General features: G+C 34.4%; 54 protein-coding genes (1 of these 54 cut by a window edge). 1 reads left to right on the top strand and 53 read right to left on the bottom strand.

What is annotated here, in order from left to right; genetic code table 11:
• Positions 1-128: 128 nt before the first annotated feature.
• From MHH96_RS00775 to hpf, 17 genes are all read right to left on the bottom strand, one after another.
• On the bottom strand, positions 129-1,022 hold the full coding sequence (locus tag MHH96_RS00775; protein WP_144546089.1) for an ABC transporter permease: 894 nt from the start codon (positions 1,020-1,022) through the stop codon (positions 129-131).
• Between the two features lie 17 nt (positions 1,023-1,039).
• Positions 1,040-1,903, bottom strand: a complete 864-nt coding sequence (locus tag MHH96_RS00780; RefSeq protein WP_047943900.1) for an ABC transporter permease — start codon at positions 1,901-1,903, stop codon at positions 1,040-1,042.
• Between the two features lie 4 nt (positions 1,904-1,907).
• Positions 1,908-3,038: an ABC transporter ATP-binding protein gene (locus tag MHH96_RS00785; protein ID WP_061800929.1), complete on the bottom strand. Its 1,131-nt coding sequence runs from the start codon at positions 3,036-3,038 to the stop codon at positions 1,908-1,910.
• A gap of 58 nt (positions 3,039-3,096) precedes the next feature.
• Positions 3,097-4,266 (bottom strand): extracellular solute-binding protein, encoded by a 1,170-nt coding sequence (locus tag MHH96_RS00790; RefSeq protein ID WP_061800930.1) that lies wholly within the window; start codon positions 4,264-4,266, stop codon positions 3,097-3,099.
• Positions 4,267-4,829: 563 nt separating this feature from the next.
• Positions 4,830-6,908 carry an alpha-glucuronidase family glycosyl hydrolase gene (locus tag MHH96_RS00795; RefSeq protein WP_144546087.1) on the bottom strand — a complete coding sequence of 693 codons (2,079 nt, stop codon included), beginning with the start codon at positions 6,906-6,908 and terminating at the stop codon, positions 4,830-4,832.
• Positions 6,909-6,985: 77 nt separating this feature from the next.
• Positions 6,986-7,672 (bottom strand): GntR family transcriptional regulator, encoded by a 687-nt coding sequence (locus MHH96_RS00800; protein ID WP_235844546.1) that lies wholly within the window; start codon positions 7,670-7,672, stop codon positions 6,986-6,988.
• 260 nt (positions 7,673-7,932) lie between these two features.
• A complete protein-coding gene (locus MHH96_RS00805; RefSeq protein ID WP_095330294.1) occupies positions 7,933-8,463 on the bottom strand; it encodes a chromate transporter in 531 nt (176 codons plus the stop codon).
• On the bottom strand, positions 8,460-9,023 hold the full coding sequence (locus MHH96_RS00810) for a chromate transporter (RefSeq protein ID WP_341116358.1): 564 nt from the start codon (positions 9,021-9,023) through the stop codon (positions 8,460-8,462). Before MHH96_RS00810 ends, MHH96_RS00805 begins: the two co-directional genes overlap by 4 nt.
• Positions 9,024-9,047: 24 nt before the next feature.
• Positions 9,048-10,658, bottom strand: coding sequence for a gamma-glutamyltransferase family protein (locus MHH96_RS00815; RefSeq protein ID WP_144546084.1), 1,611 nt, complete (start codon positions 10,656-10,658; stop codon positions 9,048-9,050).
• A gap of 1 nt (position 10,659) precedes the next feature.
• Positions 10,660-11,652: an ABC transporter ATP-binding protein gene (locus MHH96_RS00820; RefSeq protein WP_144546082.1), complete on the bottom strand. Its 993-nt coding sequence runs from the start codon at positions 11,650-11,652 to the stop codon at positions 10,660-10,662.
• Positions 11,621-12,631 (bottom strand): ABC transporter ATP-binding protein, encoded by a 1,011-nt coding sequence (locus MHH96_RS00825; protein ID WP_095322059.1) that lies wholly within the window; start codon positions 12,629-12,631, stop codon positions 11,621-11,623. Before MHH96_RS00825 ends, MHH96_RS00820 begins: the two co-directional genes overlap by 32 nt.
• A gap of 9 nt (positions 12,632-12,640) precedes the next feature.
• Positions 12,641-14,167 (bottom strand): glutathione ABC transporter substrate-binding protein, encoded by a 1,527-nt coding sequence (locus tag MHH96_RS00830; RefSeq protein WP_123260579.1) that lies wholly within the window; start codon positions 14,165-14,167, stop codon positions 12,641-12,643.
• 26 nt (positions 14,168-14,193) lie between these two features.
• Complete coding sequence (locus MHH96_RS00835; RefSeq protein ID WP_123260578.1) at positions 14,194-15,093, bottom strand: ABC transporter permease; 900 nt, start codon at positions 15,091-15,093, stop codon at positions 14,194-14,196.
• Positions 15,094-15,108: 15 nt separating this feature from the next.
• Positions 15,109-16,053 (bottom strand): nickel ABC transporter permease, encoded by a 945-nt coding sequence (gene nikB, locus MHH96_RS00840; protein WP_123260577.1) that lies wholly within the window; start codon positions 16,051-16,053, stop codon positions 15,109-15,111.
• A gap of 674 nt (positions 16,054-16,727) precedes the next feature.
• The gene (locus MHH96_RS00845) at positions 16,728-17,039 is read right to left on the bottom strand and encodes a hypothetical protein (RefSeq protein ID WP_144546080.1); all 312 of its coding nucleotides are present in this window, start codon (positions 17,037-17,039) and stop codon (positions 16,728-16,730) included.
• 158 nt (positions 17,040-17,197) lie between these two features.
• Positions 17,198-17,647, bottom strand: a complete 450-nt coding sequence (locus tag MHH96_RS00850; RefSeq protein WP_061800934.1) for an Lrp/AsnC family transcriptional regulator — start codon at positions 17,645-17,647, stop codon at positions 17,198-17,200.
• Between the two features lie 227 nt (positions 17,648-17,874).
• Positions 17,875-18,423 carry a ribosome hibernation-promoting factor, HPF/YfiA family gene (gene hpf / locus MHH96_RS00855; RefSeq protein WP_047943892.1) on the bottom strand — a complete coding sequence of 183 codons (549 nt, stop codon included), beginning with the start codon at positions 18,421-18,423 and terminating at the stop codon, positions 17,875-17,877.
• 864 nt (positions 18,424-19,287) lie between these two features.
• Between hpf and MHH96_RS00860 the strand changes: the two genes are divergently transcribed.
• A complete protein-coding gene (locus MHH96_RS00860) occupies positions 19,288-20,457 on the top strand; it encodes a glucose-1-phosphate adenylyltransferase (RefSeq protein WP_341118086.1) in 1,170 nt (389 codons plus the stop codon).
• 48 nt (positions 20,458-20,505) lie between these two features.
• On the opposite strand, the gene MHH96_RS00865 is transcribed toward MHH96_RS00860, so the two are convergent.
• The 36 genes from MHH96_RS00865 to MHH96_RS01040 all read right to left on the bottom strand — a co-directional run.
• The gene (locus MHH96_RS00865) at positions 20,506-20,859 is read right to left on the bottom strand and encodes a flagellar protein FliT (RefSeq protein WP_341116360.1); all 354 of its coding nucleotides are present in this window, start codon (positions 20,857-20,859) and stop codon (positions 20,506-20,508) included.
• Complete coding sequence (gene fliS / locus MHH96_RS00870; RefSeq protein ID WP_047943890.1) at positions 20,859-21,260, bottom strand: flagellar export chaperone FliS; 402 nt, start codon at positions 21,258-21,260, stop codon at positions 20,859-20,861. Before fliS ends, MHH96_RS00865 begins: the two co-directional genes overlap by 1 nt.
• Before the next feature lie 22 nt (positions 21,261-21,282).
• Positions 21,283-23,109 carry a flagellar filament capping protein FliD gene (fliD, locus tag MHH96_RS00875; RefSeq protein WP_341116362.1) on the bottom strand — a complete coding sequence of 609 codons (1,827 nt, stop codon included), beginning with the start codon at positions 23,107-23,109 and terminating at the stop codon, positions 21,283-21,285.
• A gap of 18 nt (positions 23,110-23,127) precedes the next feature.
• Positions 23,128-23,493 (bottom strand): flagellar protein FlaG, encoded by a 366-nt coding sequence (locus tag MHH96_RS00880; RefSeq protein ID WP_341116363.1) that lies wholly within the window; start codon positions 23,491-23,493, stop codon positions 23,128-23,130.
• A gap of 110 nt (positions 23,494-23,603) precedes the next feature.
• Positions 23,604-24,791, bottom strand: coding sequence for a UDP-4-amino-4,6-dideoxy-N-acetyl-beta-L-altrosamine transaminase (gene pseC, locus MHH96_RS00885; RefSeq protein ID WP_341116365.1), 1,188 nt, complete (start codon positions 24,789-24,791; stop codon positions 23,604-23,606).
• Positions 24,792-24,821: 30 nt separating this feature from the next.
• Entirely contained in the window at positions 24,822-25,763 is a 942-nt protein-coding gene (locus MHH96_RS00890) for an SDR family NAD(P)-dependent oxidoreductase (RefSeq protein WP_341116367.1), read from the bottom strand.
• An 11-nt stretch (positions 25,764-25,774) separates the two neighbouring features.
• A complete protein-coding gene (locus tag MHH96_RS00895; protein ID WP_336044394.1) occupies positions 25,775-26,962 on the bottom strand; it encodes a glycosyltransferase in 1,188 nt (395 codons plus the stop codon).
• A gap of 20 nt (positions 26,963-26,982) precedes the next feature.
• The gene (gene pseI / locus MHH96_RS00900; protein ID WP_336044393.1) at positions 26,983-28,035 is read right to left on the bottom strand and encodes a pseudaminic acid synthase; all 1,053 of its coding nucleotides are present in this window, start codon (positions 28,033-28,035) and stop codon (positions 26,983-26,985) included.
• 201 nt (positions 28,036-28,236) lie between these two features.
• Positions 28,237-30,144, bottom strand: coding sequence for an NAD-dependent epimerase/dehydratase family protein (locus MHH96_RS00905; protein ID WP_341116371.1), 1,908 nt, complete (start codon positions 30,142-30,144; stop codon positions 28,237-28,239).
• Positions 30,137-30,724 carry a GNAT family N-acetyltransferase gene (locus MHH96_RS00910; RefSeq protein WP_047943884.1) on the bottom strand — a complete coding sequence of 196 codons (588 nt, stop codon included), beginning with the start codon at positions 30,722-30,724 and terminating at the stop codon, positions 30,137-30,139. Before MHH96_RS00910 ends, MHH96_RS00905 begins: the two co-directional genes overlap by 8 nt.
• Complete coding sequence (locus tag MHH96_RS00915; RefSeq protein WP_236691814.1) at positions 30,718-31,512, bottom strand: SDR family NAD(P)-dependent oxidoreductase; 795 nt, start codon at positions 31,510-31,512, stop codon at positions 30,718-30,720. The genes MHH96_RS00910 and MHH96_RS00915 overlap by 7 nt, the downstream gene beginning before the upstream one ends.
• Before the next feature lie 2 nt (positions 31,513-31,514).
• On the bottom strand, positions 31,515-32,411 hold the full coding sequence (locus MHH96_RS00920; RefSeq protein ID WP_047943882.1) for an aldo/keto reductase: 897 nt from the start codon (positions 32,409-32,411) through the stop codon (positions 31,515-31,517).
• A 1-nt stretch (position 32,412) separates the two neighbouring features.
• Complete coding sequence (locus MHH96_RS00925) at positions 32,413-33,138, bottom strand: cytidylyltransferase domain-containing protein (RefSeq protein ID WP_047943881.1); 726 nt, start codon at positions 33,136-33,138, stop codon at positions 32,413-32,415.
• 15 nt (positions 33,139-33,153) lie between these two features.
• Positions 33,154-33,822 carry an HAD family hydrolase gene (locus tag MHH96_RS00930; RefSeq protein ID WP_047943880.1) on the bottom strand — a complete coding sequence of 223 codons (669 nt, stop codon included), beginning with the start codon at positions 33,820-33,822 and terminating at the stop codon, positions 33,154-33,156.
• Positions 33,823-33,969: 147 nt separating this feature from the next.
• Positions 33,970-35,528, bottom strand: a protein-coding gene (locus MHH96_RS00935; protein ID WP_152680057.1) for an IS3 family transposase whose coding sequence is annotated in 2 segments (ribosomal slippage) — positions 33,970-34,889 and positions 34,889-35,528 — 1,560 coding nt in all. Because the reading frame shifts where the segments join, the coding sequence is not laid out codon by codon here.
• 65 nt (positions 35,529-35,593) lie between these two features.
• Positions 35,594-36,766 (bottom strand): UDP-galactopyranose mutase, encoded by a 1,173-nt coding sequence (glf, locus tag MHH96_RS00940; protein ID WP_330218699.1) that lies wholly within the window; start codon positions 36,764-36,766, stop codon positions 35,594-35,596.
• A gap of 4 nt (positions 36,767-36,770) precedes the next feature.
• Positions 36,771-37,259, bottom strand: a complete 489-nt coding sequence (locus tag MHH96_RS00945; RefSeq protein ID WP_047944788.1) for a glycosyltransferase family 9 protein — start codon at positions 37,257-37,259, stop codon at positions 36,771-36,773.
• Positions 37,260-37,271: 12 nt separating this feature from the next.
• The gene (locus MHH96_RS00950) at positions 37,272-38,162 is read right to left on the bottom strand and encodes a glycosyltransferase family 2 protein (protein WP_047944787.1); all 891 of its coding nucleotides are present in this window, start codon (positions 38,160-38,162) and stop codon (positions 37,272-37,274) included.
• Positions 38,162-39,529 carry a glycosyltransferase family 2 protein gene (locus tag MHH96_RS00955; protein ID WP_053215817.1) on the bottom strand — a complete coding sequence of 456 codons (1,368 nt, stop codon included), beginning with the start codon at positions 39,527-39,529 and terminating at the stop codon, positions 38,162-38,164. The genes MHH96_RS00950 and MHH96_RS00955 overlap by 1 nt, the downstream gene beginning before the upstream one ends.
• A gap of 14 nt (positions 39,530-39,543) precedes the next feature.
• Positions 39,544-40,557, bottom strand: coding sequence for a glycosyltransferase (locus MHH96_RS00960; protein WP_053215816.1), 1,014 nt, complete (start codon positions 40,555-40,557; stop codon positions 39,544-39,546).
• Positions 40,558-40,593: 36 nt separating this feature from the next.
• On the bottom strand, positions 40,594-41,904 hold the full coding sequence (locus MHH96_RS00965) for a glycosyltransferase family 2 protein (protein ID WP_053215815.1): 1,311 nt from the start codon (positions 41,902-41,904) through the stop codon (positions 40,594-40,596).
• Between the two features lie 61 nt (positions 41,905-41,965).
• Positions 41,966-43,117, bottom strand: a complete 1,152-nt coding sequence (locus MHH96_RS00970) for a glycosyltransferase family 8 protein (protein ID WP_047944785.1) — start codon at positions 43,115-43,117, stop codon at positions 41,966-41,968.
• On the bottom strand, positions 43,114-44,136 hold the full coding sequence (locus MHH96_RS00975; protein WP_053215814.1) for a class I SAM-dependent methyltransferase: 1,023 nt from the start codon (positions 44,134-44,136) through the stop codon (positions 43,114-43,116). The genes MHH96_RS00970 and MHH96_RS00975 overlap by 4 nt, the downstream gene beginning before the upstream one ends.
• On the bottom strand, positions 44,136-45,077 hold the full coding sequence (locus MHH96_RS00980) for a class I SAM-dependent methyltransferase (protein ID WP_047944784.1): 942 nt from the start codon (positions 45,075-45,077) through the stop codon (positions 44,136-44,138). Before MHH96_RS00980 ends, MHH96_RS00975 begins: the two co-directional genes overlap by 1 nt.
• A 57-nt stretch (positions 45,078-45,134) precedes the next feature.
• On the bottom strand, positions 45,135-48,014 hold the full coding sequence (locus MHH96_RS00985) for a motility associated factor glycosyltransferase family protein (protein ID WP_047944783.1): 2,880 nt from the start codon (positions 48,012-48,014) through the stop codon (positions 45,135-45,137).
• Between the two features lie 27 nt (positions 48,015-48,041).
• Complete coding sequence (locus tag MHH96_RS00990; RefSeq protein ID WP_047944782.1) at positions 48,042-49,052, bottom strand: UDP-N-acetylglucosamine 4,6-dehydratase family protein; 1,011 nt, start codon at positions 49,050-49,052, stop codon at positions 48,042-48,044.
• Between the two features lie 15 nt (positions 49,053-49,067).
• Positions 49,068-49,658, bottom strand: coding sequence for a hypothetical protein (locus MHH96_RS00995; RefSeq protein ID WP_047944781.1), 591 nt, complete (start codon positions 49,656-49,658; stop codon positions 49,068-49,070).
• A gap of 155 nt (positions 49,659-49,813) precedes the next feature.
• Positions 49,814-50,932 carry a flagellin N-terminal helical domain-containing protein gene (locus tag MHH96_RS01000; protein ID WP_047944780.1) on the bottom strand — a complete coding sequence of 373 codons (1,119 nt, stop codon included), beginning with the start codon at positions 50,930-50,932 and terminating at the stop codon, positions 49,814-49,816.
• A 150-nt stretch (positions 50,933-51,082) separates the two neighbouring features.
• Positions 51,083-51,313: a carbon storage regulator CsrA gene (gene csrA, locus MHH96_RS01005; protein ID WP_047944779.1), complete on the bottom strand. Its 231-nt coding sequence runs from the start codon at positions 51,311-51,313 to the stop codon at positions 51,083-51,085.
• A complete protein-coding gene (gene fliW / locus MHH96_RS01010) occupies positions 51,313-51,762 on the bottom strand; it encodes a flagellar assembly protein FliW (RefSeq protein ID WP_047944777.1) in 450 nt (149 codons plus the stop codon). Before fliW ends, csrA begins: the two co-directional genes overlap by 1 nt.
• Positions 51,763-51,883: 121 nt before the next feature.
• Positions 51,884-53,029 carry a flagellar hook-associated protein FlgL gene (gene flgL, locus MHH96_RS01015; RefSeq protein ID WP_047944775.1) on the bottom strand — a complete coding sequence of 382 codons (1,146 nt, stop codon included), beginning with the start codon at positions 53,027-53,029 and terminating at the stop codon, positions 51,884-51,886.
• Positions 53,030-53,075: 46 nt separating this feature from the next.
• Entirely contained in the window at positions 53,076-54,725 is a 1,650-nt protein-coding gene (gene flgK, locus MHH96_RS01020; protein WP_047944773.1) for a flagellar hook-associated protein FlgK, read from the bottom strand.
• 11 nt (positions 54,726-54,736) lie between these two features.
• A complete protein-coding gene (locus tag MHH96_RS01025) occupies positions 54,737-55,222 on the bottom strand; it encodes a flagellar protein FlgN (protein ID WP_047944772.1) in 486 nt (161 codons plus the stop codon).
• Positions 55,223-55,244: 22 nt separating this feature from the next.
• On the bottom strand, positions 55,245-55,499 hold the full coding sequence (gene flgM, locus MHH96_RS01030) for a flagellar biosynthesis anti-sigma factor FlgM (protein WP_047944771.1): 255 nt from the start codon (positions 55,497-55,499) through the stop codon (positions 55,245-55,247).
• Between the two features lie 280 nt (positions 55,500-55,779).
• Positions 55,780-56,217 carry a YaaR family protein gene (locus MHH96_RS01035; RefSeq protein ID WP_047944770.1) on the bottom strand — a complete coding sequence of 146 codons (438 nt, stop codon included), beginning with the start codon at positions 56,215-56,217 and terminating at the stop codon, positions 55,780-55,782.
• 151 nt (positions 56,218-56,368) lie between these two features.
• Positions 56,369-57,671, bottom strand: the 3' portion of a protein-coding gene (locus MHH96_RS01040) for a flagellin N-terminal helical domain-containing protein (RefSeq protein ID WP_047944769.1). It continues 107 nt past the right edge of the window; 1,303 of the gene's 1,410 nt are visible here — the last part of the coding sequence; its start codon lies off the right edge, out of view — the gene reads right to left on this strand; its stop codon occupies positions 56,369-56,371.

A 57,671-nucleotide genomic window follows, 5' to 3' on the forward strand; every position in this document is an offset into this window, starting at 1 on the left:
AATCTCCTAGAAATACCTTCTTTACGTTTCATATAAGTCTAGCAGTCTTCTTTGTTTGAAATGCTTCTAAGTAATTCTATGCGACTATTTCACATAAATATTTTTTTCGACATCAGCGAATTATCATTTTATTTTTTACCAAGCCGTCTTTGGGTAAAGCTGGAAATCCATAAACTAATAAAAGCAAATAACAATAATGGAAACATTAATGTTAATGCTAGTGAATTAAGCATAGGCTGCGGCTGGGAACCTGCTCCTTGAAGGACACTGAATACCATAACACTTAGCGTCTGTGTCTTCGGTCCAGAGATTAATAGGATAATGGTAAATGTGCTAAACATACGAATGAAAATATTAATGGCAGAAGCCGTTAACCCAGGGACTAATTGCGGGATAACAATTCTACTAAATAATTTAAATTTAGTTGCACCTAAGGATTCAGCAGCCCATTCCAATCTTGGATCCAGCGATTCCATAAATGGCAGCAAAATGAAAACAGAAAACGGAATACCGACAATTAAGTTAACTAATATTAAGCCAGGAATTGTTTCCGCTAGACCTGTTGAATAAAAAATGGAAGCAACAGGTATGGCATAAACAAGTTCTGGTAAGGTAAAAGGCATCTGAAAGAAACTAATCAAGCCTTCTTTAAAAGGAAAGGACTTACGCCCCAATACATATGCAGTTGGAATACTTAGCAACAATGATATAATGGTCGCAGTTACAACAATTTGTAAAGTTATTTTATAAAAGTGACCTATTTCATAAACCTGCCAAGCCTGAACAAACCAGTCCACTGTGTACCCTGCTGGAAGGAAAGTACCATACCATTCTGTTCCGAAGGCAGTTAGTAATACAGCGATCGTCATACCAATAATGGAGGTGATACATACTATTATTAAAAGCCATGTTAGAAATTTATAGAGCATTTTTAGTAATCCTGCCACTTTACTATTCTTAGGTACACTTGCTTCCGTAGGATTGTTTATACCACCCTTAATGGTATTCTCCACAATTCTCACTACATTTCACCTCTTTGTTATTTAAATGTACTTGCTGAACCGACGAATCCTCTTTTACGTAAAGCAAACACAATTGCCAGAATTACTAATTGCGTAATTGCCATTACTACAGCAACTGTATTAGCCATACTGTAGTTAAAGTTTCGCATTGCTTCCTCGAAAGCAACTACAGCAAATGTCCTGGTTGCCGATGCAGGATTACCTACAATCACAGCAGAAGTATACACACCAATCTGCATAATAATATTTAAAGCAAATACTCTTAAAACCCCACCACGAATAAGTGGATAAAATACTCGTCTAAATGTAACCCATTCGCTGGCTCCAAGCGATCTGGAAGCTTTTTCTAAATTTGGATCAATGGAATCCATCATTCCAATGAAATTAGTAGCAAGGAATGCCACACCCAAAATAACACAAGCAATAAATGCACCAGTATAGTTATAGACAAGTCTGATTGGCTCATCAATCAGGCCAATTTGTAAAAGAATCGTGTTGAACCAGCCTGTTGGCTTGAAAAATGAAATAATCGCCATATCAATAATTAAGGAGCCTAATGTAAGGGGGAAAATAATTAATCCGGCTATTATTCCTTTGCCCCTCATCTTTCCTCTTATATAATAGGTAATCGCGAAGGCAATAAATAACTCCAGAAATGCTGCTGGAATAATTAAAGCAAGTGTTCGAAAAATGGTTTGATAATAATCTGGGTTTGTAAAAAACTCAATATAGTTACCCATCGTGAAATTAGAGGTTCCATTTTCTTGGAATGTCATCATAATCCCTCTTATTAATGGATAAACAAATATCAAAAGTACTGGGAGCAGACTCGGGAGAAGCATTAAATAATCACTTTTTTTCGGTTTTGCCTGTTGATTCATGTTTTCACCCCTCATCCAAAATAATAATCTTATCGGGATTCAAATAAAGCTTTACTTTTTGGTGTGCCGTATAAGGATCCAGCCCTAAAACACTAGTCTTCAAAACAGAACCATCTTTGATTTTAATTTCATAGCCAGTAGTGCTTCCAACATAATCCCCAACCAATATCTCCCCTTCTATTACATTGGCTCCAATTCGATCATTTGAGACAATTTCAATCATTTCTGGCTTAATTGTTAGAAGTACACTATCGCCTACCTGGTGGCGACCATTTCCTTTTATCTCTAAACGAAGCTTGGAATCTGACTCAAAAATAAGGTAATCATTATTTTTACTGACAATCATTCCTTTAATAAAGTTAGCGTAGCCTAAGAAATTGGCAACAAAGTGATTTTTAGGCTTTCCGAAAATTTCCTTAGGAGTGCCTAGCTGTTGAATTTCTCCTTTAGACATTACTGCTATTTTAGTGGAAAGCGACAATGCTTCTTCTTGATCATGTGTTACATAAATAGTGGTGATCGCTAGTTCATCATGAATTTTTTTTATTTGAATTCGCATATCTTTACGAAGCTTTGCATCCAAATTACTTAATGGTTCATCTAATAATAGAACCTTTGGACGAATAACTAGTGCTCTTGCAAGGGCAACACGCTGCTGCTGTCCTCCACTTAACTCTTTAATAAATCTATTTTCCAGCCCATTTAGCTGAACCATCTCCACCGCCTCTTGCACTCTGCGCCTTTTTTCTTTTTTTTCTACTTTGCGCATATCTAAACCAAATGCGATGTTTTGAGAAACGGTCATATGGGGAAATAATGCGTAGTTCTGAAAAACCATGCCAATATCTCGCCTATTCATAGCAATATGATTAATCGGAGAGCCATTAAATAGAATATCTCCTGAAGTCGGCTCAAGGGTTCCTAATACCATCGATAAAATAGTTGTTTTCCCACAGCCGCTTGGACCAAGGAATGTCATAAATTCGCCGCTCTCAATTGTCAAATTTGCATTATTCACAGCTGTTGATTCACCAAATTGTTTCGTTAAATTCTTGATTTCAACCTTTGTACTTGTCGTGTTCTTGACTGCTTTAGATACTGCCGACTCCGTATTTGCCAATACTGATTGTTCCATACTAATTCCTCCTTATCTCCCTAGTCTCTAGTAAACAAGAGACTAGGGAAAATACTTCCTATTTGAGTGCTTGAATTTTTTCTTCCCAAAGACCGTATAATTCATTGGTCTCTTCTAAGTCTGGGAATAGTATCCATTCTCCGTCTGGAACTTTCATTTTGTCGCCTTCTTTAAACTCAGGCATTACGGCTTCCACGAGAGTTTCATATGATTTTTGATATTTAGGTTCTAGCATATCAGGTGTTGCTAGACTATTTGCTGGAAGGAAGCCTCGAACATATCCTTGTGCCTGTATTTCCTTCGATGTAGCAAACTTTAGAAACTCGAGCGCAGCATTTTTGCGATCTTCTGGTAAATCTTTTACCATTACATAAAATTGAGAATCGATAACTTGTTTGGCATCCTCCAATTTCACAGCTTCAATATGCGGCGGGATAGTTTTAATTGCTTTATTATCCGCATACCAGAATGGGATGTGCGGTACAATATCTACTGCTCCCTCATAGAGAAGATCAAACGAGTCAGATGTTTTTGCTGGGTAGGATTCAATCGTTTCTCCAATTTCTTCTAAATAACTCCACGTTTTATCTAATGAGCTTGGGTTATTTAAATCTTCTCCCATTGCTTGAATAAGACCAAAGAAGAATCCTCGTGCTGGACCACTAGATGGAACTGCAGGGTATGTAAATTTTCCTGGATTTTCTTTAATCCACTCTCTTAATTCTTCATATGTTTTCGGTGGGTTTTTAACTGTTTTTGTGTTATACATCAAGATAGGACCACCAGAACCAGTTGTAACTGGTGCACCATAGCCTTCGAATTTATCAATATACTCCTGACCAATTTCATTCCATTCTGCAGAATGAGTCTCTTCTGAGTATTCGGGTAATATCTTTTCCCATAAGCCTTCTTTAATGCCAAGTGGAAGACCATCTAAACCAGTCACCACTAGATCAATGGTTCCATTTTTACCTTGCGTTTTTATTTTGTTGATTACTTCTTGGGGTGTACCTCGACCATATTCCACGTTGTATTTTCCATCTGTTGCTTCTTCAAACATCGGTATAACAATATCCTTATAGTATTCATCTCCACCAGCGGCCGAATAAATCGTAAGCGTTATTTTACCGTTTTTACCTCCAGAACTTTTTTCAGCTCCTCCGCATGCAGATAGTAATAAACTAATTGTCATGATTATTGTTAAAAAAAGCCATCTATGCTTTTTCAAAATAATCCCCCCAATTCTCCTGTATTATTAATACTCGCAAATAAAAATGCAGAATTGTTACTGGACTAAGATGTATTTTGTTTTGCTTCTAAAAACCACCTCCTTTAAGTAGCAACGGCACCGTATAGTGCTTAAATAATTGCAAGCGATTACAATTATACAAATTCAAGATATTCGTTCTATATCCTTCTTTCATTCAACAAGAATATACTAGTATGGTAGTTAGAAGTTTAATTGTTACTTATCGTACGATTTATGCTTAAAGTTTACTATTCTATTTTGAAAGATCGATGCACTGGTGTGAACAATGGGAGAAATGATTCGTTTTAAAACTACTGTTAAATGAATCTATTTTATTCAAAAGGAGTAGGTTCTTTGGATGATTTTGCTTTCACGATTTAACTTCTACTATTAATCATGATCAATCAGAGGGGTTGTTCCAACCCCCCACTTATTGAAGGGTGACCGAATTGGTCTTTTAAGCGCAGCTGTTCCTCCACCCTGGTTTTCTTTAAATGTAAAAAGTCGATTTTACTGTATAATGCGGGGAAGAGAGGTACTAATTAATAGATCGTTCTATTTTTTTCATCGACAATTCCTGATTTTCTATAAAAATACGTATTAATGCGGTCACGCCATTCTTTCGCATTTTCTAACTGCAGCTGTAAACGTTCTTGTACATTTTCAAAAACCCAATCTTCTACTTTTCCTTCTAATTCATTCCATTTCTTAATAAACATCTCCACTTCTTCTACCCCTTGAAAATGGGTGTTATAAATATGCTGAATGACTGTCTCTCCAGAATGAAGTTTATGTAAGTATGGGACATGGTGGAAAAATAGCAGAAGCTCATCTGGACAATCATCTAATGAGTTGTATCGTTGTGCATTTGGTCCAAAATATTGCCCAGTGTAGCCAGTTCCCGTTTCCATTGTACGATCTACCCCAATTCCATCACGATCTGCAAAGTGATAGGTACCCCATTTGGAATATTCGTATCCGTCAACATTTGGACCATAATGATGATCTGGATTAACCATCCAGCCAACACCAAGGGGTGCCGTATAATGCTCATATGTTTTCCAGGATGAAAGTAAAATATCTTTAACAACACTTGCAACTACTGGATTATTCCCAAATGTTAATTGAATCCATTCATTTGTGATTGTTTCTGTCGTTAAGTCAGGATTCCAGGTTAATCTGCCAAAGCCATAAAGATTGGCCTGTGCTAAAGTATTCCCAGTCCAATTTATATCATTACCAATATTGGAGACAGCAGCAATACCACTATGGCTATAGTTATAAAGTCTGCCAGCTACGATTGATTTTACGGTCGATCCTTCTCCATCCGAATAGGTATCGAACTCTAGCACCTCTTTCCATTGTGGTACTAAATAGCAAACATCCTTCTGTTGACCGGTATATTCCTGCGCAATTTGAAATTCTACTACTTGATTCGTTTCCTTCATGGCGCCTATTAATGGAGAGATTGGTTCCCGTACTTGAAAATCCATGGGTCCATTTTTAATTTGTAAAATGACATTATCAAGGAACTGCCCATCAAGCGGCTTAAAATGATCGTACGCAGCTCTGGCACGATCTGTTTTTCTGTCACGCCAATCCTGTACGCAATTATAGACAAAACAACGCCATACTACTTTTCCATTAAAAGGCTGTAATGCTCGTGCTAAAACATTTGCCCCCTCGACATGGCCTCTGCCATAACTGAATGGTCCCGGTCTGCCCTCTGAATCCGCCTTTACCACAAAACCGCCGAAATCAGGGATATAGCGATAAATTTCTTCTGCCTTTCTCGCCCACCACTTTTCTACCTCTTGATCAAGTGGATCAGCAGTCGTCAAGTTTCCTAACTCTATTGGACTAGCAAAGTTTATACTCAAATAGGTAGTGATTCCATAAGACCTTAAAATATTTGCTACTTCTTTTACTTTAGGTAAAAACTCTTTTGTAAGCAGTTTCGTTTCTACCTTCCACACATTGACATTATTAATGGAAATAGCATTGACACCTACAGATGACAAAAGGCGAGCATAATCCTTTACCCTTGTTAAGTCCTCATTGAAGTCATTATCATTAAAAAAGATCGATTTTCCAGAATAACCACGTTCAATGGATCCGTTCATGTTATCCCATTGATTCATCATCCTCAACTGATTTTTCGGTGCTTCCTTTATTTCTAAGCCAATTAGCGGTTCTTCTTGCTGTAAAATCCTTAAGAAATGAAAAGCTGCATATAATGCGCCTCTATCTGTTTTTCCGATTAGTAGCATCTGTTTATTATCATCAGTGGTTTTTAATACATAGCCTTCATCATTTAAGTCATCAAATAACGTGGATGAGATGCCATAATCATTTAAGTTAACGCTTTCATATGTACCTAAAATAATAGAGCTTTTCATTGAATTATATGGTTGAAGAGTTGGATTAACGTCTAGCATGGATTTAAATCCATTCTGGAGTTCCCTTGCAGCAGAATTAATCATGGCTGTATCTCCTGCTATTCCAATCGTAGAGGTGATATTACTGTATTGATGAGCGTTTTCTATTTTACGATACTGCAGCCAACAATGATAACTATTGGTTACGAATTGTTGATTTTCTTTATCCACCATTTTTTCCATTTACATAACCCTCCTATAATTAACCAATACAGCTTGATTAAAATTCTGTGAAAAGGCTAGATTAGATCTTGTTAATTTTAACGAAAATAATCAGGATATGTCTTCTTTAGTTCCTCTTTTTCAAAGTTAACTAAGTTTAAATGTATCCCTATTAGTTTTTCTGCTTCGTTTGTTTTCTTTTCCTTTATAAAATGAAAGATATCTTTATGCTGAGAAACAAGCATATCCCATTCCAGATTGGATTCCAATCGAAGAACACGCAAGCGGTCAAAGTGACTATTCATTTTTCTAATCATCTTCCAAGTTCTCAGCTTGTTGCATCCTTCAAATAATAAACGATGGAACTGATCATCCAATTCCAATAATTGATGGCAGGATTGATTTTTTAAGCATAATTCCTGCATGGCAATATTAGATTCCAATTTAAATAACTGCTCTTGTTTAAAAACCTGACAAGCTTCTTTCACAACTGCTTTCTCCATATTTTCCCGGACAAACCTTGCTTCTTCCACAAGCTCTAAATCAATCAAGGAAACAATCGTACCAATTTGCGGATATATCCCCAGCAAATCTTCTTGTGAGAGCTTTAAGAAAGCTTCTCTTACCGGAGTGCGACTTACATTTAACTCACTTGCGATTTCTTGTTCAGAAATCTTTAGCCCTGGTTTTAACTCTAATTCTGTAATTCTATTTTTTAATGATTCATACACAAAATCCCTCGTAGAGATATTTTCCTTTTTCCGAATCGTAACGATTATACTCACCTTTTCCTCGGTATCCTAATTATACTAGTATGGTAGTTCGTATTTTCATTATAAAAGGACTCCCTTGGAATTTCAATCCCTTTTATTAGACTAATTTTGCATTTCTGACTATTTAAATTTTTATGATATAGGGAAAATAGGCGGTTGCAGTTTGGAATGAAGGATTAAAATTTTTAAAATTATCTCAATTGCTTTAAACTATGGACGTTACCAATATTAAAAAACTCCCATATTAATAGGGAGTTTTCTGCCATTTTCATTTAAGCCAAGAATATTGCTCCATACACTAGAGAACCCGCTATCACATAAGCTGGATGAACCTTTACCTTTTCCAATAAAATCAGGCTGACAGCTCCAAGAAATACAGTTTGCAAGATTCCTATTCCATGATAAGAATTCTGGAAAAAACTAATCGTCATCATGGCGAGTAAGACAGCAATCACAGGTCTCACTAAGTTTGTCAGCAAACTTACTTTAGGTGAATCTTTAAAATTCATTAACAGCCGTAATAAGGCAATCATTAATAATAAGGACGGTGCAACCGTTGCAAAAACCCCAATACTCGCACCAATTATTCCACCTTCTTGATATCCAATATACCCTGCCATTTTAGTCGCGATCGGGCCTGGCAGTGCATTTCCCATTGCCAGTATTTCACTAAATTCATTTTCGGTTACCCAGCCATACCGATCGACCACTTCTTTTTCCACTAAAGGGATCGATGCTGGTCCCCCTCCATAGCCGAGAATACCTGGAAGAAAAAATGCCAAAAAAATATGCCAAAAAATCATGATGCCTTCACCTCTTTCACTTCCTCTTTTTGCTTCTTGCTAAGTAGAGAGACGACAATGACAACTCCAATGACAATCGCGGGATGGATTTGGAGAAGGACTAAAAGAATAAGACTTGCGGACATCAACCCAATCGTCAGCTTCAGACGAAAATGACTATTTACTTTCTTTAGAAAGTCTACTGTCAATACCCCTAGCATTACACCAACCACAGGAACAACAGCCTTTGTCATTCCTAATACCCAAGGCTTATCTTTAAAAGAATTTAAAAAAGTTAATAAAATAATCATTAATAATATCGTCGGAACAACAGATGCAATAATAGCGTTTATCATCCCGAATACGCCCTTTACTTGCCAGCCAATATAGCCAGCCATTTTGGTGGCAATTGGGCCTGGCAACGCATTTCCTAATGCTAAAACATCAGAAAACTCATCATCTGTCATCCATTTATATTTATCCACTACTTCGTTTTTTACAAGAGGAATTGAAGAAGGACCACCGCCATATCCTAAAATCCCTACCCGAAAAAAAGCAAGAAATAGGTGCCAATGTGTCATAAATCCAACAACCTTTCTGCAGTTTTACCAAGAGGCAATCGTTCCATCTGTTCTTGATTCTGTTCCTCCAATTAATACACCTGTTTCTTCGTCTCTCCAGATAATCTGTCCTCTGCCGAAATGTCCAAACTCTGTAGCTGTTTGAATCTCATGTCCCCGTCTTGCAAGAGCTTGAGCTAAATAGTTAGGAAAATGCGGCTCAACCAGTATTTTCTTCCCTTCTATCCACTGCCAGCGCGGTGCATCTAAAGCCGCCTGTGGATTCAAATGAAAGTCGATTGTATTGGTAATAATTTGAAAATGACCTTGTGGCTGCATATAACCGCCCATCACCCCAAAAGGTCCGATTGGCTTATTATCTTTCGTAAGGAATCCAGGGATAATTGTATGATAGGTTCTTTTCCCAGGTTTTAATGCATTGGGATGAGCTGGATCGAGGGAAAAATCATGCCCCCTGTTTTGCATGCTAATCCCTGTTCCGGGAATGACAATTCCTGAGCCGAAGCCCATGTAATTACTTTGAATATAGGAAATCATATTTCCCTCTTCATCTGCTGCGGCTAAGTAAACCGTTCCTCCCTTTGGAGGTGATAGCGGTTCAGGTGTAATGGCTTGGTCGCCAATTTTTTTTCTTCTTAAAGCAGCATATTCTTCGCTTAATAATTCCTTTACTGTATGAGGCATTTCCTTTTCATCGGTAATAAATGCTTTTCCATCCGTAAATGCAAGCTTCATTGCTTCTATATGTTTATGGTATGTATCAACAGAATCCTTCTCTGTTAACTTGAAGCCTTTAGCAATATTAAGTGCCATTAATGCGACCAATCCTTGCCCGTTCGGCGGGATTTCCCAAACATCATAACCTTTATAAGAAACAGAAATTGGCTCCACCCATTCAGGATAATAACGCTCTAAATCTTCTTTTTGAAGATAGCCATTATGCTCTTTCATAAACTGTGCTATTTTATCAGCTAATTCCCCACGATAAAAGCTCTCTGCATTTGTTTCTGCAATAGAGCGCAATGTAGAAGCATGACCTGGTGATGACCAAATCTCCCCAATTTGCGGTGCTTTTCTATTAGGAGTAAACGTATCAAACCAAGGCGTATATTCATCTCCTTGAAAACTTTCTTTAAAGCGATTATAGGCCAAATTCCAATACTTTCCGAGAGTTGGGCTAACTGGATAGCCTTCTTCAGCAAGACGAATAGCTGGTGCCAATGTTTCTTTCAAAGGTAATTTCCCAAACTTTTCTGAAAGTGACGCCCAGGCAGATGGAACACCTGGTACTGTTACTGGAATAACGCCATAAGTTGGTATCTTTTCTAGCCCTTTTGCTTTTAACGAATCAATGGAAATAGAGCTTGGTGCAGGTCCGCTCGCGTTTAATCCATGCAGCTTATCCTTGAACCATACAAGTGCAAAGGAATCTCCGCCGATTCCATTAGAAGTTGGTTCCACTACTGTTAATGCCGCGGCTGTTGCAATTGCTGCATCAATCGCATTTCCGCCCTTTTGTAAAATCTCTAAACCAGCTTGAGCAGCAAGAGGCTGCGACGTAGCAACCATTCCCCTTTTTGCAAAAACAGTATTTCGCTGAGAAGGATAAGGGTGATACAAGTAATCTAGTTTCATCTTAATTCAATTCCTTTCCGACATAATGACAGGCAACAAAGTGATTTACTTCTGCTTCTTGCCACTCTGGCTTTGCTTGTTTACATAGATCTGTTGCTATCGGACAGCGTGTATGGAATGGACAGCCAGAAGGAGGATTAGCCGGATTAGGAATTTCTCCTGTTAAGCGAATTCTTTGACCTTTTGCTCCCATTTTAGGACGTGGAATCGAGGATAACAATGCTTTAGTGTAAGGATGAAGTGGATTTTCGTATAATTTTTCCGAAGAAGCAAGCTCCACTGTATTTCCTAAATACATAACTAAAACCCGATCACAGAAATAGCGAACAACCCCTAAGTCATGTGAGATAAATAGATAGGTTAATTGATATTTTTCCTTAAGCCCCTTCATTAATTTTAATACTTGGGCCTGAACAGATACATCTAATGCTGATACCGCCTCATCACAAATAATAAGGGATGGATTAAGAGCTATTGCCCGGGCAATTCCGATTCGCTGACGCTGTCCGCCACTAAATTCATGGGGAAAGCGGTCATAATGCTCTTCCTTTAAGCCCACTTCTTGTAGCAGCTCTATTACTCTTTGTTTTCTTGCCTCTTTTGATAGATTCGTATGAATGACAAATACCTCTTCCAATGCATTCCCAATTTTTTGCCGAGGATTTAAGGAAGCATAAGGATCCTGAAAAATCATCTGCATATCTTTTTTAATTGCTTTCCGTTCTTTACTAGAAAGCTCCTTTGTATTTTGGCTTTGGAAATACACCTTTCCATCGGTTATGTCTTCTAAACCGAGAATCGTTCTGCCAAGTGTGGATTTTCCACACCCGGATTCGCCAACAACGCCAACACTTTCTCCTTCGATAACTTCCAAACTAACATTTTCAACAGCTTTGACATGTCCTTGAACACGCTGCAATAAGCCGCCTTTAATAGGAAAATACTTTTTAACCCCTTCTAATTTAAGAAGGGATGGTTTCTCGATCGTCTGCATGTATTTCCACCTCCTCCTGTAACCAGCATTTTACGCGATGAGCGGAATGGAGCTCATATTCACCAGGTGATGCTTCTTTACATCGGTCTGTCGCAAATGGACAGCGTGGATGAAAACGACATCCACTAATTTCCTCATTTAGATTAGGGAGTGACCCAGGAATTGCTTCCAGTTCAAAAGATGGATCATCAATATCTGGTACAGAGTTCAGAAGACCTCTTGTATATGGATGCTGCGGATTCGTAAAAATACTCTCCACATCGCCTTCCTCCACCTTTTCGCCAGCATACATCACCATTACTCGGTCCGCTATTTCTGCGACTACACCCATATCATGAGTAACCATAATCACACCCATGCCTAGCTGTTTCTTTAAATCATCCATTAAATCTAATATTTGTGCTTGAATCGTTACATCTAATGCCGTTGTTGGTTCATCTGCAATCAATAACTGAGGACGACAAGATAATGCAATCGCAATCATGACCCGTTGTCTCATTCCGCCACTTAATTCATGGGGATATTGCTTCATTCTTTTTTCAGGATAAGGAATACCCACTTGTTTTAAAAGTTCAATTCCTTTCTCATTAGCCTTTTGCTTAGATAACTGCTGATGAAGCATAAGGGGCTCTCTTAACTGATATCCTATTGTCAGCACTGGATTTAATGCCGTCATTGGCTCTTGAAAAATCATCGATATCTCGCGGCCGCGGATAGAACGTAATTGTTCCTTTGTAAGCTTTGATAGATCTGTTCCGTTAAAATCAATTGCAGAATCTCTGCTTATATAGCCATTGCTTGGAAGAAGCCCCATGAGAGAAAGGGAGGTAATACTTTTCCCACAACCAGATTCTCCGACAATGCATAATGTTTCTCCTTTAGCTAAGTCAAAAGAAATTCCTCGTACAGCTGATAATTCCCCATCAGCTGTACGAAAATTTGTCCGTAAGTCTTTTACAGATAATAGCTTCTTCTCCATTTTTTATCCCTACTCTCTGTAAACTTTATATAATGACCAAGTTCCTGTTGGATCAATGTCTAATCCTTTAACCGATTTATCATAAGCAAGTGTTACTACGCCATGATTCATGACAATCGCAGGAGCATCTTTTACAAGAAACTCATTAGCCTCTTTTAATTTCGCTGCACGGACATTTTGATCGACACTTTCACGACTTTCTTCTACTAATTTATCAAATGTTTCATTGCTGTATTTCACCTTGTTCGAAGATTCCACATTATCAGAATGGAAATTCGGATATAGAAGCTCACTTCCATCAGCAGTTGAATTCGACCAGCTTAAGAAGCTCAGTTCATAATCCCCAGTGCGAGTTGTATCTAAGTATGTTGCCCATTCCATTGTTTCAATTTTTATTTTGAAACCAGCTTCCTGTAATTGCGACTGACTAATCTCCGCCATTTTCATATAGTTCGCTCTGTTTGCAACTAGTAATGTATACTCATTGTCCCCAAATCCATTTTTCTCAACTAATTCTTTTGCTTTTTCTAGATTATATTCATAGCCAACATCGTTACTTGCCTCATCATAGCCAAATACTTTGGGTCCAATCACACTGTTGCCAGCTATCCCTAAACCATTAAGTTGTTGTACATAAGCTTCTCTATTTAACGCATAGGCTACTGCTTGACGGAACTCTAAATTGTTCATTGGTTCCTTTTGCATATTAAATCCTAACCAGTACACAGGTGTTCCCTCTTTTTTCGTTACTTCTACATTTTTAAGTCCTTCAACACGGGACAATTGCTCTGTCGCAATAGCATCAATAAATTGAACGTCTCCAGATTGGAGCATGGAAATTGCTGTCGTTACTTCCGGAACTACTTTAAAGGTAATTTTGTTTAACTTTGCTTCTCCCTGCCAATAATCAGGATTCTTTTCTAATATTACCGATTCTCCTGGTGTCCAGCTGACAAATTTAAATGGGCCTGTACCAACAGGATTTTTCATTAGATCACCATTTTGGTCTGCTTCTGGGCTAACAATTGCTGCATTGGAATGAGAAAGTGCCGCAAGCAATGCTCCGTATGCATACTTTGTTTTAATCTCAATCGTGTACTCATCTTGGACATTAACGGACTCAATTGGTTCAAGCAAGGAAGCACGAGGTGCCGCTGTTTTTGGGTCGCGGAATTTATCAAAAGTATATTTGACTGCTTCTGCATTAAAAGGTGTTCCATCTTGGAACTTAATTCCTTCTTTTAATTTGATAATCCATGTTAATTCATCGGGATTCTCATAAGATTCTGCTAAAAGTGGTTCAATTTCCATCGTTTCTGAATTACGTGTAAATAATGTTTCATACACTTGCTCATTGACAGAGGCAGAAACAGAATCATTTGTTAGAATCGGAGATAGTCCTACTACATCTGAAGTCGATGCATAGGTTATTTCTTGTGTTACCTTTTCTCCACTTGAACTACCGCTAGAACCTTTGGAACAGCCTGCTGCAACTAGCAGCATTAATGCCATTATGGCAAATACCATCTTTTTCATGTGAAATTTCCCCCTTGGTTTATGTATTATTGATTAACCTTCATATTTGGATCGAGTGCATCTCTTAATCCATCTCCTACAACGTTAAATGCAAATACTGTTAGCATAATGGCAATACCAGGAATAATCGTCATATGCGGGGATGTCCACATATACGCCTGTCCTTGGGAAATCATTGCTCCCCATTCTGGAGTTGGCGGCTGTGCTCCTAATCCTAAGTAGCTAAGAGAAGCAGTGGATAGGATTGCTGTCGCCATACGCATTGTCGCAAACACAATAATTGGTGCTGTACAGTTTGGCAAAATATGCTTAAACATAATGCGCAAATCACTTGCTCCAAGTGATTTCAATGCCAAAACATATTCTTGCTTTTTCACCGATAACACCGAACCTCTGACAATTCTGGCACAAGAAGGAATCGACCAAATACTGATGGCGATTGCTACATTTACTAAGCTTGTTCCAAGAACAGCAATGATAAGCATTGCTAGCAAAATACCTGGAAAAGAAAATAGTAAATCTACGATTCTCATAATAATTCCGTCTAATTTTCGGTAATAGCCTGCCAGTAATCCAAGTGTAATACCACCTACTAATCCAAGCGTAACAGCTATACTGCCAACCACTAATGATATTCTTGCTCCATAAGCAATTCTGCTCCACATATCACGACCATAATTATCCGTTCCGAGCAAGTGACCCTCCGAGAACATTGGTAACTCAGTTGCTTCAAGATTTTGACTTGCAGGATCATAACCTGTTATTAGCGGTGCTGTTATCGCGATTGCAACCTGCAGAATTATAATCATCAGTCCCACGACAGCTAAACGATTTCTTATCAATTTTTTCCAAGTTGATACTAGAAATGAATCCTTTTTTGCTTTTTTCACTACTGGTGATAATTGTGGGTTTGTTACTGTTTCCATTAGCTTCCTCCTTTCTTAATTGTCATAGCTAATTCTTGGGTCTACAAAGACATAGATAATATCAACGATTAAGTTCACTAAAACAAAGAGGGATGCTACCAATAATACCGACCCTTGTACCATTGGGAAATCTCTTGAAGCAATGGCATTAATCATTAATCTCCCAACACCGTTTATTGCAAAAACCTGTTCTGTGATAATCGTCCCTCCTAATAGTCCGCCAAAGTTAACACCAATTACGGTAATGACTGGAATCATGGCATTTTTCAATGCATGTACGCCAATGATAGAGCTTTCCTTTACCCCTTTAGCTCTCGCCGTTCGAACATAATCAGCTTGAATTACTTCCAACATCGAGGAACGGCTCATCCTGGCGATCATCGCAGCTGAACCCGTTCCTAATGTAATAGCGGGAAGGATTAACTGCTGCATTCCTTCCACCGTCCAAAACGGTGCATCCAATCCTCCAACCGGCAATAGTTGCAAGTTGACGGCGAATACGAGAATCAAGATAGAGCCTAGCCAGAAGTTAGGAATCGAAATTCCCCCTAAGGAAAAAACAGTACTGAATACGTCAAGCCATGAATTTTGTTTTAGTGCGGAGATAATACCGGTTATTAATCCAATCACAACTGCGACAACGATACTTGCAATCGCTAAATTCAATGTATTCGGAAATCTTAATGCAATCGCTTCTGACACCGATTGTTTTGTCTGATAGGAATAACCAAGATCACCTTGTAAGACATTTTTTAAATAATCCCAATACTGCACAAGAAAAGGTTTATTCAACCCTAAACTTTCTTGAACCGCGGCAATATCGGAAGCAGTTGCAGTTGGTCCTGCTATGATAGAAGCTGGATCACCTGGTGCCAAATGCATACTAGCAAAAACTAAGAAAGATATTCCAATAAGTAATAGTACAAGCTGAAATAACCTTCTAATAATCATGGAGATCAATCATCTCACCTTCCCATCTTTGTAAAAATATCCAATTTTAGCTTTCAGAAGGAAATCAAATCACTTTATTTGATTAACAAACGAAAGAAAATAATTAATATTCATGATTATAAGACAGTTATAAACAGAATTCTAGTCATTTTTCTAAAAAATTTAATAATTATATATATTCTGTATTTACAGAAAACAAAAGAATCCTTTCGCACCTCTAATATTTATTTTTCCGAAATAATAATATGTTTTTCACAAAGTATAGAGGGGAAATTACTAGAGAGCATGTGAGGTGAATTCTTTTAATAATCATTCTTTTTTCAGTATTTTTATACTACTGTTATTTTCTTATAGTAATTTAGTTGCTTGAATCCCTTCAGATTTAGTAGGGATGTAAAAAGATCAATATTATTTCAAGAAAGTAAATACACTTATATTTTTTGTTGGAGATTTTTTTTAATTTGTGAATTTCCCGGAGAGAATCGATAAGGTTTCCAATATTTCACAATATAGCTATTTAAGAAGGTCGATTTGCTAGGAAGGTTTGGTAATGGCAAGACATGTAATTCATTTATATGAATTGGTGTGTAGGAAGGTTTGTAGTAATTATCTATTATCCTCCGCTTTTCGTCAGGAAGCGGAGGACAATAGACAAGTTGAAGAAAGCAATATTTCTTTTCTTCTTAAGGCGCAAAATCAATTTGACCAGTAAACAAGAGGATAAAAATGATAATCCAAAATATAAACAAAGAAGAGGAAAATATGAAAGATATTATAGGGATTACCTTTTTCTCTGTTTTCTTCATCATTGCAATGATTGATAATAGGATCCCTGTACCCGTAAGAATAAATGTAATATAATCACCAACCGCATTTCCGTTATTAGCTATTCTTGTCGGTGTGACAAAAACAATAAAGACACAAATAATACCAATGGCAAGAGCAATATAACTAATTATACTGTACTTTTTTGGTGTGTTGATTTTATTTTCCAAATATAAACAACCTTTCTAATTTTTATAATATACATGTATTTTATCATGCTTTTTCTTAATTATGGAAATTAATTCGGATAGACTTTGGAAAAAAGAAGACAATAAAATACCAAACAAAAGATTAACATAATAAATTTGATCTTTGTTTGGTATTTACATCAAATTTTTAAACCATTTCTACTTTTAAACCTTCTTAAAAGAATATGACTTTCTACTCTTGTGATGCCTTCTAAGGAATATAATTCGTTGTTTGTAAAGCTTTCTAGTGCTTCGAAGTCTTCAACGAGAACATGCATATGTAAGGTGCTTGGACCCGTCATTTGATAGCAGCTGGCCACAACAGGATTTTCCGCTAGTGTTTGGGCTACTTGAATGAGGGAAGCTGGTTCGCAGTCTACTTCAAAAAAGGCAGAAACTGTTTTGCCTACTTTTTCCGAATTGATAACAGCACTGAATTTTTCAATCACTCCATTTTCGATTAGTTGGCTGACTCGCTCTCTTATAGCCACGCGGGATAATTGCAGCTCTTTGCCAATTTCCACATAGGAAAGCCTGCCATTTTCTGTAAGTAATTCTAATATTTTTTTGTCTATTGCATCTAATTTCATTTAATCACCACGCATCTTCTGTTTTAAAATATGCTTCATTATAGCTTGTAGATTGGAAATAAGGAAGTTCTTTTTAGAATTTTCTAACCTTTAAAGGGGATGACAAAATCGGATGAAATATTTGGTTGAAATGTCTATTGACTTATGGGGTTTTAACGGATTATTCTCGTGTATTATATAAACAATAAAATAAAGCCTGCAATGTTTCACTGCAGGCTTTATCTTTATTATTGAGCTTCAATTAGACCGTATTTTCCATCTTTTCGTTTATAGACGATATTGGTGTTATTTGTTTCTGCGTCTGTATAAACGAAAAAGTTATGGCCTAGTAAATCCATTTGCAGGATTGCTTCTTCACTATCCATTGGTTTTAGATTGAAGCGTTTTTGGCGGACAATTTCTAGCTCCTGTTCTTCTTCCTCCACATTTGGTGTGCTTTCGTAAGAACCAAATAGTTCATTCAGATTTCCTTTTTCTCTATGCTTACGATTTACTTTTGTTTTATGTTTTCTTATTTGTCTTTCTAATTTATCAGAGATTAAATCAATAGCTGCATACATATCCATATGATCTTCTTCTGCACGTAACAGCAACTGGGACATTGGAATTGTAACCTCTACCTTGGAAGTTTTATCATTGTACGTTTTTAAATTTACATTTACTTGTGCATCTGGTGATTCAGAAAAATATCTTTCTAATTTAGAGATTTTCTTTTCGACATACTCTCTAATTGCTGGAGTTACCTCAATGTTTTCTCCTCTAATGTTGAAATTCATAAGTTACTCCTCCTTTATAGTTTCCAGTGCAAGTCTTATTTTTTCCTTATAGTAAATGAAAATATACCATATAAGGAATCATTTTGACTATACTATCTATTTCTATCATACCCTGGCAAAATCCTGCTAAAACAATAAGAAATTTCGACAAAATTGTGAACTTTTTAAATACAAACGCTTACTATTATTCTATCGAAAATTATTTTCAGCAAATTTTTATGTTAGAAAATGTTTCAAAACGATTAACAGCGGTTATATATACACCATAATCAAAACGTATAGCTCGTACGATAATAAAGTGACTGATTACTTAGTAAAAGAACTAGTTCTTTGAAAAAAGAAGATAGGCAAGTGTTAGTATAACCATTATTTTCTATTTCAAAAGTAGAGGCTATTGAAGTTAAATATCTATACAAAGATTCTCCCTTTTGAAAAACATTTCGACATAATGTAAGAGAAGAAGCCTATATTCCTAACAATAGATGGAATTATGAGTATTACTTATTCGGTCGGTGTCGAGTTTTAGCGAAATTAATCAAAATATTTTTACAATTCAATGTTTTATATTTGCTACAATGAACACATTAAGAATTTAACCTGGAGGTAAAAGAATGAGTGAAGCAATATTACAAAATCAGCCTGAATTAGAATTAAAAGAAATGGAAGAGGAAGAGTACTATTACAAGTTGTGGGAAGACGATCGTTTATAGGCCGAAATAGATCTACTTGATACGAAAAGGAAGAACATTTGCTTTTTTAAGAAGTGTTCTTAAAATTTGAAATCTTCCTGGTAAAATAAGTAATAAATTACTTTCTTTTGAATTTCTAACAAATGAACTTTGATAACGCATACTGGAGGGATCTATTTTGAATAAAAAATGTATTGCAATGCTATTGGCTGGCGGAAGAGGGACAAGACTAAAAAAACTAACAGAAGAATTAGCAAAACCGGCAGTACCCTTTGGGGGAAAATACCGTATTGTTGATTTTACATTAAGTAATTGCCGTAATTCAGGAATAGATACTGTTGGTGTATTAACACAATATCAGCCGCATGTACTGCAAAATTACATTAAAGACGGAAAAGATTGGGATTTGGACAGCAGAGATGGCGGACTAAGCATCCTCCCTCCATACCAATGTGGTACAGAAGAACGCTGGTATGATGGTACAGCCCATGCTATCTATCAAAATATATCCTATATTGACCAGTATAACCCGGATTATGTTCTCGTTATTTCTGGTGACCATATTTACAAAATGGATTATAATTTAATGCTGCAGCAGCATATTAAAACTGGGGCAGATGCAACAATTTCTGTTACGGAGGTTCCTTGGGAGGAAGCAAATCGTTTCGGTATTATGAACACAGATGGCACCAATAATCGAATCGTCGACTTTGAAGAAAAGCCATCTAATCCTAAATCAAATCTAGCTTCCATGGGTGTATATATTTTCAAATGGAAAACGCTTAAATACTATCTACAAAAAGAAGAAAAGAACGAATTATCTTCTAAGGACTTTGGAAAAGATATTATTCCTGCCATGCTGACAGATAACCGCAAACTACATGCTTACACCTTTAAAGGTTATTGGAAGGACGTTGGGACAATCGACAGCTTCTGGGAAGCAAATATGGACTTATTATCAAAGGAAAGCAATATCTTTCTAAATGACAAAGACTGGACCGTATTTACCCACGAACAGTGCTACGCCCCGTCCTATATCGAATCTTCCGCTACCGTAAATCGCTCCATTATCAGTGAAGGCTGCGAAATTTATGGAACTGTTGAAAACTCTGTTATCTTCAATGATGTCATTATCGGAAAAGGAGCAATCGTCAAAGATTCCGTACTCCTGCCTGGAACCGTTATCGGCGAAAATGCTGTCATTGAAAAAAGCGTAACAGCATGCAATGTAACAGTGGGTGATCACAGCATTATTGCACCAAAGGACGCAGATTCAGAAATTATTTTGATCGGTGAAAGTATTGAGAATAAGCAGACCCGTGTTGGATTGTCGAGAGTGATTTGAATATAATATCAAATAAAAATGTTGTTGCCTTAATTGGCAACAACATTTTTATTTTTTCTTATCATAAAACATGCCATCTATGGAGATATTTCCACCATACGGATCATTATATTGATTAATCCTTTTCTTTCTCACTTGCTGCTGCTTTAAATCTGTTTTTATTTTCCCTTGCAAAGAAACCATCTTGTCCTGCAGAAGTTTCTCTGAAGCGATCATTTCTTTTTTATCTGCTTCATTAATTTTCGGCCATAAAGGAAGCTGATTTAATAATTCTTCCCTCTTCTCTAATAACTCATTTATTTCCTTTATAACAGCTTCTCTTTCCTCTATCGTTCCTTCCTCTATCGTAAGAAGTCCAAGCAGCTTTTCCGTACACTCTTTATAGTCAGTTAATGGATTCATTATGCTAATCCATTGGAAGGTCCAATATCTTTTTTCGCTATTTTTATTACTTCCTTCCAAGTATCACGAAATTCGATAACATAACCTTCGACTTCATTTAATATATTTATATCATTCTTAGTATTAGCTTCCACTAATCTTCTGTAAATATAATCGTACATTTGGAGCATATTTTTAGAAATATCAATCTCTAAATTTAATGTAATCATCAACTCATTAATGATATTTTGGGCTTTACCAAGATTTTCATTTCGTTTTTCAATATTTTTATCCTCAATAGCTCTTTTGGCTAATGTAATAAATTTCAAACAACCATTATACAGCATAAGAGTCAAATCACCGGGAGACGAAGTATTGACTGCATTCTGCTTATAGGTTTGGTATGGTTGATTAATTGCCATCTACTTACTCACCCCTAAGTTATTATGATCCATTTTGTGCAAAAAAGCCTGCTAATTGCGAAGATTGATTATTTAATTTCTGTATAGCCTTTTCCATTGCATTATACTGTGACCAATAACGATCTTCTATTTGCTTTAATCGATATTCCATTGATTCAATATTATCATCAATTCGCAGCATATCTTTACCAATGGTATAATTATATTCCGTTTTAAACGTATTACCAGCTTTTTCTTCAATTTGTTTCATAGTATCTGATATATCCGTTCTTAGCCTTCTCGCTAATCCTTGTTGATCAGTTGTTGGGCCATCCGCCATAAATAACTGGTATACCGCTTCTGGATTATCTTCGATTGCTGCTTTTAATTTATCTTCATTAATCTCTAGCTTACCACGTTCTAAATAGTCCTTCGAAGTAGTGATCCCAATTTCAGCCAACTGATTATATTTTTCAATTGTTTTTGTTTTATCATTAACTGTTACAGACGCATATAAGGAGTTTCTCATTTTATTTAAACCAGAGGTTAAAAGGGGATCTCTCTTCAGTAAGCCACTTTTCGCCTTTTCCTCCCATTGCTCAATCTCCTTTTCACCCATTGCCGCCTTCTGTTCTTCTGTAAGAGGCTGAAAAGCTGAATAACGCTGAGCAGTAAGTTCTGTATTAACAGCACCGATTGTTTCATTATATTTATCGACAAAAGATTTTATCGTATCAAAAATACTATCTGTATCAGTTTGAATATTTACATTCACACTTTCACCAGCAGCAGTATTTTTATTTAAATTAAAGGTAACATCGTTCATTGTAAAGGTATTGGATTTTCTAGATGTTTTTAATCCATTAATGGTGAATTCAGCATCAGACCCAGCCGTTTTTTCAGTTAAATTTAGAGTTTTAGTAAAAAATTCGGCATCCTTTCCCAAAAACTCAATTTCTTCTGCCCCGTTATTTAGTATGCCAGTATCTGTGCGTTGTGCGACCACTTTATCAGTACCAGTGTCATAAAACATACTGATCCCCACATTAGAACTATTAATTTTACTAAACATACTATTTAATGAAGTGGAACCATCAATTTTAAAACTTTGCTTATTTTTTGTACCATCTTCATTTGTTGTTTGAATATCAAACTCAATGTAGCTGTTCTTCTTAAGATTGTCCCCACTCACTGTTACCGTGCTATTTTCTGGAAGAATTTCACCAAATGTCATTTTTCCAGTGGCTGGATTAACATATACAGTATCAGCTGCTCTAGTACCTTTCTCTGGAGCATCTCCTTCTATCAGCTGAACTTTAAACGTTTTATCGGTTCCTCCTGTTACAGTTATTGAATCAGGAAATCCAGATAAGGAAGTACCGCTTAGATATATTTCATCACCATGTCCTGTTAAAGTCTGTGAAAAACTTTCTCCCTTCCATTGAATTCCAGAGTCATCAGAGAGTTTGCTTTGCTGGGAAAGTAAACTCTTGGTAGGATCTAGCGTACTATTACTAATTTTATCTGCACTTTGTACTTTAGCGGACTTTGCCATTACAACATCGGAGATATTATATGAAACATTCCCTGCATTCGCTTTTGCACTTACTGATACTATATCCTTGTTTGAAGAAACAGCAGTTCTTTTCATCATATTTGATTGTTTAGAAATACCTTCAAATATGAAAGTATCGAACTCTTTTAATTTTGCATTCATTGTTCGGTAATTATCACGTTGCCATTCTAAAATTTGCTTTTGCTGTTTTAGTTTGTCTAGAGGCATACGCTGCACTTTCATTAATGAATCGACAATCGATTGTGTGTCAAGTCCACTGGCAAGACCGGTGAATTTTATTGAATTTACACTCATTATAAATCCTCCTCTAATTTAAAGCTTTTTATCTATAAATATTCCGATAAACTCTGTCATTTTTGCATAGATGTCTAAAAGTTCTTTAGATGGAATTTCTCTTATAACCTTCTCTGTAGCTTTATCAACGACTTCTATATAATAGCGTTCTGTTTCATCATGGACCTTAAAATTTATAGAAGTATAATGTGGCTTTAAAAATTCATTGATACTCGTTACTATTTCTTCCGCTTTCTCTTTTTTCAGAATGTTAGTCGATTCTTCTGAAAGAGTATCCACCAATTTGGTGTAATCCCTATTATTTAAGCTAATTTCATTATCATTTCTGGTTGAGTTCACTAAGTTAGATATAGTCGATTGTTGTTGATTTATCTCCAATTTCATCCATATAACAGCTCCTCTATCAGATCCTTTAATTTTTATATCGGATACTCTAAACATTTATTAACAAAAAGTTATTTCAATTGTAAATAAAATGGGATAAATAAGGAAAATTACCTTACTTTCGAAAAATAGCCTATTACTTTCTGTACAGCTTTTATTACAGATCGCACATCTTCCTCTGTCATTTTCGGAAATAAAGGAAGTGTAATCGCTTCTTCATAGTAGAGTTCAGCGTGAGGACAAATCCCCTTCTTATATCCTAAGTTTTGGTAATAAGCTAAAGTATGGACTGGGATATAATGAACATGCACACCTATATTTTCAGCACGTAAAGCTTCAAATATAGTCTTTCTATCTACACTTAAACTGTCTAATCGCAATCGAAGCATGTATAAATGCCAACTTGATTCACCAGCTGCCTCTTGAAAAGGTACCACTACATTCGGAATGTTATGAAAAGCAGCTGTATATTGATTAGCAATCTCTCTGCGTCTTTTTACAAAACTATCAAGTCTTTTTAATTGAGAACATCCTAAACTAGCTTGTATATCTGTCATTCGGTAGTTCATACCTAAATCAACCATTTCATAGCTCCATGGTCCCTCATCCTCTTTTAAAGTATCCTTCGTGATGCCATGTGATCGAAATAATCGAAGTTTTTTTGCATATTCTTCTGAATTAGTGACAATAATGCCACCTTCACCTGTCGTTATATGCTTGACAGGATGAAAGCTGAACATCGTCATATCAGCTTGAGAACCAACCTTTTCTCCCTTATAGGAAGCACCAATCGAATGTGCACCGTCTTCTATAAAAACTAAATGATACTTTTTACATAACGCTTTGATTCCATCTAAATCCGCCGGCTGTCCTGTATAATCTACAGCAATAACTGCCTTTGTTTTAGAGGTAATCAGTTTTTCGATATTAATTGGGTCAATGTTATAAGTTTGTTTATCAATATCTGCAAAAACTGGTTTTCCTCCCATATAAAGAACACAGTTGGCGGACGCTGCAAATGTCATTGGGGTTGTAATGACTTCATCTCCATCACCTATGCCAGCTGCATAACAAGCACCATGCAGAGCAGCTGTGCCATTTATAAAAGCAACGGCATATTTTGTGCCGACATATTCTGCTATCGCTTGTTCAAATTGATCAATTTTAGGACCCTGTGTTAAATAAGGACTTTGCAATGTTTCTACAACTGCCTGTACATCTTCTTCTGTAATCCATTGTTGGCCATACGACAGAAACTCCTGTCTTACTGGTTGGCCTCCATACAATGCTAATTCCATTTCATTTTCCTCCTTTGGAAAAAAGCCACCTTACATCAGGTGACTTTTAATCCATTCTTCCGTTTCTCTTAATCCTGCTTCTAACGTATACTTAGGGCTCCAATTTAATAATTGTTTTGCCTTATCATAATTGCATAAAAGCTTTTGAATCTCACTTTGCGGATGAATATGTTCAATGTGTTTAATACGGTCCGAATCTCCAACAATTTTAAGGGCCAGTTCATTGATAGAAACGTCTCTTCCTAAGCCAGCATTTACAATTTCTCCGTTTACAGCATCTGAATATCCAGCATTCACAACAAACTCTGCACAATCTTCCACATATAATAAATCTCTTGTTTGCGTTCCCTCACCATATATATGAAGCTGCTCTCCAGCTATTTTTTTCTTCAGAAAAATGGCTACTACGCCACCTTCTCCTCCAGTTTTCTGAAAAGGTCCATATGTATTAAACGGACGGATTACAACAGTCGGCAAACCGTAAGCATGATAATAAGACAATACCATATTTTCCGCTGCAATTTTACTTCCTGCATAAGGAGAAGCTGGTTTAATTGCATGCTGTTCTGTAATCCCTGTTTCATCGGTACATTGATCATACACCATACATGTACTCATAAATACAACCTTTGTGTTGGTTTTTCTACACTGTTCCAATACATAGAAAGTCCCGATAGTATCGTTGTTAAAAGTTGTTCGAGGATCATCAATCGAATCTTGGACATTAATCGATGCTCCAAGATGATAGCAAATATCAAAGGATGTTTTAGCAAACAATTTCTTTAACAATGCCTCATCCTTAATATCGCCAATAATGAATTCCTCTAGTTGATCTTTAAATTCCTCAATATTTTTATCACTGCCATTAGATAAATCATCTAAAATCCAGACTTTATGTCCATCTGCCAGCAACTTCTTTGCTACAGCTCTGCCAATAAAGCCTGCTCCGCCTGTTAATAGAATATTCTTCAACTTTAATCCTCCTACTGAATTGCTCTTAAACCTTGATGTATATCAATAGTCTCTAGTATTTTTAATGCTCTATTAATCCATGTATGATTTTGATTGGTTTGTTCAAATCCCTTATTCGCTATTTTTTGTAACAATTCTTCATTCTCCAAATAAGCTTTTATTCTTTCAGGGAGTAATGGATCATTATGTTGATAATAGATAATGTCATTGTTATGGGTATACCTTTTACTTATATAGCTATTTTCATCTGTTAAACAGGTAGCTCCCATCATCATACTATCAAAAATTCTTTCATGCGTTCCATTTGGAAAATTAGGAAAAATATTAAGTGTTATCTTTGTTTCCTTTAATAGCTCCTTCATCACAATAGCATCTACTGATGAATATATCTTAGCTTGTGAATTTTTCTTACCTTCCAAAAAGTCCCACCCACTTCCATAAATAGAAATAGGACAATCAAGTAAACTCTCTATAAGCTTTCTTCGTCGATAAAAACGAGTGTATCGATCAATTTCATATAATAATTTCCCTACACTATCAGAATAAAACGTATTGATCTTAATATCCATTTGCTCTAATGTTTCAAAGAAATTTGTCTGCAGATTTTTGTTCGTACCACTTAACAATTTTTCCGATGTGTCAATCATTACTTTGCGTAAACCTGAGGGAAGGTGTTTCCATCCATTTAAAACTTGGTCAGGATTTACTCCACTGCCTGTAAAAAGAATATCAATTTTTCTTTCAGAAATAGGCTTCCGGATTTCATTAGTATAATCTGTGCCATGCGGAATAAAGACTTTAGTTGCCATATTATTTACAAAGTAATTTAAATCTACTAGATGGCTTTTATCAACAAATGAAACAACAAGATTTTTTATCGTAAGTTTTAATCTATCTAGATGATATAATGGATGGTCGACAAAAAAGGCAAAAAGCGGGATATTAATTACATCATAGAGGGATTTTTCTCCAGATTTTATATCTGCCCCCCAACCATTCATCCCAAAGAAAAAAGATACATTTTCTTCCTTAATCGTAGTTTCTAATTTACCGACCCAATCCTTTTCTAATAAATCTATTTTTATTACTTGAAAATTTAATTTTACAAACGCTAATCCAATTTCTTCTGACATAATACGCATCGAGTTATATTGACTATGACCTAGAAAAATTACAATAGTCTTATTAACTGTTTCCAATCCATCAGCACCCTATTATTTTATTTGAAACAATCCCAAGATAATGGTGTTCCTTTTTTAAAAGATTTTTGAAATTTCATCCCTAATGTCTGTTCAAAATATTTAGGCGACAACCCTTTACCCGGACGGATAGATCGAACATTTTCAGTAGTAACTATCTCTCCTTCTTCTACATCTTCAACAATATAAAGAGAGCGTCGATGTTCTAAAGAGGCGGATTCATCTTTCGTTGTTCCATAAGTAACTTTCCCTAAACTCTGCCATGCTCGCTTACTATCTTCCACTAGTACTTTCATTTCTTGTGGTTCCATGGAAAAAGTAGAGTCTACTCCACCATCAGACCGTAATGTAGTGAAATGCTTTTCTATTACGGTTGCTCCTAATGCTACGCTAGCAACAGATACACCTACACCTAACGTATGATCTGACAAACCAACCTCACATTTAAAAAGCTCTTTCATATGTGGAATTGTTCTAATATTGGTATTCTCTGGAGAAGAAGGATAGGTACTTGTACACTTCAATAATATTAAATCCTCACACCCTGCCTCTCTCGCTGTGCGTACTGCCTCATCAATTTCAGCGATACTCGCCATACCAGTAGAAATAATAACTGGTTTGCCTGTCGAAGCGACTTTCTTGATAAGAGGAATGTCGACATTTTCAAAAGACGCAATTTTATATGCAGGAACATTTAATGTTTCTAAAAAGTCAACCGCACTTTCATCAAAAGGAGAACTGAAAGCAATTATACCTAACTCCTCACATCTCTTAAAAATTTGTTCATGCCATTCCCAAGGAGTATATGCTTCTTTATATAATTTATAGAGTGAGCTTCCCTTCCATAAATTATTGTCATTCTCAATAAAAAACTCGCCTTCATCAATATCCAATGTCATTGTATCGGCTGTATAGGTTTGTAATTTTATCGCATCGACACCTGCTTCCGCAGCTTTTTCAACAATTTGTAATGCTCTTTCTAATGATTGATTATGATTTCCGGACATCTCCGCGATAATAAAGGGAGGATGATTTTCTCCAATTAATCGGTTTCCAATGCGTATCTCTTTCATTTTTACCCTCTTTTGATTTATTTTTAAATTTGATTTTTCTATGTTTTTTAAATTGGGGATATACCCGAGAATTATTCCTCTGCAAATAAAAGGCAATAAATAGTTTGGCTTTATTTGGGTATAAACATTTTATCACTTTTATCAAGAATCCTACTATATTATTTCATCTTCTCAAGGAATTTCACTTCTTTATTATAGTACTTACTTAACAAATGTATCACTGGCAAAGCGGATCATTTTTACTCCAGGTTTTGCGGGAACAAAGGAATAATCATTAATATTCATTCCCTCTGACTCTAATAAAAACCAACGGAAACTGTCTAACCCTGCATTTATACTTAACGTACTAGCTCCGCCAAATCTAGCATTACACTCTATTATGTGATAATTATCTTTCTCGTCTTTTATAACCTGCAAAACAACATGTCCATATAAATTTAATTTTTCTACTAATACTTTTGCTAACTCTTCTAAGCGTTGATCTTGAAAGGTTGTAGTAATTTGAGATTCCCCATTTACTACTAAGTCCCGTGTTCTACATACGACTCCTTTAGCCTTTCCATTTTTGCCAACATATAAATCTATGCTTATTTCTTTCCCTTCTATATAGGGCTGATAGATTGGCTCCATTAATTTTTTTGCATGCAATTTGGCATTTTCTTCATTTAAATTTATTCCGATATTTTGCGAACCTGCGCCAAATCTTTCTTTTACCACATAAGTACTTGCTTTAACTTGATCAATTGACAAAGCAGTGGGAATAACAGGTAGGTTGAATGACTCTAACTCCTTAGCAAAAGTTAATTTATCTAAAGAAGCAGCGATTCCCTTTTCATCTGATACCATAACGTGTACACCCGCTGTTGCTAATTGGTCTTTATTACGAGCAAACCATAATAATTCCCCATCACGTGTCGGAATAATATATTTAATTGTATTTTCTTTACAATAACGTAACAGCTCCTCAACAGTTAAATCAGAAAGTAATGGCATATGCCAAAAATCATCAGTAAAATAAGCTGCAATACAATTTTCGTTACCATCTGCACTTATTATTTTGCTATCCCACCCTAATTTTTGAACAGCTTTTCTAACTGATTCTATTAAAGGTACTTTTTTTGAGGCACTTGTAATTAAAATATTGCCAAATGTTTTAGCATTTTCTATCTGTTTCTCCGCCTGTTTCTTTTCAAAAGCAATTAATTCTGGAATCATATCCTCTACTTGTTTTTCAGGTATCCAGCCAGTATATTGTTTTAACTTTGTTACATCAGCTTGAGAGGCTTCATAAAGGATATCACTTTCTTCTTCCGAATAATCCATATCAGGAAAATGCTGTTTTAAAACAGCTATTATATCTGACACTTTTCGTGCGTTTCCATTACCAAGATTCACAATACCACTTGCATCGCTAACAGCAAGCCTTAAAAGCCCTTCCGCCACTTCTCCTGCATAAATATAGTCAAACATGCCTTCTTTTCGATAGACTTTTATTGGCTCCTTATTTAATAGAGCTCTAACCCATCTTGATATGATGTCACGAGAATTCTTTCCATAAACGCGATAAATTCGAGCATTAACCGAACTAAAAGAAACCTGGTTGAATCCCTCTAAAAAGCGCAGTTCAATTTCATGCATTAATTTAGCCACACCTGTCAGGTTCCGTGGATAGATAGGGTCACTTTCTTTTAACAATGTTGGCACGGAAGCCGGCTGATTAAATTGATATAAATCAGGATTATAAATTAAGTAGCTAGATGCAAAAACTACTCTTTTTAAATTTGGATTATCTTTTAAACAATCCATTAAATGATGGCCTAATTTTACATTATGCTGATCATTCTCACTCCAAAATTCATATGTTTCCACCGATCTTTCAAACGTTGCCGCTAAATGAAAAAAATATTCCGGATCAAAAGCATCTAGTTCTTCTTTTGTTATGTAATTTAAATCTCCTTGCCAGTATTTAATATCCTCAGACCATTCTGCTGGTTTGAATTTTAAATCTCCTACAAGAATTTCTGCACCTAATTGGTGAAGCTTAGAAACTAATTCCCTTCCAATAACTCCTGCACCACCGCTAACAAAAACACGCTTGCCTTTAAGCATTATTTACACTCCTTAATAAACATCCATGTAATAATGAATCTACATATTCGTTATTTATTAAAACATGTTCCTTCATTCTTCCCTCAAATTCAAATCCATTTGCTTCTAAAATTCCCACATGAAATGGCCTTATATCATACGTTTCTGTGAATAAACGATTAAATTTCAACTGCTGTTTCGCTATTCTTTTTAAAAAGTTTAAGAAATACCGAAAATCTTTTTCGTACAGTTGATTATTTTTTACTCGGTTAGGATCAACTAAAAAGGATACTTCTGCTCGTTTAGCCTCCCAATCTATATTTGTTAATCCTCCATAGCCGATTAATTCTTTATTATAACAATAACTAAAAAGCAATTGTTTAGGTTCTTCTACCTCAAAGAGAGGGATCACTACTTTTTGGTAATACAAAACTTGTCCTTCATCTGTTAATGGCTGCTTTTGTCTTAATACATCCATTTGTTTATTTCGATATTCCTTTATCTTCATCATATCTTCTTGTCTAAGCGGCTCTATATGATAGTTATCCTGCTCTAGAATATTCTCCTTTAGGCACTTATATCGATAGGATTTACTTACCATGCTGTCCAACCACCATCCACACATAGATTATGTCCTGTTACAAAAGAAGAAGCATCTGATGCGAGATAAGCAACCGCCCCTTTCAATTCTTCCGGTCTCCCTACTCTGCTCAATGGATTTTTCCTAGCTAGCTGTTCTACAAATTCTTCATTCTTCAGTACTTCAGTTTTCGGAAAAGGACCTGGCGAAATGGAATTAGCCCTAATACCTTCCTTGCCATAATGGCTTGCTATATATTTAGTAAATTGGATAATAGCTGCTTTACCAGCACCATAATTAGGGGGATTATTTTGACCACTGTTCCCGTAAATTTCAGGATTCGGAGATACTACTCCATACATAGAGGAAATATTAATAATATTTCCAGATCCTTGCGCTACCATATAGGGCAAAATACTATTCGTCAAGCGAAAGGTCTGATTGATTGTTCCATCAATACCTATTTCCCAATCCTTATCTGACATCGTTTCTATCTTCCCTGTTGATCCGTATGAAGCATTATTAACCAGAATATCAACCTTTTCAAACTCTTTCAGAGATACTTCAACACAGTTAGTAATAGAGTCTCTATTTGAAACGTCTAAGTAGATAGGTAGGCAAATAACTCCATATTGATTCATTAATTTTTCCGCTAGCTGCTTATTATTTTCTTGGTTTCTGCCTGCCAATATTACATTGGCACCTGACTCTGCAAGACTTTCAGAAATGGCGGAGCCTAAATGCCCACTGGCACCAGTTATAAGAGCGGTTTTATGTTTTAAAGAGAATAACTCTTCCAACGATTTCAATACTAATCCCTCCATCTCGACGGATTTATTATATTTTCAGAGATATCTCTAAAGGATATATTAATTTCCTCCATAATTGAAGAGGAGAGCGTAGGCAATTCACTAATGCGTATGTTTTCTCTCAACTGGTCCAAAGATTCACATCCAACAATCATTTTATCCACATAAGAATTGTCTCTTATAAAGAGAAAAGCGAGTTCACTTATCTTCAATTTCTCCCTTGCCGCAATTTCCTTTAATCTTAGTAAATACGGAGAAGCGGCTTTTAAGGAATTGGGCAGCTCCTGTTCCTCTAAAAATAATAGCCCCTGCAAATAAACACTTCTAACATGGATTTCAATTTTATTATTACTTAATACTTGTAGAAGTCCCTCATTTATTAAACGGATATCAAAAACATTCATTGGCACTTGAATGATGTCAAAAATCCCTAACTCTATTACTCTTTTCACCTGTTCAGGTGAATAAATAGAAATTCCCATTTTATTAATGTGATGCTTCTCTTTCAGATTTTCAATCCATCCACAATCTCTTTTCGTTAATTTGTCCAAAACATTTGCATCATGAAATAACACACCATATAGCTGTTCTACCCCTAATTTTTTCTGAGATGCTCTAATAGATTTTTCTATTCCATCTATATTATTTTCGCTCATAGAAGGGATTTTAGTAATAATATTTAAGGATTCACCCATTTCTTCTTTTAAAAATGATCCTATTATTTCTTCACTTTGCCCATATCCAGGTGCCGTGTCAAATGTCATAATTCCGTGTTTTACAGCATAATTTAAGATTTCTGCTGCTTTTTGCTTATCAGGTTGACCAATTCGGTTTGCAATCCCATATGCCTGCCCTAACTGAACCGTTCCTAAGGCTAATTTCTTTTGCGTGTGATTCATCTTATTTCACCTTTTTTTGTTCAATATGTTGATTTATCATAGTTAGTTCTTTATTTCCCCCTAGATAGTTTAGAATATCTGGTGTAGAGATGAATTTATTATCTGCAAAATGCGTCGCAATAACGGATAAGAGTTGATAATCCTCTTGTGTATCTAATGTTAATCTTACATCTTTGTCTAAAACATACTGAGGAATTTCCACGTTAACTTGTTTAAATAATTCTCTATTCTCATAAGCATAGTAGGTTACATGCTCTCGATGATAATCCTTCTTGCCATGGTTGTAGATATAAGTCAACGCTGAGGAAGAAATAATTTCAACTCCTAATCCTAATGGAGTAGGTTTCTTATATATTACAATATCTCCTTGCACTCTCGTTGTCTGTTCAATAACTTCATCAGCTAGTTCATAATGAAAGAAAGGACAATCACCAAGTGCCCTTATCACATAATCTGCTTTATATTGTTTTGCACATTCAAAATATCTAGATAGTACATCATCTTCCGAACCTTGAAATACCTCTATGCCATTTTGATTACACCATTCTACAATCTGGTTATCAGCTTCTTTCTCAGAAGTCGCCACAATCACTTGGTCAATACCTTTTGCTGCCTGGCATCTTGATACTGCATAATCTAACACGTTCGTATGTCCAAATGGTAATAGCACCTTGCCAGGCAATCTTGTCGATCCCATTCGCGCTTGTAGTATAGCGATAACTTTCATGTTTTCACCTGTTTCCTATCTTATTTCCATTAAGGAATAAATCTTTTTATCTGCTTCATAACCTTGATCAAGTTTTGTCTGCATATGATCTCCAATTTCTCTTACGATACGGATCGTATGGAGACCTAATTTTTTCGCCGTTACGAAATCCTTATTGGGATTATCCCCAATATATACACAGTCTTTCATATCCACCTTTAAACAATCGCTCATTCTCTGAAAAGCGAGAGGATGGGGCTTCCAAAACTCAGAACCACCTAAATCATCCGTAACAATGATAGAGGGAATTTGCTTATCTAACCCTAACGCTCTTAACTTATTCCATTGCATGGTCGAATTCCCATCTGTAATAATACCAATGGGAATCTTCTTATCCGTTAATCTCTTTAGACATAAGTCCGCATCCTCGTATAAATGAATAGAAGGTTCATGCTTTCGATATACCTCTACTAATTGCTTTATATCTACTTGAATGCCATACTTGTCACAGACATGATTAAATACCTTTCCTCGTCCGTTTTGTTTCCATTCCATTATAAAATGCTCGGCCAATTCTTCTTCATCGAGAAAAGGATTCGCTTTTGCTAGAAAGGAAGCAACACTATAAAATCCTGATTTTACATAATCATGCTCACAATACAAGGTGTCATCCAAATCAAATATATAGGCCTTATGATTAAACATTTTAAAACTTCCTTTTTACCGTTCTGTTATCACTATTATTATCGGAAATGTTTTGCGTTTATTAAACAAAAAAAGACTCGAAAATTCAAGTCTTTTTTATTTTGAACTGCCCCCTGTCAAGTAGACAGTGGAAATAATAAAAAAGATCTAAGCGGCTTTAACTCTATATTCCATAGGGCTAAGGCCGTTTAATCGTTTTTGATATCTATTGTTATTATAAAATTGGATATAGTCATCTATCGCAAGAGAAAGTTCCTCAAAGGTCTTATATTTGTGTAAATAATACTTTTCGCATTTCAGTGTCCCCCAAAAAGACTCCATTGGACCATTATCAATACACTTTCCAACTCGTGACATACTGTGTGTTATCTCTGCCTCGTCTACTTTAAGCTTAAAACCTTTTGAAGTATACTGATACCCTCGATCACTATGGATAATTGGATGTTCTTCCTCCAATAAAAGTACGGTTGCTTGATCAAGCGTTTGGAATACAAGTTCATTATTATTCGAATGTCCTAAAACATAGCTAACAATGGATCCATCATAAAGATCCCGAATGGCACTTAAATATGCCTTCTTTGATGAACCATACTTAAATTCTGTCACATCCGTCACCCACTTTTCATTTGGTTTTGTTGCGGTAAATTCCCGATTTAAGATATTCTCTGCCACTTGTTGGGGAACGGAGCGTTTATAACGTTTTTTCTTGATACGAATGATCGAGCGTAAGCCAACCACTTTCATTAGTCGATAAATTCTTTTATGATTCAATCTTTCTTTAAACTGTCTATTCATGTGAAGGGTCATTTGGCGATAACCGAAGATGCCCTCCACTTTTTCATGGAGAATTTTCATCTCTTTCATGATTTTCTCATTCAATAGCTCTTGAGAAGAAGGAACGCGATGAAGCCACTTATAATAGGCGGATCGTGCAATTCCCGCTATTTCACTCAGTAATTGAATGCTTATATTCTCTTCCTGATGGATCTCTTGAATAGCGATATACTTATCCTCCGATTGGATTTGACTTATTTTTGCCTCCTTTCGATCTCCTCTAACTTTTTTAAAAATAAGTTTTCTGCACGTAATCGCTCATTTTCTCTTTCTAACTTCTTCATTTGAAGAGTTATTTTCTCCTCTTGAGTTAGCTCGGATTCCTCTTTCGTAGAACCACGCCTATCTTTCAATGCATCTACTCCGCCATCTTCATACTTCTTAACCCATTGATAGATTTGTTGATAAGAAACCTGATGAGTATTAGCTGCTTCTTGATAGTCTTTTTTGTTCCCTAAACAATCTAGCACAATTTGTATTCGTTCTTCCCAAGTCGTTTTTCTTCCCTTAGTCATAGAGCTCGTCCTTCCTTGTGACGTATCTTTTATTTCACTATGACTATTATACTTCTTAATCCACCTTCTAAGGACAGATGGATCTGATATTTCATACATTCTCGTAATTTCACGAATCGAGTAATTTCCAGAGGCATAATCTTGAATAGCGGATAACTTTAGTTCTTTAGAATACTTTTTCCAGGAAGAAGTCTCTTTTAGTCCTTCTAAACCGAATGTATCAAATTTATATTTCCATTCCAAAACGGTAGAAAAGTGCACCTTATAAATCGATGAAACTTGGAGTGACGAATTTACTTCCCCTAAAGCTTTCACTATTTGATATTTCTCTTCTACAGAATAAGATTTTCTAGGCATAAAAATACTCCCCTACAAGTAACCAGATTTTTATTTTTTAATCTGTCTACCTATAGGGGAGCATATCATTTACTACTTAATTTATCTCTAAATACTTTTAAAGCTTTTGCTACAACTGCATCCATATCATAATATGTGTATTCAGCTAACCTTCCAAGAAAATAGACATTTTCATATAAAGAAGCCTCTTTCTTATATTGCTTATATATTAAATGATTTTCTTCTTTGGGTATCGGGTAATATGGTATATTTTGGCCTTCGACATCTTTTTCATAGCTAACTGGATACTCACGGACAAAGGTTGTATATGGATGATTTTGCCCAGTTATTTTTTTGAACTCCGTTATTCTTGTAAAATCATAATCATTCGGATAATTTATCGTACCAACCTTTTGATAATGCTCTTCTTGAATCGTATCAAATTGAAATTGTAAAGATCGATAAGGTAACTCTCCATATTTATATTGAAAGAATTCATCAATCTTTCCGGTAAAAATAACTTTCCCGGTATACTCCTTTTCAGCAAAATATATCTTCTTTTCTTTCATATCTATATCTATTAATTCTTTATAATTTGTATTCAGCATTAATTTAATGTTTGGATGGTTTAGCAAGCTCTCAAATAATTTAGTATAACCATATTTCGGTATCCCCTGAAAAGGATCTTGAAAATAGCGATCATCCCTAGAAATATAAACAGGTACTCTGCCAGTAACATATGGGTCTATTTCATCTGGCTTCAAACCCCATTGCTTCATTGTATAGTTCAAAAATACCTTTTCATAAATATAATCAGCTAAAAATTGAAGATCTTTATCCTGCGTATCTCTTAATTTTAAAATCGGAACCTTCACATTAAAACCAAAGTTTTCTATTAATTTTTTCTCTAATCTTTTCGCCATTTCACTTGGAAATAATTGATCTAGAGAATCTAAATTAAATGGAATAGGAACTTCTTTTCCATCTATTTTCCCTAATACCTTGTGGTGATAAAGATACCATTCTGTATGTTCAGACAAATAGTCCCATACTTCTTTCAACTTAGTATGAAAAATGTGGGGACCATATTGGTGAACTAATAAACCAGACCGGTCATAAGTATCGTAGGCATTCCCGCCAATATGATTTCTCTTTTCAATTAAGAGAACCTTTTTATTATTTACTCTTGCTATTCTTTCCGCTATTACAGTACCTGCAAAACCTGCTCCAATTACAATATAATCAAACAATATCTTCACAACCTCAACTATTCTTTTCTAATTTCTTCAAAATAAGTGGCAATATAAGCGTTAATGGAATAGATAGTACTATCGTTACAATAGATGAAAGGAACATCCAAAACCCATGAAAAATGGATTTAGCAATTAACTTTGATTTATTTATTTTGACTATTTTTGAAACTAAGTTACACATATAAATCTCTTTTGCTCTAATCTTCAAGCTAAATAATAGGACATTAAAAAAACCAGCTCCTGTTAAGTTAGCAACAGGAACAATAACAATATCATAAGACATAGTATCTAATTCAGCCCATTTTATACGTGGAGAAAATTTAGCCTTAAAAGGATAAACCATAATTTTATTCACTTCGTTATATTTTTCTGCCAACTTAATCCCATGTGAATGGGTTAAAAGTGTTATTTCATGGTCTGGAAATTCTTTTCTTATTTCTGGAAGATTATTATCTAATTGCTGTATCGGAACAGAACGGATAATTAATAATTTTTTCATCCTATATCCTTTCTAACGGTAAAAAGTAAACGCTAAGTCTAAAGATGCCCGCATTTTATGCACAATTTCCTTCTTGATTGGAATCCGTTTATCTTTTATTTGATTAATGCCAAAAATTGCAGATAGAAAAGCTTTAAGGTAAATAGTCGTTGATTGCTCCAGTGAATAAAAAATACACTTCTGCAAGAAAAATAACGTTTCGCGAATGGCAATTTTTATTGGATAGTTTTTCCACATAATCCAAAATGCATTTCTTGTATAATAAAATGGTGCTCTCCATGAACTACGATTTACTGGTGAATATTTATGATAAGAAATAATATCTGAGAAGGATTGAATTTTATATCCATTATTCCAAATGCGATAAGCAACATCTAACTCATTATGATAGAGAAAGAACTCTTCTGGATAATAGCCAGCATGTTTAAAAACTGACTTTCTTACACCAGCACCAGCACCATTAAAACTCATAATATACTGATTTGAGTCTATTTTAGTTGTAGACTCCACAATATTGTCTCTTCTCATATCATCATATTGATAAAAGTTCCGTACGTCAAAAGCTACCACTCCAAGTTCGGGGTCCTCATTGAAGCGATCTACCATTCGTTGTATGGAATTCTGTTCAGGAAAAGAGTCATCATCAATAATGACGATAAACTCTCCTCTTGCATTTTCAAAACCAATATTATATGCTTCAATTCCTACATTTTTATACATTCTCAGCAAATGAACATGAGGAAAATCTCTCTCCACCATTTCCTGTGTACCATCTGTTGAACCATTATCGACTACAATAATTTCTAATGAATCATAATTTATTTCCTGAATTCTAGTTAAGCTTTCTCTCACATCTTCTATTCTATTCCAAGAAAGCATTACTATTGATACTAGTGGATTCATTAGTTAACTCCTCTTTCTATCAACAACGAATTTGAATTTAGTTGTCTCCATTCCTTAAACCTTTGCAATAAAACTGGATAATAAATATTCTTAGATATCTCTTCCCATTCATGATAACTACTCAATAGCTCAGTATAGTTAGATCCATCTACCATATTTAGAAAATTGTCTATATAAAAATCAGAATTCTTTTGAGGTTTAATCTCTAGTACATGATTCATCAAATTAATTGTTGAAAAAGAGCAAACTGACTTATCCAATACCTTTATACTAGTATCCTTTGATTGAATATAATCAATTAAATCATCATTTTTTAGCATATAGACATTAGCTTTTCCAGCTAATCTTTCCATCAAAATAGAAAGTAGTTTCTTTTGTCCGTTAGAATAAATCAACAAATTTTTTCTTTTTTCAATAAACATTTCAAAATGGTCATCTACTTGTTCTCTTATTTGAATTCTATCGTCTAACGCCTTACCTCTTTTTTGACTGAGTGCATCTTCTAATGCAAATAAAATAGTCTTCCCTATATTTGGTGTTTTGTTATAATTATTAATAAATAGTGCTCTCGTCATTTCACTTACTATTTGTTTTGTAAATTTATCCAACTGGTCTTCTTGTATATATCTTAAAAAGAAGTCAATCCGATTTCTCCAAAAGTAATAAGTAGGAAAAGTAGTAGATCTATTAGCAGAACCCATTTTATGCCAAGCTTTAGATTTACTGTTTACGATTATTTTGTAACCCTTTCTCTTCATTCTATAAAACCATTCAATATCATCCCAGTAGATAAAGCAACTTTCATTCATCAGTCCTATTTCCTTAATAACACTAGACCGTATCATCACAGAGCATGCAGGAATGTAATCACATTCAATTTCTGTGGGAATAATGTGACTATCTATTTCATTTTTGAACATTGGACTATTATTGAAATTTTCCCAATCTATAAAGGAACCAAACTCTTGCAAATACCCTGGCCGATTTTGTAAATATAACTTCGATCCGACTGCTGCAACCATTTGATTTTCTTCCATATAATCAAATAATTCATCTATTGAATTTTTATCAACATAAACATCATTATCTAATAACATAATATATTTATAATCTTTATCTAATACAGCACTAATACCTTTGTTAAATCCACCAGAACCCCCAAGATTTTCTTTATTTCTGATGATAACTACCTCTTCTTGCGAGTAAATTTCTCTTATAGCTTCAACCGACCCATCTGTTGACGCATTATCAACTATATATAAATCAAATAATTGGTGGTTTGAAGTTTGTAATACTGAATGAATACATTTTATAACGTCGTCCTTCTTATTCCAATTACATATAATTACAGCAATTTTTTTTTTCACTTTTTCCTCCCTAACTACCATACTGGAATATAATGTTGTAAGTACATGAAGCCTTTCTGCTTTAAAAATTCCACTGCATAATCTCTTCCTGTAGAAGTAGCAATTATAATTAAATCAAATTTTTCATTTAATGCTCCTAAAGGTGAATAAATAGTAACACCGTTACTCTTCTCACCCCATATTAAGCTGTTAATATCAATAAAACCAAAAATACGCATATTATTTTTCTCTAGTTCTTTGTGGATTAATTTTCCTCCACCGCCGGAACCCCATATAAAAACTTTATTAATCGATGTCTTTTGATCCAATAATCTCTTTATTTGACTAACTTTTATTTTCGCGTCTATTTCTCTTTGTTTCTGAGAAAAAGTAGTCGATAGTTGCTTAGAATGAACTCGATATTTAAGTAATTTTTCTGTTAACTTAAACATCTTACCTTTATGTGACATTCTAAAAAAGAATTCATAGTCTTCCGCATATTGATACTCGAAATTATAAGCACTATCTAATACTTTTAGGATAGATCTACGAAACATAACTGAGGGATGATTAAGGCAATTACCAATCCATAATCTTTCACTTATTTCTTTAGCAGAATGAGCATAATTATACCAATTTTGTAGTTCCTCCAGATGAGACTTCTTGATGTCTTTCTCATGTGAAAATGTTTTTACCTCTGTTGCTACCAATACATACTCACTATTATTTTCTAGAAACTCCACTTGCTTTTCTAATCTTCTACTATATGCAAAATCATCTCCATCCATACGTGCAATGTAATTACCTTTTGCTAGAGATAATCCTTTATTTAAAGCAAATACGATTCCCCTGTTCTTATTCAAATAATGATATGAGATCCGTGAATCTTCTAAGGAAAGAATATATTCTCCTGTTCCATCTGTAGAACCATCATCGATAATGAGCAATTCAAAACTAGTTAAGGTCTGGTTAAGGATAGATTTTACACTTTCTTCAATGAATTCTCTATTATTATGAACAGGCATTATTACTGAAACTATTGGTTGCATTTTACTCCCCTCTTAATTCTATAGCGCAAAGTGAATTTAATTTCCTACTATAAAATCCTCTATAGTAAAGATTTGATTTTCCTTTAATCCATATTCTTTAATTAATTTATTTTTAATAGTAAATCTATGTTCTGATATAACAGTAATTAGTATATTGAAAGAAATCAATTCGTTTTTAATTTTGGAAGGATTTTGAATGATAACTCCATCCAGCTCCTTATTTGCTACACCTTCTTTATTATCTAGGAAGGCATTAATTAATTCCCCATTGTGTTCTAGCTCTTTTTTTACAAGATACCCCAATCTTTTAGTACCAAATACCATGATTTTCTTTCCATTTATCTTCATTTTTTTTATAACTTGATTAATGTCGATTTTAAAATGAGGAAATACTGGACTTTCACCGAATTTTCCACAAAATTGATCAAATAATTTCTTTTTATATATGTCCGCTTTCTCAGTGAGACTATATAATTTTGATAATACATTTTTTTCAAATTCTAATTGGTTATAATAATTGTATTGTTTATTTGCATGGATTAATTTAGCACACCAATCAAATAAATGATTAAAATTAATCTCTTCAATGGAAGCAAATGATACAAAAGATAGAAAATAATGTAATTTCATCTCTTCATCTGAAGGAACAATACCTATTTTCGCGAGCTCTTTTTTCCTGATCTTATTAGCATACAATTGTTGTTTTGAAAATCCATTTGTACTAATTTGATTTTGATGTCTCCTATATAAATATAAAGGTTCTGAAATACAAGACATTTTTATATCTGGGTGCAATGAAGAGTACCATTCATAATCTACTGCCGCTTCAAATGATTCATCATGATATAAACAATTATGCTTTTCTACTTTATCCTTTCTAAACATCATAAATGCTGGGATTCCAGGATTAAAGATTTGATTTGCTCGGATAATATCATTATCCGAACTAAATTTTATAATTGTATCTTGCTGGTTTTCACCAAATTCTTTAACCCAACACGAAACAACATCAATATCTAGATGTCTTTCTAAGAAATGCAATTGTTTCTCTAATCGATCAGGTAAATTAATATCATCTGAATCAGAAATGGCAATGTACTTTCCCTTTGCCTTGGAGTATCCTGTATTTCTAGCAGTGGCAACACCTCTTTTTTCATTATGCTCCACTAATACTATTCTTGAATCATCTATACTTTTTATTATAGCTTTCGTTCTATCAGATGAACCATCATCTACAATGATTAGCTCAAAGTCTGTATATGTTTGATTTAATATGCTTTCTATCGTCTCTTGAATGAACTTTTCCCTGTTATAAACAGGCATAATTACACTCACAATAATACTCATAAATTTACTCCCAACATTACAACTAATTCCTTAAAAGCCAATTTTGTTATTTACAGGTTAATTATAATCCTTCAATAATATTCACTAATGAATCTAGATCTTCAAAATAATTTTTATTCATTACGTATCCCATTTCTGTTAATTGTTTTCCAATCTCTATTACATATTGGCTAGCGATAATCACAATTCTATCTGGATTAATATCTTTGAGAACCGCAGGATTTTTAACTTCTTTCATAAAAAAAGTGTTATTCCATTTTCTCTCATCATTATCACTATAAAAACAAACATCAAAATCAAATTTATTAAGCCTTTTCGTGAAATTTTCTGCTTTTTCCCCCGTCCCAAATATTACAATTTCCTTAGTTAATAATATTGCTCTTTCCGGATATTTATCGTATTTATAACCACTTTTATCTAGATAAAAAAAATATTCTTTTTTAAAAGGGTGATCATTTAAATAATGCCAAGGCTTTGAAGCAGTTGTAAAATGAACGATTGAAGGGTTTTCTTTTACCTCTTCAAATGATTCAATGTTATCAAAACCAGCAGATTTATAATCTAAAGAAAATAGCTGTGTTCTTAAATTCCATTTATAATCAATTTGAAACCAATTATCATGTAGAAGAAAATTTAATATGCTTTGATCATGTGCTATTAATTTTTCTGGATACTTCTTTATATATTCAAATGCTTTTATAGTAATATTTTCTTTTCTCCATTTATCTAAATTTATAACTAAAACACCAGCATTAAAATAAGGTGCACCCTTTGGAATATCAATTTTATCGTAGCCATCATACTCATTAAATTTTATTGCCCCTACAACAAAATCTCCAATGTCTATATTCCATAATTCCGTAATATCTTTTCTAACAAGAATATCACAGTCTAAATATATTACCTTTTTTACATCCTCTCTAAATAATTCAGAAATCATTAATCTATAATAGGTTGCTTCCGAAATATGACCATCTAAGTTTGCACCATTAAGCTCTTTTCTGTTGATTCTTTTAAAAGAAAGGTCTCCGTTATACTTTTCTACTATTTCACTAATAAGTTTCTTCTTTGTTTCCTCTATTCCGCCATCAATTACAACAATATTTAGCCTAGAAGACTCTATAGTATTTACTAGCAATGAAGTTAAAGCTGCTGCAAAATGCTGATTATACTGATTGTCTACCGAAAAGACCACATTAATTTTTTCCATCATTTGTAATCTTCTAATTTATTAATCTTTGGAAAGAGCTTCACTTCGTAAGAGTATACTTCATTAGGATCTTCACATAATGAAAACAACGGCTTATATTTTTCTGGTATATAGATACCACAATAATTATTATCAACAGAATATAAGTTGCTATGATACTGGTTAGGTAATACATCCAAGATTGCTTCTACAGTAGTCTCAACAATTTCATTTCTATTTGTACGAAAATCGTGCCAAACTACTACTGTGTTCTCATAACCCACGAATTCAAAAATTTTCTTAGTATCTATATAAATACCTTGATATGAATGATCTCCGTCAATAAAAACTAAATCCACTTTCTTTTTAATATTCTCGGAATAATTAAAGACAGCAGAATCTTCTTCAAAATGAGTAACATTACTAATATTTTTTGAAAAAAAGCGGCTAAAATTATTCTTATTACAGTATTTTTCAAAGACTTTAATTAATCCTTCATCGTTGTCTGGTAAAGACACACTATAGCAATACTCAGCAATTTCAGAAATAGTCGATATACTTTCACCTGTCCAAGTTCCTATCTCTAAATAAACTTTTAAGTCTAATCTCAACATCAATGCTTTTAAAAAAAAGTAATCTAGCACAGTTGATCCTCCCGACAAAAAGGTTAAGTCTTTAATAGTTATATGTCTATTAATTGATTCAATTAATTTACCCAAATTTACTTTTTGAAATTTATCAGATAATAATCTACTATTTTTTAAATTAGTGTTTTCCACTACTGGGTTAAAAATCCAATAATTTTTGATTCCCATTACTCTTAATTGTTCACTAATTTGATTAACATAATAGCTTGTAATAATAGTTTGAACATCTTGAAATTCTAATAATTTATCTGGAGAAAAAACAGGCAAACATTCAAATTCTCTTCCCCATTTTGATTTATCATTATCAACAAAACCAATAATTTGATATTTAGATTTTAAGAAATAGTATGCACTTTGTCCGAGTTGAGAAGCACCAAATAATATTACCTTTTCCATTAAATCAATTCCTTCTTATTTACTATCGTATATTCGTTATAATCAGAATCACCGATTTTGTAGTGCTTAAACATCACTATTTCTAAATTATTTAATTGACACAATTCGTATAATTCTTTTATTTCAATACTATTATCAATAATTTGAAGCTCTTCTGGTGATTTTATTCTTAAATTATCAAGAAACAGTGGATCTGGAATAGAAATAAAGACTGTACCATTCTCTTTTAAATGGGACTTTATACTTTTAAATAAATTATTATAGTTTGAACGTGGTATATGTTCCATTACATCAAACAGAGTTATCAAATCAAATTTATTTCCCAGCTTAATTTCGGTAATATCACCTTGTCTAAAATCTAAGTTTACATATTTTTCTCTAGCACTTTGAATCATCTTTTCAGATAAATCAATTCCTATTACTTTATTAGCCCCTAATTCACTAATATGATTTGTAGTAATCCCATTACCACACCCTAAATCCAAAACCTCAAAACCAGGTTTCATTAAATAATTTAATCTCTTTTTTATATAATCAAGTCTCTGGTTCCCCATAACATGATATTGATTCACATAATCTGACATTAAATCGTAATATTCTTTAATATCATTTTCGTCTTTCTTCGATAAGTTTATCATCGACTTAGCATTTATTGCTTTAATATTCTTTGAAACAGTATAATTAAAAATTTGAAAATCATAAATTCCCATATCAATTAATTGGTCACTTATTTCATTATGGTAAGTGCTACTAATAATAATCTCATCAAAAGAAATACTACTTAATTGATCTGGACTAATAATTTCTAGATCAGCTAAATATGTTTGGTGTAAATTTTGATTATTATCACAGAAATAAATAACTTCATACTGGTTACTTAATAATTCTTTTGCAATTTGTCCTAATTTGGAAGCACCAAAAAGTATCACTTTTTTTTTCATCTATTAAAACTCCATTTCGTGTATTAAATCAATCTTGTAATAATGCATAATTTTGTTCTATGTGCTAACTATTATTAATGGTCTAAAGCCATATGTTGGATAGTTAAAATTTTGATATTTGTTAATGTTTGCTACATCAAATGCGTTCCCATTTTCCCCTATCCACAAATTATTTCTCTTAAATCTCCCTCTCGTAATATACTCAGTATCATTATTAGATAGCTTTTTACTACAAACGGTTACTAATCCATCAATTAAATTCCAAGTATGCCCACTTAATTTCCCACAGCTACCTATATATCTTACCCAATCATTATTTGTATCCTTGTCAAAGTTTCCCCCAGTCATTAATCTCACCGTGACATTTGAGGTAGGCATTAATGTTTTATTACCTCCGATACTTCCTAATGAGTAACTCAGAAGTTGTGAATACGAGATACTATGTTGAATATTTCGATCAGCAATCATTTTCTTCTTACCATCTAACTCATCAACCATAATAAAATAAAAGTCACCATCTGGATAAGCAGAAGCCTCAGGTGGGAGAAATCCTCCTTTTTCTTCTCCTAATCCAGAAAAGAGTCCAACTTTGTTATATTTAGCAGAATAATGGCAACGGATCCTTTGACCAATTTTTATTGAATTGATATCATTCACTTCATTAATATGGTACAATCGGCCTGTTTTATCAATTTCTACTCCTGTAAAATAAAAATGCTTATCATCAATAACTCGGATAACCACAGTATGCTCTGTCATTTCCAATTTTGAAATTTCAAAAAGAATGTCATTTAATTTCTTCACGTAAAGTTCATTGCTGTTATGTTTAGCACTAGCAGTAAACTTCCTAGCGATACCATCTATTGTAATTTCCATATTTTTCGAACCTAGTTTACTAGTAGAGCCGAGAATCTTTAATGAAGTTCCTGTAAATCGAAATTCTAATACAGAATTGCGGCTAGAAACCATTTGTTTTACAGGATAATCAATTGCAGTGCTCGGCGCGTAATTTTCCTTCTTCCATTCTCCTTGAAAGTGAAAGGCTCCACAGTCACTTGCATAAAACTTGTAATTTTGCTGATTAGCATTAGTCTCAAGAAGTAAATGCACATTATAGATGCTACCATAGATTTGATTAATCGTTTGCTTGCATCGATTAACAAATGGTTCAAATGCCTGAATCACTAATTGAGCCTTTTGATAAATGTCATTCGTCTTTCTAATTTCTGCCGCTCTTATAATCAATGCTTGATATTGTGTTCTATTTATCGGAAGAATATATACTTTATAAAAATCGTTATTCGTTAACTTTTGCATTTCATTGTTTAATTGATTAATAGCTTTATCAAGCTTTCTTGCTTGTTTTTTCTCGGCTAACTCTTCCATTTCTCTGAAAGTCTTTATAACTCTTTCCTGTAATTTTACATATTGTGCTGTCGAATATTCCATTTTGCTTATCGAATTTAAGTAGTTATCGCTTTGTATAGCAGTAAATGCAGTATTTTTATGCCAATCAATTGGTACTACAGCTTTCGTTAATCTTTGCTGGATAATTGTACTTAATGTCTGATAGGCAGCTCCGTTAATAGCCGCTCCGCCATTGGTAGTATTAATTACATCGATATTTTTGTAGAAGGATATATAATGCTCTAAAAAATGTTTCATATTAATAAAACCCTTAGTAGTCTTTATTAGATTGCCATGTACGTCTTCTACCATTAGGAAATTATCTCTATTATCTAGAGGCTTTTGCATTTCATTCTCTATCTCAGTAGAGTAGTGTTGCTCCCCTTTTAATGCCAGGTTTTGTCCAACCAAAAGGACTGGATTACAACCTAACTCGCATGCAAGTTGCAATGTAACTGCAGCAATAGTTGGTGCATCATTAATTCGCTTTAAGGTTTGATCTGATTCCCCCATATAATATGGTGTAACGGTATCCTGAGAAGTAATCATATGAAGCTTAGGTCCTGGATAATGCTTAAGTGTTTCAAAGCCCACGCTCGTCCCATAAATCATGGGGACATCCGTTACATCTTCTTCTAGCATCTTTGTAAATACCGAATAGTTAATATCTTGAGGATCATATGTACAAACAGCATCGGGAATGATTCCATTGGCAATGAGTGCTTTATTAGCTGATCCAACCGCAAAAATAAATGCTGTCTTTTGTTCTTTTATTTTTCTTAAATTTTCGTATTCTTCTTCTAATGATGGTCCAGCAGAAACAATAATAAGTGGCTTATCTTTGAACACTGACTCAAAACCACTTAAAATATTTGGGCTAGTTAAGGTAACAGGCAAATTAAGCAAACTATTCAACGTCCAGCGAGCACTAAATTTATTGTCAATATAATTGCTTTCATACTTTGCTGTAACAGCTGCTTTAAAGTCTTCTGTAAACTTTTCAAACTTTTGTTTAAAGATTCTTTCATAGCTTGGTAAAGCTATCAGCATGATTCTTTCTTGGATATTTCCCATTATATTTATTAAAAAATCTTTTGAATCATCTTGTTCTGTATCAATATAAACATTTTTTAACCGACTTAAATCCACCATATCTAATCTATTTAATTCAAGAAAATAGTTAAATACGTTAGGTACTGGTTCAAACAGGGAATAATTCATATTAGGATATCTATTTAATAACGTCTCTACATGATATCCAAGTCCCACACCATAAAATAAAACATGATCATACTTATCCAATTCATCCTTATAACGCTCGATTAGTACTTCTGCTTCCTTCTTTGGATCATATTTACTGTGAAGAAAATAAGGTCGATTCTCAATCGTAACAGAAAGCGTTGGCGCATTCTCCACCTTTGATTGCAGAACTTCGATATTGTTCTTATCCGTACTATCTTTCAAAGCACTCAAGGAACTACGTAAATAAGGAAACATATTCATGAGAATGGTTTGTTTCTCCCCCGTCATCTGATTCCCCCCCAATCAATTCCTGTTTTATAGTAAATTTTCTTCTCTTATCCATGTTTTTAATGTGTCCTTTGATATTACTTCTTCTTCGTTTGGATTTATTTTTTCGTATGTGGGAGTAATTAAATTAGGATATTCTCCGCCCGTCGCACCATATGGTGGCCTGATTATATACATATCATCTGTTTCTAATGCAACTCGACCTTCATCTTCAGTCATTAATTCCTCATACATCTTTTCACCAGGACGTAAACCGATCTCCTTAATATTAATACGATTTAAGCTGTATTGTTGCTCCATTTCTTCAATAATGATTTCCACTAAATCCTGAAGGCGTATAACAGGCATTTTTAAGACAAAAACTTCGCCGCCATACGCGATTGAATTTGCTTTTAGCATTAATGATATCGCCTGCTTAGGTGTCATCATATAGCGTAGCATTTCTTTATTTGTTACGGTCACATACCCTTTTTCTACAATTTGCTTTTTAAATAATGGGATAACCGATCCCCTAGATCCCATAACATTCCCGAATCGAACCGAGCTGAAAATCGTATTTTTCGGCCCTTTTTGATAATTAGCTGCTGAAATCAGTCTTTCTGCTGTTAATTTAGTCGCTCCATAAGCGTTGGTAGGTGCAATGGCTTTATCCGTGCTGGTAAACAGGACTCTATCAACACCAGCATCTAAGGCCGCTTGAATGACATTCTGTGTTCCGATGACATTTGTCTTTACTGCTTCAAAGGGATTATATTCACATGCAGGCACATGTTTCATAGCTGCCAAATGAAAAACATAATCAATATCTTCCATAGCCATCAAGAGTCTTTGCTGGTCTCTAACATCCCCAATTAAATATCTAATATTTGCTCTATTTCCCATCTCTTGTTGCAACTCAAATTGTTTATATTCATCTCTGCTAAAGATGCGAACAACTTCAGGATCACATTTTAATAGCTCCATCAGAAGATGTTTGCCTATTGTTCCTGTACCGCCAATAATCAAAATCTTTTTATTAAAATATAAGTTATTGTACATTCTTTTAGCTCTTTCCTATTTTTTTATAACCTGAAAAGTCTTTTCTGTTATAGATATAATCGATTCAAACTGAGGAAGAATTTCATAGGAAATAATATCCCCGATTAAGATAAAATCATGATTTTCTATTGCTTCTAACAAGTTAGGTAATTCATTATCTAAGTGACTAGATACCAACAAGAGATTTTCTCTATATTCATCTAACTCCATGTTACAAATACCTTTTATCGTATTATAAATCCAGTTCAGCCCCTCCAATAAATCTTGAAGCAAGACCCAGGATTCTTCCGTTGGAGATTGATAGAATTGCTCTGTAAGCTGTTTAATAATAGGGACAGCCCGCCCACAGTATTCATTTAGGGATACCGTTAAATCACTAATAAATTCTTTTATTGTTTTAGTAACTAATTGTATCTTTTCAATTTTGCCGATATCCTCTGTCAGTTTATATTCAAAATCTCTATAGACTTCCGTACCGTTTATAATCAAGTGGCTAAAATACAATTTGTTTTTTTCTAAGTCTTCATTAATTTTTTGTATCAGCACTTCTATATTTTCGACACTATTTTCATAGGTAATTATTTCCTTCGTTAAGTGTAATTCCATTTAGCAACCTCCAACAATATGTTCTACTTACTATATCGGTATGATTCTCAAGAATTGAATAATAAAAAAGCATATAAATATTGGAAGCGTAGTAGATAAAAATATAAGATACAAAAAAATGGCTACCGAATTCGGTAGCCATTTTTTGCTATTTATTATCCTAATAATTGTAATACTGATTGTGGACGTTGGTTTGCTTGAGCAAGCATAGATTGAGATGCTTGAGAAAGGATGTTAGACTTAGTCATTTCCATCATTTCTTTCGCCATATCTACGTCACGTACACGAGACTCAGCAGATTGTAGGTTCTCAGAAGAGTTACCTAAGTTGCTGATTGTATGCTCTAGACGATTTTGGAAAGCCCCTAATTTAGAACGTTCAGCAGAAACTTGGCTGATCGCAGCATCGATTACAGAAATAGATGCTGTAGCAGTTTTATGAGAACGGATATCTAATGCATAAGTTTGAGTAGCATCTTTGTTTCCAACATCTGTTAATTTATTTTGGCTACCAGATGCAAATACAGCATTCGCTGATTTATTTACTAATTCAGCAGAAATAACTGTTCCGTTGTCTGTTTTTACACTTGGTCCAGTAGTACTAGCACCACTAGCATTAAAGAATGTTTCGTTAGCATTTGCAGTTGCAACAGTTTTAAAAGTTGAAGATCCGCTAAGTTTAGCAGATCCCTCAGAAGTACCAGCAACACCAAGAGCTTCTGCGCGCATATCAAAAATGTCGATAGTGAAGTTTTGTAGTGAGTTAGCACCGATTTGTAGTTTAATACCACCACCACTGAAATTACCAGCAGCAGAAGTATATTTACCAGCTGCAGCTCCAGCACCAGAAAGTTCTTGTGAACCATTCAATAGTTTCTTTTGGTTAAACTCAGTATTGTTACCAATACGGTTAATTTCAGAAGTTAATTGGTTTAATTCTTTTTGTAATTCTTGACGGTCTTGATCTGTATTTGTATCGTTCGCTGCTTGTGTAGCAAGTTCACGCATACGTTGTAGAATGGAATGCGTTTCGTTTAAAGCACCTTCAGCTGTTTGGATCAATGAGATACCATCTTGAGCATTACGTTGTGCTTGGTTTAAACCGCTGATTTGTCCACGCATTTTCTCAGAAATTGCTAGACCAGCTGCGTCGTCTCCTGCACGGTTAATACGTAAACCAGAAGATAATTTCTCCATAGATTTAGAAGCATTTGCTTGGTTTGCACCCATTTGGCGATATGTATTCATCGCTGATAAGTTATGATTGATAATCATTGTTTGTTTTCCTCCCTGAATATAAATAGTTCCACATCCATGTGGTTAGCCGGTCATTTCAAGTAGTCGGCCGCCTTCTTGAATTGCCGTTCTATTAAATATATCGTCAGGCTATGATTTATGTTTAGTATATTGACTATAAAAATCTAATTATTTTTTCCTAATTTGATTAGTAAGATTTTTTATAAACTCAACGGAGGCATCTCCAGCTTCATTATTTTCATTTTGAATAGCTACATAGACCTCTTTTCTATGTATTTCGATATTTTTGGGAGCCTCGATTCCGATTTTTATTTGCTCTCCTTCAATTGCAAGGATCGTAATTTCAATATCATTTGCGATTTTTATCGATTGATTTACTTTCCGTTTTAATACAAGCATTATTTAGAACCCTCCTTTTGTTCCTTAAAAAGAAAAAGTTCATGTTTTGTTTGGTAATCTGAATCTACTAATATGACTTGTTTTCCTCTTTTCAATCTATCGTTTATAACAATAGGGCCCTGAAGATTAGCTGTAATGCTTTTCAATTCTTCTTTAATAGTTAATAGAGAAAAGATAACTACTTCCTTTGTATCTTGTATATTCAATAACTCTTTCACATCTTCGGGAATTTTCACTGCGTATTCTTTAAAATACAAAAATGGATCAATCATTACAAAAGCTAATGAGGGGGTTGCTACTGATTGAAGTACAAAAAGGTCTGCTCCTCCTTCTAAAGGTAATATATAAAATTCCTTTTCCTCTTCAAATCCAGGTAATCCTTGTTCAAATCGAATTATTTTATCTTTTTCTATAGCAACATTCCCATGAAATTTCGTTTTAATTTCCACTTTATAACCACCATTCTTATTTTCAATTTATTCTTTGCATTTGCTAGAAGAAAAATTCCGTTTGATATCCTATCTATAGTTACTTCTATTATAAACGAAAAAAGCTATCCAATCGGACAGCTTATCGTAAGAAGTCTACTAATGATCTTTGAATAATTTGCGCTCCTACTTGAAGTGCTGCATTATGAACCATTTGCTGTGTTAAGTAGCCCATCACCGCTTCTTCAAAATCCATATCTTCATTCTCAGAAAGGGTTTTATTGGCAACAACTTCTTGCTGCTTCAATCTACTCTCTACCATTTCAGCACGATTCAATTGTGCTCCTAATTGGGATTGTGTAGAAACCACATTATTTATATATCCATCAATAGCATCTAATGATTTAGTTATTTCCTTCCCTGTTGCATCTGGATCCGAGATCATTTTCTTAATGGCCTCAATCCCGCCGAACATATCTAATGAAAAAGCTTCATTTGAAACGACATTAACAGGAATGGATACACCTTTCGAAACTTCTAATAGCACACGATTTGAATTCGTCGAAACAGCAGTATCTTTTGAAATAACGATACTTTCACTATCTAAATTCTTTTCTACAGCAACTGTTTCTCCATCTTTATATGCTAATTCTTCTTGATAGGTATACGTGATTTCTCCCGTACTTTCATCGATTTTAATCGAAGATCCATTTTTATCTTTATACATATTATCTGTGCTATCATAGGTGTAATTATTCCCTTGATAATTTATTACATATTCAGAAGGATTAATAGATCCGTCTGCTAAGCCAGCCTGGAATCCACCGAATTCCATATTTATTTGATTTAAATTCATTGGAGAAGACGCTGTATCAGTGCCATTAAAAATATACTTATCCCCTACTTTTGTTTCTGCCAACGTAACCAGCTGTTCTTGTAATGTTGTAATTTCATTTACGATATTCTTGCGTGCTGTTTCATCATAGGTATCATTTGATGCTTGTACTGTCAATTCTCGAATTTTTTGTAAAATTTGATTCGCGCTATCTAGAGCGGTATCAGCATTTTCCATCCAGTTATATCCTTCATTAAGGTTTCGCTGATATTGTTTTATCTCCGCTACTTGTGTACGATAACGCATCCCTTTCATGGCTACAACTGGATCATCAGAGGGTTTTGTTATTTTTTTTCCCGTTGTAATTTGATCAGAAAGTCTTTGTAAATCCGAATAGCTGTTACTAATGTATTTCAAATTATTATTAGTAAGCATTGATTGTGTTACTCTCATTTGCCCATTACACTCCTAGTTTTAATTAGTTAGGAAATGGAAATTTTTATCTTCCTCCAACACCCATTCCATTAATAACTTTATCAAGCATTTCATCCACGATTGTAATCATTCTTGCCGCTGAATTATATGCCTGCTGGTATTTGATTAAGTCAATCATCTCTTCATCAATTGATACACCACTTACAGACATTCTTGTTTGTTCAACAGAATCTCTTAATATTCCTGAAGTTCTTTCCATCCTATTTGCTTCAGAAGCTTGTTCCCCTAATTTACCGATAATCCCTTGATAAAAGGCTTGGACATTTGTTTTATTTCCGCCAAAATCAAGAATAGAATCTTTTACTTTCGCAAGGTTTAGTGCATTTGTTCCATTTCCAGCAGAGGCTTCTGTAGCAGCTGCTATATTCTCTACATCCTCTAAAATTTCCTTAGACAATACAATACTAGCAGCTGCACCTTTCGGGTTATCAGCTGTTATATTACTGTCTGTAAAACTAAAGAAGTCAATATCTTTTGCTACTCCATCTTGTATTTCATTTAAACTATATCCGCTTCGGTGAACTTCATTAAAGGCAGTTGCAAACGTATAGACCATTTCATCTAAATCGTCAAACATAGAATTATATATGCCCTTTATTTCTCCACCTTCCATGTAACCGTAACCCTCAATTACGCCTTTCAGCTTACCTTGACTATTTAAGGCCTTGAAATCGTTTAAAGTGTACAGGCCATTTGCAGCATCCGCATCCGAATCTGTTTCTATTCCGTCAAACTTGCTTTTAGCAGTTGGATCATCATTCAGTTTAAAAAATTTAATAGAGGTAACAGGACTGTCTAATTCATCTCTACTATCAAATTGAATATGGATTCCATTTGCTGTTTTTGTTGAGGCATCTATAAGTTTTATAGGCTGGCCATTTGAATCTGTTAATATGTCACCTTCAGGCGTTGCCATGTATACATCATATAATCCCTCAGCACTTGCCCGAGCTAATCCGCCGCTTGACTTAGCTTCTACTTTAATATTCATCATGGTAGAAAGAGAATCTAGCAATCTATCACGTTCATCGTATAAATCGTTAGGCAAATAACCATTAGGCTCCACAGCACCTATTTGCTGATTCAATTGGTTAATTTGTTTTAACACACTATTAATATTATCTTCCGTATTTTCTAATTCACTTCTGTTATCTTTTTGAATTGCTTTTAATGAAGAATACATATATTTAAACGTATCCACAAGAGCAGAGCCGCGTTCTCTAACAACTCTTCTTGCCCCTTCATTTTCTGGCTCTGTCGCTAAATCCTGTAAGGAATTCCAAAATTGATCCATACTATTCGAAATTCCTGTTCCAGATAACTCATCCATAACATTTTCCATTTGTGATAGCATTTGTGCCTTTGAATCCCAATACCCCAATTTACTAGACTCTTTACGATATTGCATATCTACAAAGCTATCTCTTATCCGTTCGATCTGATCAGCTTGAACACCAGTCCCCAAATGCCCTGGCATCACTGGACTATTCTGACCAACTGCTGGATATCCTTGTGTAGCAGCTAAACTTACTCTTTGTCTTGTGTAACCTAATGTATTAGCATTTGCAATATTATGCCCTGCTGTAGCAATAGCCGATTGCTGTGTAGTTAGAGCACGCTTTGCAGTTTCTAAGCCCATAAAGGTTGAAACCATTGATTCTCCTCCTAAACCTTTGATTCAAATATCGAATATCTTTCTTTTTCATAAGATGTTTTCGATTCTGAACGATTGTAATTATAGGTGTCTATATCGGGTTTTAATAAGTCAAGCGAGACCTCAATAAATTGCAGAGATTGATTAATAAGTTGTTGATTTGTCTCATTTTGCGTTTTTATTAACCCCAGCACTTCTACCAGTTTCTGTTTTATTTCCATTAATATATCTTTCGTTTGATCGTCAACCGTTTTTATAACATCATCTAATGTCGTCTGCTTTTGTTCACTACCTATAAAGCCATTACAATTCCATTGCAATTCTTGATCCTTTTTTTGAATAGCTTTTATTAACTTTTGTTCTTTTCCTGTTATTGCTCGTAATTGATCTGTATCCCCTTTAATAAGTATGTCTTTTTTTTCAAAAGAAAGTTTCAACAGATCTTCATGCAAGGAAAGTATGTCATTTAATGAAGCTTCAATCGTTTCGATCTGCATCCGAAATTCCACCTATCTTTCCTCAGCCCTTTTTCCAGAATGATAGAATTTTTTCGGCAACTTCTTTTGAGTCTACTTGATATGTTCCGTCACTAATTTGTTTTTTTAGCTCCTGAATTTTTTCAAGTCTAACTTCATCTTGTGTACCTTGAAGTTCTAACGCAGCTTTTGATATTTCCACTTTATCTTCTTTTTTAATATTTTGTGCAGCAGCATTTTTTTCCATTTGTTTTTTATATGGGTTCATATTTACTGGATTAAAATTATTAATTTTCATTTTTACACTCCTCTACAAAAAATTCGACCTTCCGTTTCATATATTGAATTTTAACTATAATCATCTTTCAGTTCTTGTTCTTCTATCTTCTATATCGGTCAAAAATTTTCCTTTTAAAGACTAAAACTTGTTTTTATAAAAATTAGACTGATATTCCTATTTCTATTCTAACCAGCCTATTCTTATTTCATGTTCTATTTAGGTAAATATCCCGATATAATAAAAAAAGCAGCATAGAATCCCAGAGAATTCACTTGCCGCAATAGTTCTAAATACTTATTCAGGTATAAATATTAATTAAAAGCCCTTGAATTTCTCCGACTGATTGTAATATATCTAAACCGTTTTTTTCTTTGTCTAATAAGGTATTGGTTAATTCCAACAACTTTTTATCCACTTCTTTAACGATCTTGTATACTTTCGTTCTTCCTCTGCGATTAAAACCACTTTGCTCTTCTAATTTCAAGGCATTGTTAACTGCTTCATCCATAAAATCTTTTACCATTTTTTTATATCTACGCAAATCATCTACCGTACGATGTTCCGATAATTTCTTCCCTTGTCCCTCAATTTCTTCTACTAATTTTGATAATTTTTCATAAACAGCCTGCTGACGATTTTTAGAAATAACTTCTTGAAAAGAAATACTTTCCGCTGGCAAGTTATCTTTACTTTTTATTTTATCCGTAGTTGTCCTCGAAACTCTCTGAACTTCCAAATATATACCTCCCTTTAATAATTATAAATATATTTAGATTTACAAGAGATGAAAAATTGTAATTAGGTTTATTGTTTTCCTTCTATATTATCATAAAACCAAAAGAAGAAAGCTAGTCCATCTTTTACCAGGACTAGCTTAGATTTAATAATTACGATTGTAGAAGCTGTAAAACTCCATTTGGTAATTGATTTGCTTGAGCCAACATCGCTTGCGCTGATTGATTCAAGATATTATTTTTTGTAAACTCGGTCATTTCTTGAGCCATATCTGTATCACGGATACGTGATTCAGCAGATGTTAAGTTCTCATTTGTTACTTGCAGATTGCTAATTGTATGCTCTAAACGGTTTTGTGTAGCACCTAGCTTAGCACGAATAGATGAAATCTGATTAATTGCTTGGTCAATATTGAAAATTGCTTTGCTTGCACTATCATTTGAAAGAATACTTAAATCATTTATTCCAAGTTTTACTGTGCTTAATTGCGGGATATCAATATTTAAATTCTGATTTGTATTGGCACCAATTTGGAATGTTAGGGCTTTGTTTGTTAAATCAAATTGCGATTCGCCTTCTTTAACATTTGCTCCAAAAGATAACTTCAATCCGCCGTGCTCTACTTCTCCATTTCTTGTAATGAGCTCTTTCGAGAAAGTAATTGGCGTTGTAGAATCATCTTCATTTACTTTAGATACAGATAATGTAACTTTAGATTCTATTTGAACTTTTGCTGTACCGTTTCCAGTGATTTGTGTTGTATCTATCTTTATTTGCTTGCCAGTTTCTGTTCCAATTGTCTCTTCTGCACCATCTTCACCAACTACTGCCGCAAGCTGTCCAATAGAAAATCCGCTTGGATCAAAAATTTCAATATTGGCGCTTCTTTTTGTTCCATCATCCTGATATCCTGTAACTACAACAGAGTATTCTCCTAATGCTAAGTCACTGTCTGAATCCATTGTAAGAACATCTGAGGAACTGATTCCAGCACCTGGCTGATTTAACGTATTAACAAATTGTGGAGTTCCCGAAACTGCCACTTCATATTTGCCAGTTGCTAAGGTAGGATCTACTACTGTCGGAACCTGCTTTAAATTTGTTTTATCCTGTTCTCCTACAAGGAATTGTGTATCTACCGCACTAGAACCATCTAATAGTTTACGCGTATTAAATTCAGTTTTAGCAGCAACACTATCAATCTCTTTTAATAACTGATCAATTTCTAATTGAATAGACTCACGATCTGAATCTGTATTTGTGTCATTTGCTGCTTGCACTGATAATTCACGCATACGTTGAAGCATTGAGTGTACTTCGTTCATTGCTCCTTCCGCTACTTGCATTAAAGAAACGCCATCAAGTGAGTTGCGTTCTGCCATAGATAAACCTTTAATTTGTGAACGCATTTTTTCTGAAATTGCAAGCCCTGCTGCATCATCGGCTGCACGATTG

Origin of the sequence: Niallia sp. FSL K6-0212 (assembly GCF_038007605.1) — a bacterium.
In the GTDB taxonomy this organism is placed as follows: domain Bacteria; phylum Bacillota; class Bacilli; order Bacillales; family Cytobacillaceae; genus Niallia; species Niallia circulans.

Excerpts from the sequence above, each read along its gene's own strand:
- MHH96_RS00985 (WP_047944783.1), bottom strand. The coding sequence starts at position 48,014 with ATGACGGGGGAGAAACAAACCATTCTCATGAATATGTTTCCTTATTTA.
- MHH96_RS00965 (WP_053215815.1), bottom strand. The coding sequence starts at position 41,904 with ATGAGTATTATTGTGAGTGTAATTATGCCTGTTTATAACAGGGAAAAG.
- MHH96_RS00995 (WP_047944781.1), bottom strand. The coding sequence starts at position 49,658 with ATGGAATTACACTTAACGAAGGAAATAATTACCTATGAAAATAGTGTC.
- MHH96_RS00945 (WP_047944788.1), bottom strand. The coding sequence starts at position 37,259 with ATGAAAAAATTATTAATTATCCGTTCTGTTCCGATACAGCAATTAGAT.
- MHH96_RS00835 (WP_123260578.1), bottom strand. The coding sequence starts at position 15,093 with ATGGAAACAGTAACAAACCCACAATTATCACCAGTAGTGAAAAAAGCA.
- MHH96_RS00920 (WP_047943882.1), bottom strand. The coding sequence starts at position 32,411 with ATGAATCACACGCAAAAGAAATTAGCCTTAGGAACGGTTCAGTTAGGG.
- pseI (WP_336044393.1), bottom strand. The coding sequence starts at position 28,035 with ATGAAAGAGATACGCATTGGAAACCGATTAATTGGAGAAAATCATCCT.
- MHH96_RS00865 (WP_341116360.1), bottom strand. The coding sequence starts at position 20,859 with ATGAATCCATTAACTGACTATAAAGAGTGTACGGAAAAGCTGCTTGGA.
- MHH96_RS00910 (WP_047943884.1), bottom strand. The coding sequence starts at position 30,724 with ATGGTAAGTAAATCCTATCGATATAAGTGCCTAAAGGAGAATATTCTA.
- csrA (WP_047944779.1), bottom strand. The coding sequence starts at position 51,313 with ATGCTTGTATTAAAACGGAAAGTAAATCAATCGATAAAAATCGCAAAT.
- MHH96_RS01025 (WP_047944772.1), bottom strand. The coding sequence starts at position 55,222 with ATGCAGATCGAAACGATTGAAGCTTCATTAAATGACATACTTTCCTTG.
- MHH96_RS00990 (WP_047944782.1), bottom strand. The coding sequence starts at position 49,052 with ATGTACAATAACTTATATTTTAATAAAAAGATTTTGATTATTGGCGGT.
- MHH96_RS00785 (WP_061800929.1), bottom strand. The coding sequence starts at position 3,038 with ATGGAACAATCAGTATTGGCAAATACGGAGTCGGCAGTATCTAAAGCA.
- flgM (WP_047944771.1), bottom strand. The coding sequence starts at position 55,499 with ATGAAAATTAATAATTTTAATCCAGTAAATATGAACCCATATAAAAAA.
- MHH96_RS00850 (WP_061800934.1), bottom strand. The coding sequence starts at position 17,647 with ATGAAATTAGATGCAATAGACAAAAAAATATTAGAATTACTTACAGAA.
- MHH96_RS00810 (WP_341116358.1), bottom strand. The coding sequence starts at position 9,023 with ATGACACATTGGCACCTATTTCTTGCTTTTTTTCGGGTAGGGATTTTA.
- MHH96_RS00805 (WP_095330294.1), bottom strand. The coding sequence starts at position 8,463 with ATGATTTTTTGGCATATTTTTTTGGCATTTTTTCTTCCAGGTATTCTC.
- flgL (WP_047944775.1), bottom strand. The coding sequence starts at position 53,029 with ATGAGAGTAACACAATCAATGCTTACTAATAATAATTTGAAATACATT.
- MHH96_RS00815 (WP_144546084.1), bottom strand. The coding sequence starts at position 10,658 with ATGAAACTAGATTACTTGTATCACCCTTATCCTTCTCAGCGAAATACT.
- flgK (WP_047944773.1), bottom strand. The coding sequence starts at position 54,725 with ATGGTTTCAACCTTTATGGGCTTAGAAACTGCAAAGCGTGCTCTAACT.
- MHH96_RS00925 (WP_047943881.1), bottom strand. The coding sequence starts at position 33,138 with ATGAAAGTTATCGCTATACTACAAGCGCGAATGGGATCGACAAGATTG.
- MHH96_RS00780 (WP_047943900.1), bottom strand. The coding sequence starts at position 1,903 with ATGAATCAACAGGCAAAACCGAAAAAAAGTGATTATTTAATGCTTCTC.
- fliS (WP_047943890.1), bottom strand. The coding sequence starts at position 21,260 with ATGGCAATTAATCAACCATACCAAACCTATAAGCAGAATGCAGTCAAT.
- hpf (WP_047943892.1), bottom strand. The coding sequence starts at position 18,423 with ATGAATTTCAACATTAGAGGAGAAAACATTGAGGTAACTCCAGCAATT.
- MHH96_RS00930 (WP_047943880.1), bottom strand. The coding sequence starts at position 33,822 with ATGTTTAATCATAAGGCCTATATATTTGATTTGGATGACACCTTGTAT.
- MHH96_RS00970 (WP_047944785.1), bottom strand. The coding sequence starts at position 43,117 with ATGATGGAAAAAATTAATGTGGTCTTTTCGGTAGACAATCAGTATAAT.
- pseC (WP_341116365.1), bottom strand. The coding sequence starts at position 24,791 with ATGGAATTAGCATTGTATGGAGGCCAACCAGTAAGACAGGAGTTTCTG.
- MHH96_RS00905 (WP_341116371.1), bottom strand. The coding sequence starts at position 30,144 with ATGCTTAAAGGCAAGCGTGTTTTTGTTAGCGGTGGTGCAGGAGTTATT.
- MHH96_RS00830 (WP_123260579.1), bottom strand. The coding sequence starts at position 14,167 with ATGAAAAAGATGGTATTTGCCATAATGGCATTAATGCTGCTAGTTGCA.
- MHH96_RS00795 (WP_144546087.1), bottom strand. The coding sequence starts at position 6,908 with ATGGAAAAAATGGTGGATAAAGAAAATCAACAATTCGTAACCAATAGT.
- MHH96_RS00820 (WP_144546082.1), bottom strand. The coding sequence starts at position 11,652 with ATGCAGACGATCGAGAAACCATCCCTTCTTAAATTAGAAGGGGTTAAA.
- MHH96_RS00880 (WP_341116363.1), bottom strand. The coding sequence starts at position 23,493 with ATGAAATTGGAGATAAATCAACAACAATCGACTATATCTAACTTAGTG.
- MHH96_RS00960 (WP_053215816.1), bottom strand. The coding sequence starts at position 40,557 with ATGCAACCAATAGTTTCAGTAATAATGCCTGTTCATAATAATAGAGAA.
- MHH96_RS00950 (WP_047944787.1), bottom strand. The coding sequence starts at position 38,162 with ATGAATCCACTAGTATCAATAGTAATGCTTTCTTGGAATAGAATAGAA.
- MHH96_RS00825 (WP_095322059.1), bottom strand. The coding sequence starts at position 12,631 with ATGGAGAAGAAGCTATTATCTGTAAAAGACTTACGGACAAATTTTCGT.
- MHH96_RS00980 (WP_047944784.1), bottom strand. The coding sequence starts at position 45,077 with ATGAAAAAAAAAGTGATACTTTTTGGTGCTTCCAAATTAGGACAAATT.
- fliD (WP_341116362.1), bottom strand. The coding sequence starts at position 23,109 with ATGAGTGTAAATTCAATAAAATTCACCGGTCTTGCCAGTGGACTTGAC.
- MHH96_RS00975 (WP_053215814.1), bottom strand. The coding sequence starts at position 44,136 with ATGGAAAAGGTAATATTATTTGGTGCTTCTCAACTCGGACAAAGTGCA.
- MHH96_RS01000 (WP_047944780.1), bottom strand. The coding sequence starts at position 50,932 with ATGATTATCAATCATAACTTATCAGCGATGAATACATATCGCCAAATG.